The following is a 57481-nucleotide window of genomic DNA, read 5'->3' on the forward strand; positions in this document are numbered from 1 at the left end:
ACCCCCGGCGACCTGGAGGATGGCGGTGCCCTGCGAGGGCAGCCGCGCCGCGATCGAGGTGAAGATCAGCAGCGACATACCGTTACCGATACCGCGGGCCGTGATCAGCTCGCCGAGCCACATGATGACGCCGACGCCCGCGGTCATTGTGATCACCAAGGTGGCGATCCGGAACAGGCTCGTATCCGGGATGACGGCCGCGTCGCAGCCGGGGAACAGCCGGCCGCTGCGGGCCAGCGCGATGATGCCAGTCGCCTGCAGGATGCCGAGCGCGATGGTCAGGTAGCGCGTGTACTGGGTGATCTTCTGTTCACCCGCGCTGCCTTCCTTCTTCAGTTGCTCGAGCCGCGGGATGACTACGACGAGAAGCTGAAGAATGATGCTCGACGTGATGTACGGCATGATGCCGAGCGCAAAGATCGAAAGCTGCAGCAGAGCGCCACCGCTGAACAGGTTGATCAGCGAGTAGACGTTGCTCGCGCCCGTGCTCGCCGTGCTCAGGCAGGTGTTCACGGCCCTGGTGGACACCCCGGGTGCCGGCATGACACTGCCGATCCGGAACAGGATCACGATCCCGAACGTGAACAGCAGCTTCTTGCGCAGGTCCGGCGTGCGGAAGGCCCGCGTGAAGGCGGTGAGCACGGCTCCTCCTGCCGGGGGGAAGGACGCGAACAGCCACGGCGCCTGGTCCGCGTGGCGGGTATCCGGTGGATCGTCCGGACGCCGTGAGGCGACTGTAACAGCCCCGGAGGCTCACGAGTCCCGACATGACATCGGCTGACGCCCGTCGGGCACCCCTGGTCCTCTCGGGCCCACCGGGCGACCGACGCCGTGAGGATGAACGGCGCCCAAGCCCAGTGTCCACCGAAAGGGGACGGGCGTGTGCACGCCCGTCCCCGAACTCACACTTCGGTAACGCTCCCGCCAGCGGCGAGGATCTTCTCGCGTGCGGACCCGGAGAACGCGTGCGCACTCACCCGCAGCGCGACACCCAGCTCGCCGTCACCCAGCACCTTCACGAGCGCGTTCTTGCGGACCGCGCCCGCGCCGACGAGCGCCTCGACGGTCACCTCGCCGCCCTCGGGGAACAGCTCCGCGAGGGCGGCGACGTTCACCACCTGGTACTCGACGCGGAATCGGTTCTTGAAGCCCTTGAGCTTCGGCACCCGCATGTGCAGGGGCATCTGGCCACCTTCGAAGGTGGCCGGGACCTGCTTGCGGGCCTTGGAGCCCTTGGTACCGCGGCCGGCGGTCTTGCCCTTCGACCCCTCACCGCGCCCGACCCGCATCTTGGGCCGGTTCGCGCCCGGAGCCGGCCGCAGGTGGTGGATCTTGAGCGCGCGCCCGCGCTCGCCGCCCGCGGTCTTGGCCGTGCTGGCTTCAGCGGTGGCGTCCTTGGTCAGTTCCGCCATGTCAGTCCACTTCCTCGACCGTGACGAGGTGCGCCACGGTCCTGATCATGCCACGGACCTGCGGGGTGTCCTCACGCGTGGTGGTCGCCCTGATCTTCCGCAGGCCGAGGGTCCTCAGCGTCGCCCGCTGGTTATGGGTGCCGCCGATCTCGGACTTCACCTGGGTGATCAACAGGGAGGCCATCACGCACCAGCCGCCGCGGCCCGTGCCCGCAGCATCGCTGGCGGGGCCACGTCCTCGAGCGGCAGGCCGCGGCGGGCCGCGATCTCCTCGGGACGAGTCAGCCCGCGCAGCGCGGCCACGGTCGCGTGCACGATGTTGATCGGGTTGGACGAGCCGAGCGACTTCGACAGCACGTCGTGCACGCCGGCGCACTCCAGCACGGCACGCACCGGGCCGCCGGCGATGACGCCGGTACCCGGGGATGCCGGCTTCAGCAGCACGACGCCAGCGGCCGCCTCGCCCTGGATCGGGTGCGGAATCGTCGCGCCGATCCGCGGGACCTTGAAGAAGTGCTTCTTGGCCTCCTCGACGCCCTTGGCGATCGCCGCGGGCACCTCCTTGGCCTTCCCGTAGCCGACGCCGACGGTGCCGTCCGCGTCCCCGACCACGACGAGCGCGGTGAAACTGAACCGGCGCCCACCCTTGACGACCTTGGCTACCCGGTTGATCGCGACGACGCGCTCGACGTAGGCGGTCTTCTCCTGCGCCTGGCCGCCTCCCGAGCGGTCTCGGCGCTCGCGGCGGTCGGAGCCGCCGCCGGCACCGCCGCCACGGCGCTGCTGCCCTGGCATCTCTAGAACATCCCCTTCGTAGAACCCATCAGAAGTCCAGCCCCGCCTCGCGGGCCGCGTCGGCGAGCGCCGCGATCCGGCCGTGGTAGGTGCGCCCGCCCCGGTCGAACACCACGGCGGACAGCCCGGCGGCCTTCGCTCGCTCGGCCAGGAGCTTGCCGACCTCACGGGCGAGGGCGGTCTTGTCGCCTTCGGCGCCGCGCAGCGAGGCGTCGAGCGTCGAGGCGGATGCCAAGGTATGGCCGGCGACGTCGTCGATGACCTGGGCGTAGATGTGCCGCGAGGAACGACTGACGACGAGGCGCGGACGGACCGGGGTGCCGGAGACCCGCTTGCGCACCCGGACGTGCCGGCGCAGCCGCGCGGTCCGGCGCCGAGCGCTGGCGGTGAGGCTCACAGCCATGATCTATCTCCTACTTCCCGGTCTTCCCGACCTTGCGGCGGACGACCTCGCCCTGGTAGCGCACGCCCTTGCCCTTGTACGGGTCAGGCTTGCGCAGGCCACGGATCTTGGCCGAGACCTCGCCGACCAGCTGCTTGTCGATGCCGTGCACGACGAAGCGGGTCGGCGCCTGGACCTCGAACCGGATGCCCTCCGGCGCCTTGACCGGCACCGAGTGGCTGTAGCCGAGCGCGAACTCCAGGTCAGAGCCCCTGGCCTGGACGCGGTAACCGACGCCGACGATCTCCAGCGTCTTCGAGTACCCGTCGGTGACACCGATGACCATGTTGGAAACCAGCGTCCGGGTCAGGCCGTGCAGCGCGCGCGAGTTGCGCTCGTCGTCGGGACGGCTGACCACGATCTTGCCCTCTTCCTGGGCGACCGTGATCGGCGCGGCGACGGTGTGCGAAAGGGTGCCCTTGGGGCCCTTGACGGTGACGTGCTGGCCATCGAGGGACACCTCGACGCCGCTCGGCACCTGAATCGGCAGACGGCCGATGCGTGACATGTCGGCACCCCCTACCAGACGAAGGCGAGGACTTCGCCGCCCACGCCGCGCTTGCCCGCCTGCCGGTCGGTCAGCAGCCCCGTGGACGTGGAGATGATCGCCACGCCCAGGCCGCCGAGCACCTTCGGCAGGTTGGTCGACTTCGCGTACACCCGCAGGCCGGGCTTGCTGATGCGCTTCACACCCGCGATCGAGCGCTCCCGGTTGGGGCCGTACTTCAGGTCCACTACGAGGTTCTTGCCAGGCCCGTCGTTCTCGGGCGCCTCGACGTGCCAGCCGAGGATGTAGCCCTCCTGCTGCAGGATCTCGGCGATGTGCACCTTGATCTTGCTGTGTGGCATCACCACCCGGTCGTGGTACGCCCGGTTGGCATTGCGGACGCGCGTGAGCATGTCCGCAATCGGATCGGTCATCGTCATGAGTTGACGCCTTCCTCACGGGGGTTCCCGCGATCCCTGCTGGGTCCCGGGCCTACCGCGACTGGGTGGTGCTACCGAGCTGACCCTCGAAGTGAACCCCGGAGGCCAGAAATGATCTTACCAGCTGCTCTTGGTAACGCCCGGCAGCTCACCTCGGTGCGCCATCTGCCGCAGGCACACGCGGCAGAGCCCGAACACCCGGTAGACCGAGCGCGGCCGGCCGCACCGCTGGCAGCGGGTGTAGCCGCGGACCGCGTACTTCGGCTTGCGAGCAGCCTTCTCGACTAGCGCCTTCTTCGCCATGCTTCTAGTTCTCCCTGAACGGGAAGCCCAGCGCGCGCAGGAGCGCCCGGCCCTCGTCGTCAGTGGTGGCGGTGGTGACGACCGTGATGTCCATGCCACGCACCCGGTCGATCCTGTCGATGTCGATCTCGTGGAAGATCGACTGCTCGGTCACGCCGAACGTGTAGTTGCCGCGCCCGTCGAACTGCTTGGGCGACAGGCCACGGAAGTCACGGATGCGGGGCAGCGCGATCGTGACGAGCCGGTCGAGGAACTCCCACATCCGGTCGCCGCGCAGGGTCACCTTCGCCCCGATCGGCATGCCCTCGCGCAGCTTGAACTGGGCGATGGACTTGGTCGCCCGGCGCACCGCCGGCTTCTGGCCGGTAATGGCGGCCAGGTCGCGCAGCGCGCCGTCGATGAGCTTGGCGTCGCGGGCAGCGTCGCCGACACCCATGTTGACGACGACCTTCACGACGCCGGGGGTCTGCATGACGTTCGCGTAGCCGAACTGCTCACGCAGCGCCGGCGAGATCTCCTCGCGGTAGCGCTGCTTGAGCCGCGGCAGGGCGGGCGCCGCTGGAGCCTCAGTGGTCACAGTCATTAGCCTCGTCCAATTTCACTGGTGGCCTCCAGCAATGCCAGAGGAAAAGATTTTGGCATCGCTTTCGGCCTAGAGCTCGGTACCCGTGCGCCGCGAGATGCGCACCTTGGTACCGTCCTCATTGATCTTGTAACCGACTCGGGTCGGCTTCCCGTCGCTCGGGTCCACGATCGCGACATTGCTGACGTGGATCGGAGCCTCCTGGGTGACGATGCCACCCGACTGCGAGCCACGGGTCGTGGTCTGGACGCGAGTGTGCCGGGTGACCCGGTTCGCCCCCTCCACGACCACCTTGTTCTCCGTGGGGAGGGCTCGGATGACCTTCCCCTTCAGTCCGCGGTCCTTGCCGGAGATGACCTGGACCGTGTCGCCCTTCTTAATCTTCATACCGGCCACGGCCTACAGCACCTCCGGTGCCAGCGAAATGATCTTCATGAACTTCTTGTCCCGCAGCTCGCGCCCGACCGGCCCGAAGATGCGGGTGCCTCGAGGGTCCCCACCGTCCCGGATGAGCACAGCGGCGTTCTCGTCGAACCGGATGTAGGAGCCGTCCGGCCGCCGGCGCTCCTTCGCGGTGCGCACCACGACCGCCTTCACCACGTCGCCGCGCTTCACGCCGGCGCCGGGCAGGGCGTCCTTAACCGTGCCGACGATGATGTCGCCGATCCCCGCGTACCGACGACCCGAACCGCCGAGCACCCGGATGCACAGGATCTCCCGCGCGCCCGTGTTGTCGGCGACCCTCAGGCGCGTCTCCTGCTGAATCACTTCGAGCTCCTGACCCGCTTGCGGCGAATTTCCTTATCACCGTTGAAGCCCGCCGCGACCGGGAGGCTTCGCCATCCTGCCGGACGCTCCGCCGCCGATCGCGGCGGAGCCTCCGGCACCGCCTGTTACTACTTGGCCTTCTCCAGAACGCGGACGACTCGCCAGCGCTTGGTGGCCGACAGCGGCCGGGTCTCCATCAGGAGCACCCGGTCGCCGACGCCGCACGCGCTTTCCTCGTCGTGCGCCTTGACCTTCTTCGTCCGGCGGATCGTCTTGCCGTAGAGCGGGTGCTGAACCCTGTCCTCCACCGCGACGACGACCGTCTTCTGCATCTTGTCGCTGACCACGAGGCCCTCACGGACCTTGCGGAAGCCCCTGGAGGCGCTGTCCGTGCCGGCCGTGGCGCCAGCCTCGTTGGTGCTCTCGTCTGCCACTGCGCTCACTCCGCTGTCTCGTCGGCAAGGCTCGGGTCGACGGTCAGGCCGAGCTCACGCTCGCGCATCACCGTGTAGATCTTGGCGATGTCGCGCCGGACGGCCCGCAGCCGCCGGTTGTTCGAGAGCTGCCCGGTCGCGTTCTGGAACCGGAGGTTGAACAGCTCCTCCTTGGCCTCGCGAAGCTTGTCCACGAGGTCGTCGCCGGACAGCGCGCGCAGATCGTCCGCGCTGGTGGCGGTAGCCATCACGCACCACCTTCACGGGTCACGAACCGGCACTTCATCGGGAGCTTGTGGATCGCGCGGCGCATGGCTTCGCGGGCCACCGGCTCAGCGACACCGGACAGCTCGAACATGATCCGGCCGGGCTTGACGTTGGCGATCCACCACTCCGGCGAGCCCTTGCCGGAACCCATCCGGGTCTCGGCCGGCTTCTTGGTCAGCGGACGGTCCGGGTAGATGTTGATCCAGACCTTTCCGCCGCGGCGGATGTGCCGGGTCATGGCGATACGAGCCGACTCGATCTGCCGGTTGGTCACGTACGCCGGCTCCAGCGCCTGGATCGCGAACTCACCGAACGCGATACTGGTCCCGCCCTTGGCGGCACCGGTCCGCCTCGGGTGGTGCTGCTTGCGGTGCGCGACCTTACGGGGAATCAGCATTGTCCTACTCCTCCGCCTTCTCCGGCGCCGCCGTCTCGGCGGCGGCCGGTGCCGGCGACGCGTCCGGGGTGACCGCGGTGGCGGTCGGCTCCGGCGTCACGGCGGGCGTCGGCTCTGGCGCGGCCGTCGCCTCAGGCACGGCGGGTGCCGTCGCCTCAGGCTCGGCGGGCGTCGTCTCAGGCGTGACCGGCGCCGCCGGCGTGGCCTGCTCGCCGCCGCCGCCGCCCCTGCCCCGACGCTCGCCGCGCTGCCGCTCAGCGGCCGCGCGACCCGCCTCGGTGCCGCCCGCCGTCGTGCCGGACGAGCCGGAGCGCGGACCGCGACGCGGCGGGCGCTCCCGCCGGTGCTGGCGCGTCAGCGCCTCCTGGGCCTCGCGCTCGGCGCGGCTCTGCACGATGTCGCCCTTGTAGATCCAGACCTTCACGCCGATACGGCCGAAGGTGGTGCGTGCCTCGTAGAAGCCGTAGTCGATGTCGGCCCGCAGGGTGTGCAGCGGCACCCGGCCCTCGCGGTAGAACTCCGACCGGCTCATCTCGGCGCCGCCCAGACGTCCGGAGCACTGCACCCGGATGCCCTTCGCGCCGCCCTTCATCGCGGTCTGCATCGCCTTGCGCATCGCGCGGCGGAAGCTGACGCGGCTGGAGAGCTGCTCGGCCACGCCCTGCGCGACGAGCTGCGCGTCCACCTCGGGGTTCTTGACCTCGAGGATGTTGAGCTGGACCTGCTTGCCGGTCAGCTTCTCCAGGTCGCCGCGGATGCGGTCGGCCTCCGCGCCGCGGCGGCCGATGACGATGCCCGGCCGAGCGGTGTGGATGTCGACGCGCAGGCGTCCCTGGGTGCGCTCGATGTCGACCCGGCTGATGCCGGCCCGCTCCATGCCCTTGGACATCATCTTGCGGATCTTGACGTCCTCACCGACATACGCCTTGTACTGCTTGTCGGCGTACCAGCGCGACGTGAACTCCGACGTGATGCCGAGCCGGAACCCGTGCGGGTTGACCTTCTGCCCCACTACCGGGCCCTCCTGTTCGTGGCATCATCCGCGGGCGCAACGCTTTCGACCACGATCGTGATGTGGCTGGTCCGCTTACGGATGCGGTAGGCGCGGCCCTGTGCCCGTGGGCGGATCCGCTTGAGCGTCGGGCCTTCGTCCACGTATGCCTCGCCGACGAACAGCGTGGTCGGGTCGAGGCCGTGGTTGTTCTCCGCGTTCGCGATGGCGCTGCGCACGACCTTGTACACGTCGGTGCTGGCGGACTGCGGCGCGAAGGTGAGGATGTCGAGTGCCTCCTGCGCGGACCGGCCGCGGACCAGGTCGATGACCCGGCGCGCCTTGGTCGGCGAGATCCGCACGTAACGAGCCGTCGCCTTGGCGCCGGGCAGGCCGGCGCGGGTCAGGCCGTCGACGAGGTCGTCAGCCACGGCGTGACCTCCGGTCTTCCTTCACGTGGCCGCGGAAGGTCCGGGTCGGGGCGAACTCCCCGAGCTTGTGACCGACCATGCCCTCGGTGACGAACACCGGAACGTGCTTACGGCCGTCGTGCACCGCGATGGTGTGGCCCAGCATGTCCGGAATGATGGTCGAGCGACGCGACCACGTCTTGATGACGTGCTTGGTGCCCTTCTCGTTCTGCACGTCCACCTTCTTGAGCAGGTGGTCGTCGACGAACGGGCCCTTCTTCAGGCTGCGTGGCATTGTGTCTCCTCCTCCCTGCTCAGTGGTGGTTCTCGGCGGGAACGCCGGCGCGGTGGCTGCACGCGGCCTGGGCCGCTGCTACCGCGCTCATCGGCGCTTCGCCTTCTTGCGGTTGCTGACGATCAGATTGTCGCTGGCCTTGCGGGTGGCCCTGGTGCGGCCCTCCGGACGGCCCTTCGGGTTGACCGGGTGGCGGCCACCGGAGGTCTTGCCCTCACCACCACCGTGCGGGTGGTCGACCGGGTTCATGGCCACACCACGCACGGTCGGGCGGCGGCCCTTCCAGCGCATCCGGCCGGCCTTGCCCCAGTTGATGTTGCTCTGCTCCGCGTTGCCGACCTCGCCGACGGTCGCCCGACAGCGGGCGTCCACCTTGCGCATCTCCCCGGAGGGCATCCGGAGCTGGGCGTACGGCCCGTCCTTCGCGACCAGCTGCACGCTCGCGCCGGCGCTGCGGGCGATCTTCGCCCCGCCGCCGGGCCGCAGCTCGACGTTGTGGATGACGGTACCGGTCGGGATGTTGCGCAGCGGCAGGGCGTTGCCCGGCTTGATGTCCGCGCCGACGCCCGAGCTGACCACGTCGCCCTGCTTGAGTTTCACCGGGGCGACGATGTAGCGCTTCTCGCCGTCCGCATAGTGCAGCAGCGCGATCCGGGCCGTGCGGTTCGGGTCGTACTCGATGTGCGCGACCTTGGCCGGCACGCCGTCCTTGTCCCGACGGAAGTCGATCAGCCGGTAGGCGCGCTTGTGGCCGCCGCCCTGGTGGCGGGTGGTGATCCGGCCGTGCGCATTGCGGCCGCCCTTGGAATGCAGGGGGCGGACCAGCGACTTCTCCGGGTGGTCACGAGTGATCTCGACGAAGTCGGAGACACTCGCGCCGCGGCGGCCCGGGGTGGTGGGCTTGTAACGACGAATTCCCATGACTAATCCAGCTCTCCGTTACGCGCCCGGGCCACCGAAGATCTCGATGGAGTCCCCGGGGGCCAGGCTGACCATGGCCCGCTTGGTGGCCTTGCGCTGGCCCCAGCCGTACTTGGTCCGCTTGCGCTTGCCAGGCCGGTTGATGGTGTTGACGCTCAGCACCCGGACGTTGAAGATCTGCTGGACCGCGATCTTAATCTGGGTCTTGTTCGCGTCTGGGCGGACGATGAACGTGTAGACGTTCTCGTCCAGCAGGCCGTAGCTCTTCTCCGAGACGACCGGCTTGAGGATGATGTCGCGCGGGTCGGGGATCACTGGTCCGCCTCCTCGGCGTCGGCCGCCGCCTTGCCTCGGCCGACGAACGCGGCGAGCGCGGCCTCGGTGAACACGACGTCGTCGCTGATCAGCACGTCATAGGTGTTGAGCTGGCCCGGGTCGAGCAGGTGCACCGTCGGGACGTTGCGCAGGCTCTTCCAGGTCAACTCGTCGATCCGCTCGGCCACGACGAGCACGTGCCGGCTGTCGGCGAGCGTGCTCAACGCGGTGAGCGCCGCCTTGGTCGACGGGGTCTCGCCCTCGGCCAGCGAGGAGACGACGTGCACCCGGTTGGCGCGGGCCCGGTCCGAGAGGGCGCCGCGCAGCGCGGCGGCCTTCATCTTCTTCGGGGTCCGCTGCTCGTAGTTGCGCGGCGTCGGGCCGTGCACGGTGCCACCGCCGGCGAACTGCGGGGCGCGCGTCGAGCCCTGCCGGGCGCGGCCGGTGCCCTTCTGCCGGTACGGCTTCTTGCCGCCGCCGCGAACCTCGCCGCGGGTCTTGGTGTCGTGGGTGCCCTGGCGGGCCGCAGCCTGCTGGGCCACCACAACCTGGTGGATCAGCGGGACGTTCACCTGAACGTCGAAGATCTCGCCAGGCAGCTCGGCGGTGCCGGCCTCGCCACCGGCCAGCGCGTGCACCGTCACGGTGCGCGTCTCGCCGGCGTCGGCCTTGCGGAACATCGTGGTCATGCCGACACCTCAGCCTTCTGGGCGTCCGCCGGCTGGAAGGCGGCCGGGGCCGGCCGCTTCGCCGCGCTGCGCACGAAGACCAGCCCGCCATCCACACCGGGGACGGCGCCCTTGATCAGCAGCAGGCCCCGCTCGGCGTCGACCGCGTGCACGGTCAGGCCGGCGACGGTCACCCGCACGTTGCCCATCCGGCCAGCCATCCGCAGGCCCTTGAAGACCCGGCCCGGGGTGGCACAGCCACCGACCGAGCCCGGCGAGCGGTGCTTGCGCTCGACGCCGTGACCGGCGCCCAGGCCCTTGAAGCCATGCCGCTTCATGACGCCGGCGAAGCCCTTGCCCTTGGACGTGCCGGTGACGTCGACGACCTGGCCGGCCTCGAAGACAGAGCTGTCGAGCTCCAGGCCGGCGGTGTAGTTGCCCGCGTCGGCGGTCCGCAGCTCGGCCAGGTGGCGTCGCGGAGTCACGCCGGCGACGCCGAAATGCCCCCGGGTCGGCTTGTTGACCTTGCGCGGGTCGATCTCGCCGTAGCCGAGCTGGACAGCCGAGTAGCCATCGGTGTCCGGAGTCTTCACCTGGGTGACCACGTTAGGGCCAGCCTCGATCACGGTGATCGGTACGACGCGGTTCTGCGCGTCCCAGACCTGGGTCATCCCGAGCTTGGTGCCCAGGATCCCTCGGTAGTTTCGGTTGAGCATGGCTGCGCCCGGTCCCTTACAGCTTGATCTCGATGTCGACACCGGCGGGGAGGTCGAGGCGCATCAGCGAGTCGACCGTCTTCGGCGTCGGGTCAAGGATGTCGATAAGCCGCTTGTGCGTCCGCATCTCAAAGTGCTCGCGGCTGTCCTTGTATTTGTGCGGCGACCGGATGACGCAGTAGATGTTCTTCTCCGTCGGCAGCGGCACGGGACCCGCGACCTGCGCCCCGGTCCGGGTCACGGTCTCGACAATCTTGCGCGCCGAGCTGTCGATGACCTCGTGGTCATAGGCCTTGAGCCGGATGCGGATCTTCTGTGCCGCCATGGTGGGCTTCGCCTGTCCTGTCTGTCTCGTCACCCGGGGTACCGCGACCGGGCTCCCTGGGCTGATACCTACATTGGGCTCCAGGCGCGCGAGGCTTCGCCATCATCGCGCGCCCTTCGCCCGTGCACCGGTCGCCGGGCGTTACCACTTCTTCTTCGCCCTTCTCCCGGGCGCTCCGGGTTCGGGGCCGTGCACCAGCCGCAGGTCAAGACGTTGCGACTGGCGGTGATGCCGGTAGCCAGCGGCGGGCGGCGGGGCCTGGCGTCGATGACGCCCGACCCGCGCCGCCCAAACGCGGAACTACTTGACGACCTTCAGGACCTGGCCGGCGCCGACGGTGCGGCCACCCTCACGGATGGCGAACCGCAGGCCCTCCTCCATGGCGATCGGCTGGATCAGCTCGACCACCATTTCGGTGTTGTCGCCCGGCATGACCATCTCGGTGCCCTCGGGGAGGGTCACGACGCCGGTCACGTCGGTCGTCCGGAAGTAGAACTGCGGCCGGTAGTTGTTGAAGAACGGCGTGTGGCGGCCGCCCTCGTCCTTGTTCAGGATGTAGACCCGGGCCTCGAACACGGTGTGCGGCGTGATGCTCTTCGGCTTCACGACGACCTGGCCGCGCTCGACGTCCTCGCGCTTGATGCCACGCAGGAGCAGACCGACGTTGTCACCGGCCTGGCCCTGGTCGAGCAGCTTGCGGAACATCTCGACACCCGTGACCGTGGTGGTCTGGGTCTCCTGCTTGATACCGACGATCTCGACGGTCTCCGACACCTTGACGATGCCGCGCTCGACTCGACCGGTGACGACGGTGCCGCGGCCGGTGATCGTGAAGACGTCCTCGATGGGCATCAGGAACGGCTTCTCGATGTCACGCACCGGCTCGGGGATCGACTCGTCGACCGCGTCCATCAGCTCGAGGAGCTTCGCGCCCCACTCCTTGTCGCCCTCGAGGGCCTTCAGAGCGGAGACGCGGATGACCGGAAGGTCGTCACCCGGGAACTCGTAGATGGACAGCAGCTCGCGGACCTCGAGCTCGACGAGCTCCAGGATCTCCTCGTCGTCCACCATGTCGGCCTTGTTCAGGGCCACCACGATGTACGGCACGCCGACCTGGCGGGCGAGGAGCACGTGCTCCTTGGTCTGCGGCATCGGGCCGTCGGTCGCCGACACGACCAGGATCGCGCCGTCCATCTGGGCGGCACCCGTGATCATGTTCTTGATGTAGTCGGCGTGACCGGGGCAGTCGACATGGGCGTAGTGCCGCTTGTCGGTCTGGTACTCGACGTGCGCGATGGAGATGGTGATACCGCGGGCCTTCTCCTCGGGCGCCTTGTCGATCTGGTCGAACGGGGTGAACGGGTTCAGGTCCGGGTGGGCGTCGTGCAGGACCTTGGTGATCGCCGCCGTCAGCGTGGTCTTGCCATGGTCAATGTGACCGATGGTGCCGATGTTGACGTGCGGTTTGGTCCGCTCGAACTTCTGCTTCGCCACGGGTGTCCCTCCAAGGACGGGTGGTGTCTTGCTGTAGATCGTCTTGTTCGGGGTCCGGGGGGACCGTGCCCCCGGACATCCGCTGGCGCGGAGATCCGGGGACCGCTCCGCCCCGGACGGGCGTTACTCCCCGCGGGCCTTCGCGATGATGTCCTTCGCGACGTTGTTGGGGACTTCGGCGTAGGAGTCGAACTGCATGGAGTAGTTCGCCCGGCCCGAGGTCTTCGACCGCAGGTCGCCGACGTAGCCGAACATCTCCGAAAGCGGCACCAGCGCCCGGATGATCCGGGAGCCACCGCGCTCGTCCATCGCCTGGATCTGCCCGCGCCGCGAGTTCAGGTCGCCGATGACCTCACCCATGTAGTCCTCGGGGGAGGTGACCTCGACGGACATCATTGGCTCGAGCAGGACCGGGTCGGCCTTCCGCGCCGCCTCCTTGAACGCCATCGAACCGGCGATCTTGAAGGCGAGCTCGGAGGAGTCGACCTCGTGGTACTGGCCGTCCAGCAGGGTGACCTTTACGTCGACCAGCGGGTAGCCAGCGAGCACACCGAACTCCATGGCCTCCTGGCAGCCCGCATCCACGCTCGGGATGTACTCCTTCGGGATGCGACCGCCGGTGACCTTGTTCTGGAACTCGTAGCCACCGCCGTCGCCGCCGGAAGGTTCGAGATTGATGATCACCCGCGCGTACTGACCGGAACCGCCGGTCTGCTTCTTGTGGGTGTAATCGACCTTCTCGACCTTCTTGCGGATGGTCTCCCGGTACGCGACCTGCGGACGGCCGACGTTGGCGTCGACGCTGTACTCGCGCTTCATCCGGTCGACCAGCACCTCGAGGTGCAGCTCGCCCATGCCCGAGATGACCGTCTGGCCGGTTTCCTCGTCGGTGCGGACCTGGAAGGTCGGGTCCTCCTCGGCGAGCCGCTGGATCGCGGTGCCCAGCTTCTGCTGGTCGGCCTTCGTCTTCGGCTCGATCGCGACGTGGATGACCGGAGCCGGGAATGTCATCGACTCCAGCACGACCGGCGCGTTCGGGTCGCAGAGGGTGTCACCGGTGGTGGTGTTCTTCAGCCCGACGACCGCGACGATCTGGCCGGCGCCGACGCCGTCCCGATCCTCCCGGTGGTTGGCGTGCATCTGCAGGATGCGGCCGATCCGCTCCTTGCGGTCCTTGGTGGAGTTGAGCACCGCCGAACCGGACGAGAGCCTGCCGGAGTACACCCGGATGTAGGTCAGCTTGCCGACGTACGGGTCAGACATGATCTTGAAAGCGAGCGCGGAGAACGGCTCGTCCTCGGTGGCCTCGCGAATGACCTCGACCTCTTCGTTGCCCGGCTTGTGACCGACGGTCCTGCCGACGTCGGTCGGGCTGGGCAGGAAGTCGACGACGGCGTCGAGCATGGGCTGCACGCCCTTGTTCTTGAACGCCGTGCCGCACATGACCGGGTTGATCGCACTGGTGAGGGTGGCCCGTCGGATCGCCGCGACCAGCTCCTCGACGGTGGGCTCCGTGCCCTCGAGGTACTTCTCCATCAGGTCGTCGTCGTTCTCGGCGACGGTCTCGAGGAGCTTGTCGCGCCACTCCTGCGCGGCCTCCTCGTGGTCGCGCGGGATGTCGACGACGTCGTAGGAGGCGCCCTTGTCCTCGGAGTGCCAGATCAGGCCCTTCATCCGGACCAGGTCGATGACGCCCTTGAAGTCGGACTCGACGCCCCACGGGAGCTGGATGACGGCCGGCGTCGCGTCGAGCCGGTCGATCATCATCTCCACGCAGCGGTGGAACTCCGCGCCGACCCGGTCCATCTTGTTGACGAACGCGATCCGCGGCACGTTGTACCGGTCGGCCTGGCGCCACACCGTCTCGCTCTGCGGCTCCACGCCGGCAACCGCGTCGAACACCGCGACCGCACCGTCGAGCACCCGCAGCGACCGCTCCACCTCGACGGTGAAGTCGACGTGGCCGGGGGTGTCGATGATGTTGATGGTGTGGTCTCGCCAGATGCAGGTGGTGGCGGCGGAGGTGATGGTGATCCCCCGCTCCTGCTCCTGCTCCATCCAGTCCATCGTGGCGCCGCCGTCGTGCACTTCACCGATCTTGTAGTTCACACCGGTGTAGTAGAGGATGCGCTCGGTCGTGGTGGTCTTACCCGCGTCGATGTGGGCCATGATCCCGATGTTGCGGGTCGTGGCCAGGGCGGCACGTACATCAGCCATAACAGGTCACCAGCGGTAGTGGGCGAAGGCCTTGTTGGACTCCGCCATCTTGTGGGTGTCCTCCCGGCGCTTCACGCTCGCGCCGAGACCATTGCTCGCGTCGATCAGCTCGTTCATGAGCCGCTCGGTCATCGTCTTCTCGCGGCGGCCGCGCGAGTAGGCGACCAGCCAGCGCAACGCCAGGGTGGTGCTGCGGCCGGCGCGGACCTCGATCGGCACCTGGTAGGTGGCGCCACCGACCCGGCGGCTGCGCACCTCCAGCGTCGGCTTGACGTTGTCCAGCGCGCGCTTGAGCGTCACGACCGGGTCGTTGCCGGTCTTCTCACGGGCGCCCTCAAGCGCGCCGTAGACGATCCGCTCGGCGATCGACTTCTTGCCGCTCATCAGCACCTTGTTGACCAGAGAGGTCACCAGCGGCGACCCGTACACCGGGTCGACGACGACAGCGTGCTTGGGAGCGGGCCCTTTGCGCGGCATCTAGCCCTTCTCCTTCTTCGCGCCGTAGCGGCTACGGGCCTGCTTGCGGTTGCGGACACCCTGGGTGTCCAGCGCGCCACGGACGATCTTGTAGCGAACGCCCGGGAGGTCCTTCACTCGGCCGCCGCGCACCAGGACCATCGAGTGCTCCTGGAGGTTGTGGCCGACACCCGGGATGTACGCGGTGACCTCGATCCCGCTGGACAGCCGGACACGGGCGACCTTGCGCAGCGCCGAGTTCGGCTTCTTCGGGGTGGTCGTGTAGACCCGGGTGCACACGCCACGACGCTGCGGGCTCCCCTTGAGGGCAGGGGTCTTGGTCTTCTCGACCTTGTCCTGCCGGCCCTTGCGGACCAGCTGCTGGATCGTGGGCAACTGCGCTCCCGTTCCTCTTCCGTCGCGGTGCTGTTCTCTCGCCTGGCGTGCCGGGCACACGAGGACGGCTGCCACCTGGGGTTCCAGGTTGCCCGCCGACCCACGCGGTCGGGCGTGTCGCGCCTGCCAGCACCCCTCAGCCGTCAGCCGAGTCGTCCTGAGAGGAGCGCGCCTGCCCGCTCATCAGCACAGTCCCGCCGGCATCCGCCGGCGTCCCTGAGACGAAGCAGGCCCGACAGTCGCCGACGGCGTCCAGTTCGCCAACCGTCTCTGGCCGCAACTCGCCCGGGGATACCCGTAGGTCACCCGTGCTCCGCGGCCCGCGTCATCTGGCCGGGAAGAGATCCCCAGACAGAAACGCTCGGTCGTCAGTCTGGCGCCACAGCGCCACATCGGGGCGCAGGACACACGCCAGAGTCACGTGGACTCCGGCCACAGGACGCAACATTACCCCACGCCCACGTCAAGTGTCGAACCGGGTGTCATCCGCGCCCACGGCCCTTCTCGGGCCGCCCGCCGAGCGCCACCGGAGGTGCGGCGCCTCACCTGCCGCCCTCCGAGATGACCCGCCGAGTCCGGGGTGTCCCCCGGCTCGCACAGCCGGTCGGTTTCGTCGTCGTTGACGTGTCGTGTGCTGGCTATGGGGCCAGCCGCCCGGTTCCGCTGCTACCCCGCCGGGGCACCAGGTACTGCTGAACCTTCATCGAGCGAAGATCGACATCGGGGGTCCGGGGGTCGCCCCCGGGGTCGCATCACGGCCGCCCCGGGAAGCCGACCGCAGGTCGGCGAACAGGATGAGCCAGCTCGCGGTGGGTTACCGATGTCGGTCCCGCGGTGCCATTGTGCAGGTCTGGCAGGCTGGGCGGGAGTGAAACGACAAGGTTGGCGTTATCGGGACAGCGGGGGTCACCGGGTCTTCGCCCAACGATGACGATGGGAGCGCGCATGGTGAGTACAGGCGCCGCGACGGACGCAGCACCGGGCATCAGCGCCGACGCAGGGACGGACGGAGGCACGCCCGTTGACCCGCGCCGAAAGCCGACCCGAGCCGAGCTCGACGCCGCCTACGGACGCGCCGTCCCAGACCTGATCGCCCCTGGGTTGAAGGTGCTCATCTGCGGGATCAACCCGTCGCTCGCCGCCGGCGCGACCGGTTTCCACTTCGGCGGCACCGCGAACCGGCTGTGGGCGACGCTGCACCAGGCCGCCTTCACCGACCGCCAGCTGCACCCGTCCGAGACCGGCGAGCTGCTCGCCCGCGGCATCGGCATCACCAACATCGTCAACCGCGCCACCGCCCGCGCGGACGAGATCCACGACGACGAGATCCGCGCCGGCGTCGGCCGGCTAACGGCCACCGTCGAGCGCTACCAGCCCGGCTGGCTGGCCTTCCTGGGTCTCGGCGCCTACCGCATCGCCTTCGGCCAGAAGAAGGCCCCTGTAGGCCGCCAGCCCGACCACCTGGGCTCGACGGGAGTCTGGCTCCTCCCGAACCCCAGCGGCCTCAACGCCCACTACTCGCTCCAGGCCCTCGTCGAGGCCTACCGCGAGCTTTACGAAGCCGCCTACGCGCCCTCGTAGCGGGTTCGGCCGGTCCTCCTTCAGTCCTGCCCTCGCCGAGTCGTGGGAGGGCCGCGGTCGGGAACCGCTCGAATCGCCAACGGCGGGCGCCCCCGAAGGGACGCCCGCCGCCGTTCGTTCGACCAGGATCTGCCGATTAACGGTAGTCGCGGCTGCCGAAGTCGAACTCGTCGAGCGGGACGGCCTGGCCGGTGCCGGTGCCGAAGGCGCCGTACTCGACCGTGCCGGCCTCGTCGAAGCCGCCGACCGTGTACATGGCGGCCCGCGCCTCCTCGGTCGGCTCGACCCGGATGTTGCGGTACCGCGTGATGCCGGTGCCGGCCGGGATGAGCTTGCCGATGATGACGTTCTCCTTCAGGCCGACCAGCGAGTCCGACCGGGCGTTGATCGCCGCGTCGGTGAGCACCCGGGTGGTCTCCTGGAAGGAGGCCGCCGACAGCCACGACTCGGTGGCCAGCGACGCCTTGGTGATGCCCATGAGCACCGGCCGGGCCGACGCCGGCTGGCCGCCGGACTCGACGACGCGCCGGTTCTCGCTCTCGAACCTGCCCCGCTCGACCAGCTCACCTGGCAGCAGCGTCGTCTCACCCGACTCGAGGACGTTCACCCGCTTGAGCATCTGACGGATGATGATCTCGATGTGCTTGTCGTGGATCGACACACCCTGCGACCGGTACACCTCCTGCACCTGGTCGACCAGGTGCAGCTGGACCTGGCGCGGGCCGAGGATGCGCAGCACCTCGTGCGGGTCGACGGCACCGTCGATGAGCTGGGTGCCCACGTCGATGTGCTCGCCCTCGGCGACCCGCAGGCGGGAACGCCGCGGCACCGGGTAGGCCATCTCCTCGGAGCCGTCGTCGGGGACGACGACGACCTTGAAGGTCTTCTCCGTCTCCTCGATCTTGATCCGGCCGACGACCTCGCTGATCGGGGCCTTGCCCTTGGGGCTGCGGGCCTCGAACAGCTCGACCACTCGCGGCAGACCCTGCGTGATGTCGTCACCGGCGACGCCGCCAGCGTGGAACGTACGCATGGTCAGCTGGGTGCCCGGCTCACCGATCGACTGGGCGGCGACGATGCCGACCGCCTCGCCGACGTCGACGAGCTTGCCGGTCGCGAGCGAGCGGCCGTAGCACTGCGCGCACACGCCGCGACGCGACTCGCAGGTCAGCGCCGAGCGGATCCGGACGGTCTCGATCCCGGCCTCGAGCAGCTGGCCGATGACGACGTCGCCGAGGTCGGCGCCCGCCGGCACGATGACCTCGCCGCCCGAGTCGAGGGCGTCCGCGGCCAGCGTCCGCGCATAGGCCGACGTCTCCGCGTACCGGTCGCGGACCAGCTGGCCGCTCACGCGGTCCTTCGTCGCGATGCGGGTCATCACACCGCGCTCGGTGCCACAGTCGTCGTCGCGGACGATGACGTCCTGGCTGACGTCGACGAGCCGGCGGGTCAGGTAGCCGGAGTCGGCGGTCCGCAGCGCCGTGTCGGCGAGGCCCTTGCGGGCGCCGTGCGTGGAGATGAAGTACTCCAGCACGGACAGGCCCTCGCGGAAGTTCGCCTTGATCGGCCGCGGGATGATCTCGCCCTTCGGGTTGGAGACCAGGCCACGCATGCCGGCGAGCTGGCGGATCTGCATCATGTTTCCGGCCGCGCCGGAGTTGACCAGCGTCGCGACCGGGTTGGTCGGCGGGAAGTGGTCCTCCATCGCCTTCGCGACCTCGCTCGTCGCGTTGGTCCAGATCTGGACCAGCTCGCTGCGGCGCTCGTCGTCGGAGAGGAAGCCGCGCTCGAACTGCTTCTGGACCTTCTCGGCGAGGTCCTCGTACTTGGCGAGGATCTCGGTCTTGTTCGGCGGCGCGATGACGTCCTCGATCGCGACGGTCACCCCGGACCGGGTGGCCCAGTAGAAACCGGCGCTCTTGAACGCGTCCAGCGTCGCCGCGACCTGGGCCTTCGGGTACCGCTCGGCCAGGTCGTTGACGATCGCGGCCTGGTCCCGCTTGTGCAACAGCTCGTTGATGAACGGGTAGCCCTCCGGCAGCGCCTCGTTCAGCAGGCAACGCCCGAAGGTCGTCTCCAGGGTGAACGGGTCGCCGGGGATCCAGTCCGCGGGCGCTTCCCAGTCGGTCGGCGGCGTGTGGTCGCGCAGCCGGACCTTGATGATCGTCTGCAGGCCGATCTCGTGCGCGTCGAAGGCCATCTGCGCCTCGGCCACGCTGGAGAACGACCGGCCCTCGCCGAGGCCGCCGCTCTCGGCCAGCCGGGTCAGGTGGAACACCCCGGTGACCATGTCGAGGCTCGGCATGGCCAGCGGACGGCCGGACGCCGGCGAGAGGATGTTGTTGCTCGACAGCATCAGGATCCGGGCCTCGGCCTGCGCCTCGGCGGACAGCGGCAGGTGCACCGCCATCTGGTCGCCGTCGAAGTCCGCGTTGAACGCGGTGCAGACCAGCGGGTGGATCTGGATGGCCTTGCCCTCGACCAGCTGCGGCTCGAAGGCCTGGATGCCGAGGCGGTGCAGCGTCGGCGCCCGGTTCAGCAGCACCGGGTGCTCGGTGATGACCTCCTCGAGCACGTCCCAGACGACCGGCCGCGCGCGCTCCACCATCCGCTTGGCGGACTTGATGTTCTGCGCGTGGTTCAGGTCGACCAGCCGCTTCATCACGAACGGCTTGAACAGCTCCAGCGCCATCTGCTTGGGCAGGCCGCACTGGTGCAGCTTCAGCTGCGGGCCGACGACGATGACCGAACGGCCGGAGTAGTCGACACGCTTGCCGAGCAGGTTCTGGCGGAACCGGCCCTGCTTGCCCTTGAGCATGTCCGACAGCGACTTGAGCGGACGGTTGCCGGGCCCGGTGACCGGGCGGCCGCGGCGGCCGTTGTCGAACAGCGCGTCGACGGCCTCCTGCAGCATCCGCTTCTCGTTGTTGACGATGATCTCGGGCGCGCCGAGGTCGAGCAGCCTCTTGAGCCGGTTGTTCCGGTTGATGACCCGGCGGTAGAGGTCGTTCAGGTCCGACGTGGCGAACCGGCCGCCGTCGAGCTGCACCATCGGGCGCAGGTCCGGCGGGATGACCGGGACGCAGTCGAGCACCATCCCCATCGGGGAGTTGCGGGTGTTCAGGAACGCCGAGACGACCTTGAGCCGCTTCAGCGCCCGGGCCTTCTTCTGGCCCTTGCCGGTGCGGATCGTCTCCCGCAGCGACTCGGCCTCGGCCGCGAGGTCGAAGTCGGCGAGGCGGCGCTGCAGCGCCTCCGCGCCCATGCCGCCCTCGAAGTACTGGCCGAACCGGTCGCGCAGCTCGCGGTAGAGAAGCTCGTCCGGCTCCAGGTCCTGGACCTTCATGCCCTTGAAGCGGTCGAAGACCCGGTCCAGCTCGTCGATCTTGCGCTGGGCGCGGTCACGGATCTGGCGCATCTCGCGCTCGGCCGACTCCCGCACCTTGCGGCGCGCGTCGCCCTTGGCGCCCTCGGCCTCCAGCTGGGCCAGGTCCGCCTCCAGCTTGCGCTGGCGGGCCTCGACGTCGGCGTTCTTGCGGTCCTCCATGCCCTGCTTCTCGACGCCGATGCGGGCCTCGAGGGTCGGCAGGTCACGGTGGCGCGCGTCGACGTCCACCTTTGTGATCATGTAGGCGGCGAAGTAGATGACCTTCTCGAGGTCCTTCGGCGCCAGGTCCAGCAGGTAGCCGAGCCGGCTCGGCACACCCTTGAAGTACCAGATGTGGGTGACCGGGGCGGCCAGCTCGATGTGCCCCATCCGCTCACGGCGCACCTTCGCGCGCGTGACCTCGACGCCGCAGCGCTCGCAGATGATGCCCTTGAACCGGACCCTCTTGTACTTACCGCAGTAGCACTCCCAGTCCCGGGTCGGACCGAAGATCTTCTCGCAGAAGAGCCCGTCCTTCTCCGGCTTGAGGGTGCGGTAGTTAATGGTCTCCGGCTTCTTGACCTCGCCGTGCGACCACTGGCGGATGTCGTCCGCGGTGGCCAGGCCGATGCGCAGCTCGTCGAAGAAGTTGACGTCCAGCAAGACTGTCGCCTGCTCTCTCTTTCTCAGTCGGGACGCTCAGTCAGGTCAGCGGGTGTTGGCCGGGCCGCCCGCGATCGCGGGCGGCCCGCGTGGGCTGGTGGGGGTGGCGGGGGGGGCCCCCCGGGCTGGCCTGGCCGCCGGGCCGGCCGTCAGACCTCCTCGACGCTGCTCGGCTCCCGCCGAGACAGGTCGATCCCAAGCTCCTCCGCCGCCCGGAACACGTCCTCGTCGGTGTCGCGCATCTCGATCTGAACGCCGTCGCTGGAGAGCACCTCGACGTTCAGGCACAGCGACTGCATTTCCTTGATGAGCACCTTGAAGGACTCGGGAATCCCGGGCTCCGGGATGTTCTCACCCTTGACGATCGCCTCGTAGACCTTGACCCGGCCGTGGACGTCGTCGGACTTGATCGTCAGCAGTTCCTGCAGGGCGTAGGCGGCGCCGTACGCCTCCAGCGCCCACACCTCCATCTCGCCGAACCGCTGGCCACCGAACTGCGCCTTACCACCCAGCGGCTGCTGAGTGATCATCGAGTAGGGGCCGGTCGAGCGAGCGTGGATCTTGTCGTCGACGAGGTGCAGCAGCTTGAGGATGTAGATGTAGCCGACCGCGACCGGGTACGGGTACTGCTCACCGGTGCGGCCGTCGAACAGCTTGGCCTTGCCCGACGACCCGATCAGCTGGACGCCGTCCCGGTTCGGGAGCGTGGAGTCCAGCAGGCCGGTGATCTCCTCCTCGCGGGCGCCGTCGAACACCGGGGTGGCGACGTTCTGGCCCGGGTTGGCCGCGTCCGCGCCGATGGTGCGCAGCCGCTCCTTCCACTCCTCCTTGCCGGCGTCGACCTGCCAGCCGGTCTTGGCGACCCACCCGAGGTGGGTCTCCAGGATCTGGCCGATGTTCATACGCCGCGGCACACCGTGCGGGTTGAGCACGACGTCGACGGGAGTGCCGTCCTCGAGGAACGGCATGTCCTCCTGCGGCATGATCTTGGCGATGACGCCCTTGTTGCCGTGCCGGCCGGCAAGCTTGTCACCGTCGGTGATCTTCCGCTTCTGGGCGACGTAGACCCGCACGAGCTCGTTCACGCCGGGCGGGAGCTCGTCGCCGTCCTCGCGGGCGAACACCCGGACGCCGATGACCTTGCCGGACTCGCCGTGCGGCACCTTCAGCGAGGTGTCCCGGACCTCCCGGGCCTTCTCACCGAAGATCGCGCGCAGCAGCCGCTCCTCCGGGGTCAGCTCGGTCTCGCCCTTGGGAGTGACCTTGCCGACCAGCACGTCGCCGGGGTTCACCTCGGCGCCGATCCGGATGATCCCGCGCTCGTCGAGGTCGGCGAGGACCTCTTCGGCGACGTTCGGGATGTCGCGGGTGATCTCCTCCGGGCCGAGCTTGGTGTCCCGGGCGTCGACCTCGTGCTCCTCGATGTGGATCGAGGAGAGGACGTCGTCCTGGACGAGCCGCTGAGAGAGGATGATCGCGTCCTCGTAGTTGTGCCCCTCCCATGGCATGAAGGCGACCAGCAGGTTCTTGCCGAGCGCCATCTCGCCGTTGTCGGTGCACGGCCCGTCCGCGATCACCTGGCCGGCCTCGACGCGGTCGCCCTCGTCGATGATCGGCTTCTGGTTGATGCAGGTGCCCTGGTTGGAGCGGCGGAACTTGGCCAGCCGGTAGGTGCGCCGGGTGCCGTCGTCGTGCATGACGGTGATGTAGTCGGCGGACAGGTCCTCGACCACGCCGGCCTGCTGGCAGACGACCACGTCACCGGCGTCCTTGGCCGCGCGGGCCTCCATGCCGGTGCCGACCAGCGGCGACTCCGAGCGCAGCAGCGGCACGGACTGGCGCTGCATGTTCGAGCCCATGAGCGCGCGGTTCGCGTCGTCGTGCTCAAGGAAGGGGATCATGGCGGTCGCGACCGACACCATCTGGCGCGGCGAGACGTCCATGTAGTCGACCTCGTCCGGCGGGATGAACTCGACCTCGCCGCCCTTGCGTCGCACCAGCACCCGGTCCTCGGCGAAGGAGCCGTCCCCGGTCAGCGGGGCGTTCGCCTGGGCGACGACGTGCCGGTCCTCCTCGTCCGCGGTCAGGTAGTCGATCTGGTCGGTGACCCGGCCGGCGACCACCTTGCGGTACGGGGTCTCGACGAAACCGAACGGGTTGACCCGCGCGAACGTCGACAGCGAGCCAATGAGGCCGATGTTCGGGCCTTCCGGCGTCTCGATCGGGCACATCCGGCCGTAGTGGCTCGGGTGCACGTCGCGGACCTCCATGCCGGCCCGCTCCCGGGACAGACCGCCGGGGCCGAGCGCCGACAGGCGGCGCTTGTGGGTGAGGCCGGCCAGCGGGTTGGTCTGGTCCATGAACTGGGACAGCTGGCTGGTGCCGAAGAACTCCTTGATGGAGGCGACGACCGGTCGGATGTTGATCAGGGTCTGCGGCGTGATCGCCTCGACGTCCTGGGTGGTCATCCGCTCGCGGACGACGCGCTCCATCCGGGCGAGGCCGAGCCGCACCTGGTTCTGGATCAGCTCGCCGACCGTACGCAGCCGCCGGTTGCCGAAGTGGTCGATGTCGTCCACCTCGTACGCCGGGTCGATGCCCTCGTGAAGCTTCACGACGTACTCGATCGTGCGGACGACGTCCTCTTCGGTGAGCACGCCCACCGGGCCTTCCACGTGCAGACCCAGCTTCTTGTTCACCTTGTAACGGCCGACCTTGGCCAGGTCGTAGCGCTTCGGGTTGAAGAACAGGTTCTCCAGCAGCGTCTGCGCGGACTCACGCGTCGGCGGCTCGCCCGGGCGGAGCTTGCGGTAGATGTCGAGCAGCGCGTCGTCCTGGCCGGAGGTGTGGTCCTTCTCCAGCGTGACGCGCATCGACGGGTAGTCGCCGAAGCGCTCCAGGATGCGCGCCTCGTCCCAGCCGAGCGCCTTGAGCAGCACGGTGACGGACTGGCGGCGCTTGCGGTCGATGCGGACACCGACCGTGTCCCGCTTGTCGATCTCGAACTCCAGCCAGGCACCCCGTGACGGGATGACCTTGCAGGAGAAGAGGTCCTTGTCGGACGTCTTGTCGAGCGACTTCTCGAAGTACACGCCGGGCGAGCGGACGAGCTGGCTGACGACCACCCGCTCGGTGCCGTTGATGACGAACGTGCCCTTCGGGGTCATGAGCGGGAAGTCGCCCATGAACACGGTCTGGCTCTTGATCTCACCGGTGGTGTTGTTGGTGAACTCGGCGGTCACGAACATCGGCGCCGAGTAGGTCATGTCCTTGTCCTTGCACTCCTCGACGGAGTACTTGGACGGCTCGAACCGGTGATCCCGGAACGACAGGGACATGGAACCGGAGAAGTCCTCGATCGGAGAGATCTCCTCGAAGACCTCCTCCAGACCCGAGGTGAGGGGAACATCGTCGCGGGCGGCGTCGATGGACTCCTGGACCCTCTCCTGCCACGCATCGCTGCCGATCAGCCAGTCGAACGACTGCGTCTGCAGGGCGAGAAGGTCCGGGACCTCGAGGGGTTCGACGATCTTGGCGAACGAAATGCGGGAAGCGGAGCGCGAGGCGGCCAAGGTGGTCCTTCCGGGGGCCTGGCGTCGGGCGGGAGACGCCGAGGAGCCGTCGGGGCGGTCAGGTGATCAGTGTCTCGCCGTGTTTACACGCGGCGTTAGCGGGGTAGTGCGGCAGGTTGTCTCAGTGAGGACCGTCACGCCAGATCGGGCCGGATGCCGGGCCGTCAGACATGTCCGTCGGTCCCGGTCGCGCGAGGCGCGGCACCAGGAGGTCCAGAGTCGTCCGAGGGCGGGCGCCACAGCCGCCGTGCCGGCTGACGCCGGCAGACGGGACGAGCTAGCGGTGACGGTTCTCTCGTGGGCGGGCGGGCAGAGACCGCACCGGTACGACCGGGGCGATCACGCTGACCCCTTTTCGCCGCACAGAGCCCATCAGACCTGGTCCCACGGGTGCGCGAACCCACCGGCCTGAACGTGAGGCGGCGGGAAGTCGCCCCAACGGCCCTCGCGGGAGGAGTACGGCGGGTCCGCCACGGTCGGCGGGAACGGATCTGAGAGGCTCAGTGCAACGAAAAGGACAGCGCAAACTAGCAGTGTAGCCCTAGGCCGCACTGCTGACAAGCCCCGTCGTCATGTCCGTTGTGCACTACTTCCGCGCTGCTCGCTGCCTGCCGCCGACCCGCCGTGTTCCCGCCGCTCCCGCCCTTCCCGCCTTCCCGTCCGTCTGTCGGCCGCGCGTCTACCCGACGCCCACGGCCCTCCGACCACCGCCACGCTGTGTCGCCGTGGTGGGATCGCCGCGACCGGCCGAGCCGAGGCCGTCAGGCCTGGACCCACCGGCCACGCGCCGCACCGACTGGTCGGCTCGGGTTGCCCCGATGGGAGATACCCTGCCCGACTTCGTCAGATCGCGGCGGTGGTCCGCCAAATGATGGAACTCCGTTGTTGGGGATGGAGTCAACCCCTCAGACGGACCGCATGTGCGGGTAGTTACCGTTCTGCCGCCCCGCCAGGCCGCGGCCACGTCGTCCGATGTCACACCGGGCGCGCAACGCCCGGTCCCCTGGGCCGCCCTCGCCCCCTCGCCGGAGCGTCCCACCAGCATCGGACACCCCCGCCGGCTTGGCCACTCCGCGGACGGGGCCGACACCCGTCCAACGGGCATCGAAAGCCTGGCCGTACATGGTTCCGGGCGAGGCTGGACGCTGGTCGCCGGACCGCGAACCGAGCCGTATATGGGCCACGCGCGGCCCGGCCGGCGCCGCGCCGATACCACTATCGTCACCAGCCACCCGGCCCGACGGACCGTAACCCATCCCGCCGGAGCGTGGCCACCCCCGACGTGCAGGTGTCGCCGCCAGGACCTTCCACAACGCCGCAGAAACGCCAACGAGGCGGGCGAAAGTCGCCCGCCTCGTCAGACGAAAAGCGGTAGCCGTCCAAAGACGGCGGCCACGCGTACCAGTCGCCCGGCCGGTCAAGCTACGCGGTGCGGTGTGACGGCTTTGGCGAGCAACACACGCAACTCAGCCACAGGAAGCGACAGCGCATTAGCGCAAGGGTCCCTGCCGGATCGGAGAAGCCGATCCGGCAGGGACCCCGGGCGCCGCCCGGCGGCCGGGGGGCGGCCGCGGCCGCCCCCCGGGCGCCGGGCCGGCACGGGGGGGGGGGGGCGCCCCGGCTTTTCCGCGTTGGGGCCCCGGGGGTCGCGTCCCCGCCCATCCGGCAGGGACCCCGGGCGCCGCCCGGCGGCCGGGCGCTCCCGCGCCCGGCCGCGGGAGCGCCCTACTTGACGGTGACGGTGGCGCCGGCGCCCTCGAGGGCCGCCTTGGCCTTGTCCGCCGCCTCCTTGGTGGCCTTCTCCAGGACCGGCTTCGGCGCGCCGTCCACGAGGTCCTTGGCCTCCTTGAGGCCCAGGCTCGTCAGGGCGCGGACCTCCTTGATGACCTGGATCTTCTTGTCGCCAGCGGCCTCGAGGATGACGTCGAACTCGTCCTGCTCCTCCACGGCCGGGGCGGCCTCGCCGCCGCCGCCCGGGCCGGCGACGGCCGCGACGGCGACCGGAGCGGCGGCCGTGACGCCGAAGGTGTCCTCGAACTGCTTCACGAACTCGGACAGCTCGAGCAGCGTCATCTCCTTGAACGCGTCGAGCAGGTCGCCTGTCGAGAGCTTCGCCATGATGGCGGTTCCTTCCTGTTCTGTGTCTTAGATCGTCGTGGTGCGGTCTGCCGGGCCGGGCCACGCGGGCCTGGCCGGCCGCTGCCGCGGGTGATATCTGGCTGGCTGGTCGCCGGTGCGGGCCGACTAGTCGACCGAGACGGCCTCGGCCGGCGCCTCGGCGGCGCCACCAGCCTCCGCCTCGCGCTTGGCGCGCAGCGCCTCGGCGAGCCGGGCGGCCTGCGACAGCGGCGCGGCGAACAGGCCGACGGCCTTGGCCAGCGAGCCGTTCATGGCGCCGGCCAGCTTGGCCAGCAGGACCTCGCGGGACTCGACGTCGGCGAGCTTGCGGATGTCGTCAGCCGACATCGGCTTGCCCTCGACGAAGCCACCCTTGACGACCAGGGCGGGGTTCGCGCGGGCGAAGTCCCGAAGACTCTTGGCGGCCTCGACCGGGTCACCGCTGACGAAGGCGACGGCGGTCGGCCCGGCGAGCAGGTCTTCGATGCCGGTCACGCCAGCACGCTCAGCGGCGATCTTGGTGAGGGTGTTCTTGACGACCGCGTACTTGGTCTCGGCACCCAGCGACCGGCGCAGCTCGGTGATCTGGCTGACGGTCATGCCGCGGTACTCGGTCAGGACAGCCGCGGTGGAGCCACGGAACTGGTCGGTGATCTCCGCCACGGCGGCGCTCTTCTCAGGGTTCGCCATCGGGCTCCTTGGGGGGAACGTGCCGGCCGTACCCGAAGGACCCCCTACAACGACGAACGCCCCGGCGCAGGCGCTCGGGGCGGGAAACCGTGCTCGCGTGGCTGGCATCCAAGATGCCCGCCGTCTCGACTACGGATCGCGTCCGTCACCTGCGCGGGCCGCCCAGAGTCTCCGGGCCTTCGGCCGTCCTCCGGCGGAGCAGGTGGACGGCGACCAGCGGTCTGTGGTGTAGAACTCCTGTCAATACTACATCCCTCAAACCACACACCCGTCACGCCCGGCCGCATCCCTCAAACCACACACGCTGTGCCGGTCAGGGCGGAAGGTTATTGCTGGTTCGCTCCGTGCTGTGTTGCTGGTTCGCTCCGTGCGGGCGGCGCGCTCCGGCCCCGTACTCGCTTCGCTCCCACGGGACCTCCGCGCGCCGTCCTCCTGCGCTCACGGGCGCTCCGGCGACCTCGCTGCGGCCCCCCTACGTCGCTTCGCTCGTAGGAGGGCCTCCGCGAGGCGCGCCTCCGCGCCCAGCTCGGTTGCTTGCCACTGTGACGTCACCAACCCGAAGACGACCGCGTTCGCGGGGCCTTCGCTTCGCTCGTGGCCGGGCCTCCGCGAGGCGCGCCTCCGCGCCCAGCTCGGTTGCTTGCCACTGTGACGTCACCAACCCGAAGACGACCGCGTTCGCGGGGCCTTCGCTTCGCTTCGCTCGTGGCCGGGCCTCCGCGCCTGCACGGTCATATGGCGTTTGACGGCGCGAGCCGTGCCGGTCAGGGACCGGCACGGCTCGATACACCAGAGAAGGCAGGCCCCTGCGGGGACCGGCGGCCTTAGTTCGCGGCCGCGTCCTCCAGGAGGTTGCGGAGGCGGTTCGGGTCGACCGAGATGCCGGGGCCCATGGTGGTGGTGACGGTGATCTTCTTCAGGTAGCGGCCCTTGGCCGCGGACGGCTTCACCCGGACGATCTCGTCGAGCGCGACGCCGTAGTTCTCGATCAGCTGCTGCGCGGTGAAGTTCGTCTTCCCGATGACGATGTGCAGGTTGTTCTGCTTGTCAATCTTGAAGTTGATCTTACCGCCCTTGATGTCCTTGACCACCTTCGTGACGTCGAGCGTCACGGTGCCGGTCTTGGGGTTGGGCATGAGGCCGCGCGGGCCGAGGATCCGGGCGATCCGGCCGACCTTGGCCATCTGGTCGGGGGTCGCGACGGCGGCGTCGAAGTCCAGGAAGCCGTCCTGGATCCGGGCGACCAGGTCGTCGCTGCCGACGACGTCCGCGCCGGCCGCCAGCGCCTCGGCAGCCTTCTCACCGGCGGCGAACACCACGACCCGCGGGGACTTGCCGGTGCCGTGCGGCAGGTTCACCGTGCCGCGGACCATCTGGTCGGCCTTGCGGGCGTCGACACCGAGCCGGAAGGCGACCTCGACGGTCGCGTCGAACTTGGTGGCCGACGTCTCCCTCGCGAGGCCCACGGCCTCCAGCGGGCTGTACAGCTTCTCCGGGTCGATCTTCTCGGCCGCCGCCCGGTACGCCTTGCTGCGCTTCATTCACTTCTCCTCGTGGTCCTGCGGGCTCCCCCAGGCCGATGCCTGGCGCCCTCCCACCGGTGGGACTGGATGCTCTGACTTGCCGACGCGCCGACGCGCTCCCGGTCCGCCTACTTCTCGACGACGATGCCCATGGAGCGGGCGGTGCCAGCGATGATCTTCTCAGCGGCCTCGACCGAGGTGGCGTTGAGGTCGGGCATCTTCATCGTGGCGATCTCGCGCAGCTGCGTCGCGGTCAGCTTCGCGACCTTGTCGCGGTGCGGCGTCGCGCTGCCCTTGTCTACACCGGCGGCCTTGAGGATCAGCCTCGCGGCCGGCGGGGTCTTGGTGACAAAGGTGAACGAGCGGTCGTCGTAGACCGTGATCTCGACCGGCACGACGTTGCCGACCTGCGACTCGGTGGCCGCGTTGTACTGCTTGACGAACTCCATGATGTTGACGCCGTGCTGGCCGAGCGCCGGGCCCACCGGGGGCGCTGGCGTGGCCTTGCCGGCGTTGATCTGGAGCTTGATCACCGCGGTGATCTTCTTCTTCTTGGGAGGCATCTCGTTCTTCCTGAACTTTCGGTGGCCCAGCCCGGCGGCCCACCGGGACGGGTCAGATCTTCGCGACCTGGTTGAACTGCAGCTCGACCGGAGTCTCGCGGCCGAAGATGGAGACCAGCACCTTCAGCCGCTGGGCGTCCGTGTTGATCTCGCTGATGGTCGCCGGCAGCGTCGCGAACGGCCCGTCCATCACGGTGACGGACTCGCCGACCTCGAACTCCTGCACCTTGACCGTCTCGACCTTCTTCTCCTTCTTCGCCACCGGGGCGAGGATGGAGAGCACCTCCTCCCTGCGAAGGGGGGAAGGCTTGTTGGTCAGGCCGACGAACCCGGTCACGCCGGGAGTGTTGCGCACCGCGGACCAGGACTGGTCGGTCAGGTCCATCCGGACATAGATGTAGCCCGGGTACTTCTTCTGCAGGACCATCTGGCGCTTGCCGTTCTTGACGACCGGCACCTCCTCGAGCGGCACCTCGATCTGGAAGATGAAGTCCTCCATGTTGAGGCTGGAGATCCGGGTCTCGAGGTTGGTCTTGACCTTGTTCTCGTAGCCCGCGTACGAGTGGATCACGTACCACTCGCCTGGCGCCTCCTCGAGCGCTCGACGCAGCTCGTCGACGTCGTCCTCGTCATCGGCGGTGCTGGTGGAGCTGAGGGGGGCGGGCGAGCCGGCGGTCAGGTCGGCCGGCGCGGCGGCCGTGTCGTCCTCATCCGGAGCGGCGCCGGCGTCCGTGCTCGCCACCTCGTCGTTCTCGAACGCCGCGAGCGGGCTGAGGCGGTCGAAGGCCTCCCCCTGCTCGGAGGCGGCATGCTCGGGAGACTGGGACACGCGGACGATCCTTACTCGTGTGGTCGCCCGTGGAACACGTTCGGTGACGTGCCCCTCCGGGCGGGTGCGCTGGTTCGCGGCTGTGGCTCGGACCTTGACTTCGGACTTGGTGGCTCGTGCTTGTCGTGCTGGCGGGCTGACGCTGGCGGAGCGATCCGTCTGGCCCGTATCCAGTGGTACCCCGACTGGTGCGCGGCACCAGCCCGACCGGTCACGATCGAGCCACCGCGCCCGCCATTTCCAGGCCGGTTACACCGGCCACGGACCACTAGCACCGCCACATCGGGCGGGCACGGACCGGTCAGCCGAAGATCTGGAGCACCAGCTTCGTGAGGCCGAAGTCGAGGGAGGCCACGATCGCGGTCATCACGGACACGAAGACGAGCACGACCACCACGTAGGTGATCAGCTCCGTCCTGCTCGGATAGACGACCTTCCGCAGCTCCGCCACGACCTCGCGGTAGAACCGCAACGGTGTCGTACGACGCCGGCCGCCAGCCCGCGCGGGCTGCTTGGCCCGCGGGGGCGCGTCAGTGTCGGTCGCCGCCACAGCTCTCCACCACTCTCGATCGTCTGACCTGCGCAGGGGCGACAGGACTCGAACCTGCAACCGCCGGTTTTGGAGACCGGTGCTCTACCAATTGAGCCACGCCCCTTGGAGCCACCCGGCCCATCTCCGACCGGTACATACTTGCGCTGGCTATGTACCAACGACTAGGTACCAGCAGTCGTGTACCAGCAGGCACGCACGTACACCGGTGATGAAGGCCCGAGCGGATCGAGCATACCCCTTGGAGGCGGGCACGCCGCGTCTGGCTCACACGAGGCCCCCAACATCTCTGGCAGCATGGTCGGCATGAGCCGGATCTCGCGCCGCATCGGCGGCATCGCCCCATCCGCCACCCTGGCCGTCGACGCCACCGCCAAGGCGATGCGCGCCGCGGGCCGCGATGTGATCGGGTTCGGCGCGGGCGAGCCGGACTTCCCGACCCCGGACCACATCGTGGCCGCCGCGGAGAAGGCGTGCCGGGACGTGAAGATGCATCGCTACACCCCGGCCGGCGGCCTGCCCGAGCTGAAGGAGGCCGTCGCCGGGAAGACTCGCCGCGACTCGGGCCTTGTCGTCGAGCCGAGTCAGGTGCTCATCACCAACGGCGGCAAGCAGGCTGTCTACGAGGCGTTCGCGACCCTGCTGGACCCGGGCGACGAGGTGCTGCTGCCCGCGCCGTACTGGACCACCTACCCGGAGGCGATCCGGCTCGCCGGCGGCGTGCCGGTCGACGTCGTCACCGGCCCCGAGCAGGGCTACCGAGTGACCGTCGAGCAGCTGGAGGCCGCGCGCACGCCGCGCACGAAGGTCCTGCTGTTCTGCTCGCCGTCGAACCCGACGGGCGCGGTGCACAGCCCCGAGGAGGTGCGCGCGATCGGCCAATGGGCCGTCGAGGCCGGCCTCTGGGTGATCACGGACGAGATCTACGAGCACCTGGTGTACGGCGACGCGCGGTTCACGTCGATACCGGTCGAGGTGCCCGAGATCGCCGACCGGTGTGTGGTACTCAACGGAGTCGCCAAGACCTACGCGATGACGGGTTGGCGGGTCGGCTGGCTGATCGGCCCCGCGGACGTCGTGAAGGCCGCGTCGAACCTGCAGTCGCACCTGTCCTCGAACGTCGCGAACGTCTCCCAGGTGGCGGCGCTGGCCGCCGTCGCGGGCCCGCTGGACGCGGTGGCCGACATGCGCGCGGCCTTCGACCGACGCCGGGTCGCCATGCACGGAATGCTCAGCGATATCCCCGGGGTGCGCTGCCCGCTGCCGGAGGGCGCCTTCTACGCCTATCCGTCACTGCGGGACGTCGTCGGCCGGACGATCCGCGGCAAGACGCCGACGTCGTCGAACGAGCTCTGCCAGGTGATCCTCGAGGAGGTCGGGGTCGCGGTCGTCCCCGGCGAGGCGTTCGGCACCCCCGGCTACGCCCGGCTTTCCTACGCGCTCGGCGACAACGACCTCGCGGAAGGCGTACGTCGCATCGCCACTCTCCTGAGCGAAGCCAGCTGAGCCTCCAGGCGGTCCTGTGACGAGCGCTGAGCGCCTGTCACAGGACCGCCTGCCGATGGCCCGCCGCGTCAGGACAGCTGGATCTTGGCCTTGGCGGCCATGAGGACCTTTGCTCCGTCACAGCGGACGGTCAGGTTCACCACCACGATGTTGTCTGGCAGCTTCTTCTCCACCGCGGCGCGGACCTCGACGACCGCGCCGGTGTCGTCGTTGGGGACAACGACCGGCGATGAGAACTTGACGCCGTACTCACGGATCGCGCCCGGGTCTCCTGCCCAGTCGGTGACGACGCGGCCCGCGGTGGCCATCGTCAGCATGCCGTGCGCGATCACGCCCGGCAGCCCGACCTCGGCCGCGACCTTCTCGTTCCAGTGGATCGGGTTGAAGTCACCGGAAGCCCCGGCGTAGCGGACCAGGTCCGCGCGCCGGATTGGGAAGTCCCGCGCAGCCAGCTCGGCGCCCACCTCGATCTCGTCATACCGGATGGGGGCGACGCGGGCGGCCCCGCCGGCTGGCTCGGCGGCGCCGCGCGCGCCGGCCGGCGCCTCGACGCGCACCGGGCCGGCGTTCGGGTCGGCGGTGCCGCGGGACACCAGGCCACACTGGCCGGTCGCCACCGGCTCGCCGGCGGCCGTGCGGAACTCGTAGCCCGCGGTCAGCACCTCGTTGGTCGCGACGGTGCGCAGGCCGGTGAGGGTGGTCACGGCGGTCAGCTCGTCGCCGGCGACGAGCGGGCGCGACAGGGCGAACCGCTGCTCGCCGTGCACGATGAGCGAGAAGTCCATGCCGAACGCGGGGTCGTCGACCGGCAGGCCGAGTTGCCCCGGGATGGCGGCCACCAGAAAGGTCGGCGGTGCGACCAGATCGGAGTAGCCAGCGGTTCGCGCCGCTTCCAGGTCGTGGTACAGCGGGTTGGGGTCCCCGATCGCCCGCGCGAACTGCCGGATGTGCTCACGGCCGACGAGAAAGGGCCTCGCGGCGACGAACTCACGCCCGACAAAAGCCTGGCTCAGCGGCATGAACGGCTCCGATCCACAAGGTGCCCCGGCTCTGACCGGGACGACCATCCCTACCACTACCACGCGACCGCTCACATCAGCCCCGCGCACCGCTTGGCCGGCCCCACTGCCGGGGCGATCCAAACTGTCGGCAGGCCGTGGCACGGTGCGGCTATGGACCAGCGAATCAGCTTTGTCACCCTCGCCGTCGCCGATCTCGCCGCCACCCGCCGCTTCTACCTCGACGGGCTGGGTTGGACAGCCGAACTGGACGTGCCCGGCGAGGTGCTGATGATCAGAACCGCCGAGCGCCTCGTCCTCTCGCTATGGGCTCGTGAGGAGTTCGAGAAGGAGGTCGGCACGATCAGTACCGGCACCGGCGTGCCTCCGATCACCCTGGCCCACAACGTGCCGACCACAGCCGAGGTCGACGCGGTCCTCCGCACCGCCCGCGCGGCCGGCGCCGATCCGGTGCACGAGGCCGTGGAACGCGACTGGGGCGGCTACACCGGCTACTTCGCGGACCCCGACGGGTATCGCTGGGAGGTGGCCCACAACCCGGGGCCGATCGGCCAGCTCGTCCTGCCACAACCAGGCGGGTGAAACTACAAGATCAGTTTCATGAGGAGACGAACGCGTCCAGGCCGGCGACCTGTGGTCGCCGGCCTGGACGATGCGTGTGCGGGAATCTCGCCGTTGTCACCACCGACCCGGCGCGCGAGGCGCGAACTCGGAGGGCCCGCGGAGATGCCCCGCTGGCAGCCGGTGGTGGAGCTAGGAACTAGCGCGTCTCGCGGTGCTCCGTGTGCTTCCGGCAGTTCGGGCAGAACTTCTTCAGCTCGAGGCGGTCCGGGTCGTTGCGCCGGTTCTTGCGCGTGATGTAGTTCCGGTGCTTGCACACCTGACACGCCATAGTGATCTTCGGACGAACGTCGGTGGCGGCCACGGCGTGTTGCCTCTTCCTCTAGCGGTTATCGGTTGCAAATCTCAACAGCCACGAAGCCGACCCCTCTTCCCGAGGTCGCCACTCCACGACCGGCCGCGCGCTACGCGCGGCCCCCAGGCCGGGGCTACCCCCAACCGAAGTCCTGACGAGTCTAGCCGACGACCGCACCCCTACTCCGCGCCCACCGGCCTCACACACCCACGCCAGCCCCCACAGCCAACCGGCTGGCCCCCGGCAGCCTCACGACCCCCAGGAAGCAGGGCAGCTACCCATCAGCACGAAGCCGAAGCGAACCAGTGCCAGCGGCGAACCCCCAGGGACAACCACGAGCGTCCGGCGAGGCTTCCCCCAGGGAGCCAAGCAGCCACCCCGAAGCCCAACGCCCCCGGCAACGCGCGAAGCCAACAAGGTCAAGCCGCCCCACAACATCGCCCCCGCAAGCCCCCAGCGACGCGCGAAGCGCGGAGCGATGGGGGGTGTCGGGGGGCGAAGCCCCCTGACATCGGGGGTTCCAGGGGGTCGCCCCCCTGGGCAGACATCGCGGGCCCCCGCGAAGCCCCCAAAGGGGAGCGAGCAGGATAAGCCCGCCTCGTAGCGGTGGCCGGACTTGAACCGGCGACACAGCGATTATGAGCCGCTTGCTCTGCCAGACTGAGCTACACCGCCTTGGACCGCTACGCGGCGGCCTATGCGGCAGCGTACCGGCTGGGACCGCTACATGACATCGATATGATCACGATGACAGGCGGACCATCGAGCCCCTTTACGGAATCGAACCGTAGACCTTCTCCTTACCATGGAGACGCTCTGCCGACTGAGCTAAAGGGGCGTAACTCTCGTGCTCGCGCGGGACACACGCTACACGATGGCGAGGCAGGCGTGGGAAGCAGGCTCCGCGACGACGCCCACAGCCACCGCATGACTGGCACCGCGCTTCTCGAAGGTCAGCCCTTTCTGGCACCGCCGTCCGACCAGGTGCTTCCCAGCCGGTCGCGGTCCCCGCTGGCCACCGGTGAGGGCCACCCGGTCGCCCGCCCGCGCCCAGCGGACCATCCGCATGCCCGCCCGACGATCCCAGTCCGGCCGGGCACCCCTGATCACCGACTGTGAACAGGAACGGCGTCCGCGGACGGCGACCGCGACGCCCGAAGATCCACGGAAAAGATCTGGGACCCGCCACGCCGGGGCATCGCCCGCACTGGAGCCGGCGGCACAACGGAAGCGTCCTAGTGGCCGGACCTTCCGGAAACGCCGGGACATGCCGAGTGATCACTAGTGAGGGCGTCGACAAACTCGACGCGACCCGCGAACCGATTGCACTGAGTAGCCAATCTGCCGCTTAGCGTAGTCGTCGGCCGTCGGCATCCGCTGATCGGACGCACGGCCGCGCTCTGTCCGAGCGGACCCGAGCGGAACCCGCGAGCAGCGAGGGTTGCCCATGCGCCTCACGCACCACCCCGGCATGCACCACCAGGACAGACAGGCAACCAGCGTCGCCGACGGCGCGGCTGACGATCTGCCGCCAGGCAGCGGCCTGTCGTGGAGCAAGGGCGTGGATGGAGGGCCGCGCGGCGTCCGCGTGCCGGCTGGCACACCGCTGCCGCCCGGCACGACCTTCGGCGATCCTCGGCAGATCGGTGACCACCGTTCCACGCCGTCGCGCGCGTTGCCACCAGCGCGGCCTCCCGCACGCGGCCAGCGTGTCACCGGCAGGCATTCCGCGCGCGGACGGGACTCAGCGGGTGCCGCGGCGAAGGTCGCCTCCAGCCGTACGGACGCCCCGCCGCGGACGCGCCCGGCGGGCGGCCGCGGGTCGCGCGCGGCCGAGCGGGGCTCGACAGGGCAGTTCGCTCCACGGATGGCCCTGCTGGCCGTCACCGCCCTCGCGCTCTCGACGACGGCGACCGCGGCCGCCGCCGCGCCGAACCCAGCCTGGCCGCGCGGTGTCGACGTCTCGTCCTGGCAGCACCAGAACGGCGCGTCGATCGACTGGAACGCCGTCAAGGCTGCCGGTAACTCGTTCGCCGTCATCAAAGCGACCGAGGCGACGACGTACACCAACCCGCACTACGCGGCGGACAAAGCAGGCGCCCAGGCCGCGGGCCTGGTGGTCGGCTCCTACCACTACGCCCGGCCCGCGCTGCCGATCTCCACGGCCGTCGACCAGGCCCGCTACTTCCTCGCGGCGGCCGGCAACTTCAACGCCCCCGGAATGCTGGCCCCGGTGCTGGACCTGGAAACCACCGGTGGCCTCAGCCCCACCGACCTGACCGCGTGGACCCAGGCGTTCCTGCGCGAGGTGGAGAGCCAGACCGGCCGGACACCGATTCTCTACACCTTCCGCTCGTTCTGGACCGACAAGATCGCCAACACCCAGTCGTTCGCGAAGTACCCGCTCTGGTTCGCGATCTACAACAGCAATGCCGACCCCGGCTGGCTGCCCGGCGGCTGGCAGAAGTGGCTGATCTGGCAGTACGACTCCGGCGGCGCGGTAGGTGGCATCCCCGGGCGGGTCGACGTCAATGCGTTCTGCTGCAGCTCGGCCGACCTGGCAAGCAGCGCCGACGGAACCCGCGACGAGATCGCCGCCCGCTACGCCGCCGAGCCGCTGCTGCACATCTCCCTGGGAGCGCCGGCCCGCGCCGAGGGACCGGCCGGCGGGGGCGGCCGGTGGCAGCCGTACACCAACGGGATGATGTTCTGGTCGGTCGAGACCGGCACCCGCGCACTGTTCGGCCCGATCGCGCAGAAGTACCTCGCCTACGGCGGCAGCAACGGCTCGCTGCGCCGCCCGCTGGAGGACATCTCCTGGACGACGGCGCCGGACGGCCTGCAGGCCGTGTTCGAGGGCGGGCGGATCTACTGGCACCCGGCGCTCGGCGCGTTCGTCGTACACGGCGAGATCCTCAACAAGTACCTGGCGCTCGGCGGTTCCGGTTCCTGGCTCGGCCTGCCAGTCAGCGATGAGTACGACGTGCCCGGCGGCCGGGAAAGTGCCTTCCAGAACGGCAAGCTGCGCTGGAATGCCGCCACCAACCAGGTCACGGAGACTCACAACACGCCGGTCGCGGCGCCGGCCCCGTAGCCCGGCTCGATAGCCGTCGTCCGAGGGCGACGCCGGCCGGCAGCTACGCCGGTCGGCGTCGTTGCCGGCCGGCGTAGCTACCGGCCGACCGGTACTGAGGGCGCGCGGACGCCGCCCGCCACGACGTGCCACTCGTCCGACCGCCGCGCGCCACGGTCAGCCGTCCGCACCCAGACGCAGGCGGGCGGCGTAGCGGCCGAGGCAGTGTGACGCAAACCAGCCAGAGTCCCAGTCGCCCTCTTCGACGTCGTCCACGGCCCGCCAGGCATAGGCCAGGGCGCCCCGCGCCGCTTCCCCCGCCGGGCCGCTTCCCCGACCCAGGCCGTCTCCTCCGATCAGGCAGCCCGGGGCAGCAGTGCCGCCGAGGGTTTCCGTCTCCACCGGGCACAGGACGTACGCGTCGCCCTCGAAGTCGTCGAGCAGGGCCCACTCGGCCGCGCAGAGCCCGGACAGCAACAGCCCCGACGCCCGCCGGCCCGCCGCCGGGACCAGGCCCGGGTAGACCCGGCCCGGCAGCCGCGCGGCACGCCACCCCGCGATGACCGCCGCGGTGAAGGCGGGGCGGCGGCCGAGGAGCGCCTCCACGATGTCGCCGAACATCAACGTGCCGTAGGCGAACAGCGCGAGTCCCGCCCGCTCGCCCACCGGCACGCCCGCCCCGGCTCGCCCGGCCCGCCGTTCCGGCCGCGCCGCGGATCCCGGGGATCTCCGCCGGTCCGCGCCGGCCGTCGTCATGGGGCCAGGGCCAGGAGGTCTGGAAGATCCGCCACCGAGTCGATGACATGATCCGGGGTGCCGCCCGCGGCGGCGAGCGTATCCTCCCGGAACTTGCCGGTACGGACCAGCACTCCCGTCAGGCCCATCGCCTGCGCGGCAAGCACGTCGCTGGTCACGTCGTCGCCGACCATCAGGGCCTCCGCGGCCTCGACGCCGACCAGGTCCAGGGCGGCCAGGAAGAACTCGGGCGCCGGCTTGCCGACAACGCTCGCGCGCACACCGGCCGCCTGCTCCAGCCCGGCGAGGTAGGCACCGGTATCGAGGGTGAGGCCGTCGTCGGTCGCCCAGTAGTGGTTGCGGTGGAGGGCGACGAGCGCCGCGCCGCCGAGCAGGTGCCGGAACACCGAGGTCAGCGCATCGTGGGTGAACTCGGGCCCGGCCCCGCCGACGATGACGACGTCGGGCCGCTCGCCTGGGCTGGCGACTGTGACACTCGCGAGATCCGCGCTGATGTCGCCGCTGTTGAGCAGATGGACCCGTGCCCCGGGATGGTGCCGGCGCAGGTAGGCGGCGCCGATCACTGGGGCGGTGATGATCTCGTCGTCGCTGGCCCCGATTCCGGCTTCCCGCAGCGCCGCCCCGATGGCGGCCCTGGTTCGCGACGTCGTGTTCGTCAGGAACGCCACCGCAAGCCCCGCGTCCCTGACCTGGCGCACGGCGTCCGCCACCCCCGGCAACGCCCGCCACGAGACGGTCAGCACCCCGTCGATGTCAAAGAACACCGCCCGACACCCCATCCCGGCACCGTAACCGCCTACGAGCGCCCGAAAACCCACCCGCTCAACCCGGAACCCAGCCGTAACACCCGCCCCCGAATCCACCCCCCACCCACCCGCTCGTCCACAGCCGCCCAGGATCAGTCAGACGAAGCGCGCCGCCGAGACCTCGACGCTGGCCCGCCCGGCTCCGGGCGGCGGCTCCACCGACTGGCAGCAACGGGTTCATTAGGGCGATGTCCTTGGCGCCACTGATCCAGTCCTCGCGGCAGGCGCGGGCATATGGTGCGCGGCGAGCCGGCAGCGGCCGGGGCTGGCCGGGACTGGCCGGGACTCATCGCGGGCATGAAGAAGGCCCCGGCGATCGTTCCGGGGCCTGTGACCTGCTGCTTCGCAACTAGATCGGGGTGGTGGCAGGTGATGGATTCGAACCATCGTAGGCTGAGCCGACGGTTTTACAGACCGCTCCCTTTGGCCGCTCGGGCAACCTGCCGTGTCGTGGATGAGCATACCGGTCGCGGCGGAGGTGCCACCGAGGTGAGGTCCCCGTCATGTGGCCCTGACCTTGTGGGCAGCGGCGATTGCCCCTCACAACCGACCCCGACAGGAGGTTCCTCGCTGTGGCGGACCCGTCCTTCGACATCGTCAGCAAGGTGGACACCCAAGAGATCGACAACGCGGTCAACCAGACCGCCAAGGAGATCAAGACTCGCTTCGACTTCCGGGGTACCGACGCCTCCGCGACCCACTCCGGCGACTCGATTTCGCTAGTCGCGAACAGCGAGGAGCGAGTCAAGGCGGTGCTGGACGTACTGCAGGAGAAGTTCGTCAAGCGCGGCATCTCGCTCAAGGCGCTCGACTACGACGAGCCGAAGCAGGCCGGCAAGGAGTACCGCCTCGCCATCACCGTGACGCAAGGCATCCCGGACGAAAAGGCCAAGGCGATCGCGAAGAAGATCCGCGCGGACGGCCCGAAGGGCGTGCAGGCCCAGATCCAGGGTGACCAGCTCCGCGTCACCGGCAAGAAGCGCGACGACCTGCAGGCCGTCATCCAGATGCTGAAGGCCGAGGACTTCGAGGTCTCGCTGCAGTTCATCAACTACCGCTGACGGGTCGAGAGCCCTCCGTCACACGGTCGTCCGGGCGGACGCGGTCGGGCGGTCGAAGTGAAGCTGGCCCCTGGAGGGGCCAGCTTCGCGAACGCGGGAGATCGTCGCCCTGAGGTGAGCGCGGCCGGGTCCCGCGCGGGCCTGGCCGCGCCGGCTCGGCCATACGGACTGGCCTGGCGGACAGGCCTGGCGGACAGGCCTGGCGGACAGGCCTGGCGGACAGGCCAGATGGACCAGGCGGTCCGCCCGGGCGGACCGGCTATGCGGCGGCGTCGAGCTGGGCGCGGGTGAGCGCAGGGTGGAGGGTCAGGCCAAGATCAGCCAGACGTTCGGCGCCGCCTTCCTGGCGGTCGATGACGCAGACGACGTGCTCGACGGTCGCGCCCTGCTCGCGCAGCACCTTCGTCGCGTCGAGGACGGCGCCGCCGCTGGTGACGACGTCCTCGACGAGGACCACGTACCGGCCGGCGAAGTCGCCGCCCTCCGCGATCTGGCGGGTGCCGTACTCCTTCGCCTTCTTACGGACGAAGCGGGCCGGCAGTCCGGTACGGGCCGACAGCAGGGTGGCCAGCGGCACGCCGCCGAGCTCCAGGCCGGCGAGCAGCTCGGCCCGGGCGGGCACGAGCGGGACCATCGCGGTGACAATGTCCGCGAGAAGGACCGGATCCGCCTCTAGCCGGTACTTGTCGAAATACTCGGTGCTTGTCTTACCGGAACGCAGCACGAAGCTGCCGGTCAACAGGGCCGCCGCCCGAACCCGGGCGGCCAGCGTCGAGGTCTCAGTCGCGGAGTCGTCGGCCACGCCTGCCGACTCTAGCGATCGACGACCCCCGCCCACCGCCGCCCAGCCCCTCCAAGATCGCTTCCGTGAAACGGCAACGTCGCGGTGCGGGCGCGTCCGGACCGCGCCCCGCGCCGACGCCCCGCGCTGACGAGCGGGACGAGCGGGACGAGCGGGACGAGCGGCGAAATCAGCGGCATCAGCGGTAGGGGTTCAGCCGGGCCATCTCTTCGAGGCGGGCGATGCGCTGGTCCATCGGGGGGTGGGTGGAGAAGAGCTGGACGACCCCGCCGGCCCGGAACGGATTGGCGATCATCAGCGAGGAGACCGGGGCCAGGCGGGAGCTCTGGGCAAGCGGGCGGGCGGCGGTGCCAGCCTCCAGTTTGCGCAGGGCGTTGGCGAGGCCGAGCGGGTCGCCGGTCAGCGTCGCGCCGGACTCGTCGGCCTGGTACTCCCTGGCGCGGCTGATGGCCAGCTGGATGATCGTCGCGGCGATCGGGCCGAGAATGATCAGGAGTAGCAGCTCGAACATGCCCGGGCCGTCCTCGTTGCGCCCGCCGCCGAAGATCGCCGCGAACTGGGCGAAGTTGGCGAGGTAGACGACCACGCTGGCGAGCGCGCCGGCGACCGAGGCGATGAGGATGTCCCGGTTGTAGACGTGGCTGAGCTCGTGGCCGAGGACGCCGCGCAGCTCCCGGTCGTCCATCAGCTCCATGATCCCCTCGGTGCAGCACACCGCCGCGTTCTTCGGGTTGCGGCCGGTCGCGAAGGCATTGGGTGCGCTGGTGGGGCTCAGGTACAGGCGTGGCATCGGCATGCGAGCGCGCGTCGCGAGATCACGGACGATGGCGTATAGGCGTGGTTGCTCGACCTGGCTCACCTGGTACGCGCGCATGGCGCGCAACGCGAGTTTGTCCGAATAGAAGTACGAGAAGCCGTTCATCAGGACCGCGAGGACGAGCGCGATGATCAGCCCGTTCCGGCCGAAGATGGATCCCACCGCCAGGATCGCGGCCGACAGTACTCCGAGTAGCAACGCGGTCTTGAGACCGTTGAGGTGAGACATGGCGTCCCGTTGTCCTGTCGTATTAGAAGGTTGCACCCAGCTCAACGCCAGAGGTGTCGCGAGGCGTTCCCATCCAGGCCCGTAACGTCGGCAACGCCCGGCTTGTGCGGCCGTCTCCGCGGGCCGACCTGCGTCCTCGGTGCCCCGACCATCCCCGGGCAGCGCGGCTCTGAACCCTCCGGTCGGCCTGGGTCACGGTTCGTCGGAGACGTTCGAGGCGCCGGAGGAGACGGAGGAGTCTGTGGGGTCTGTGGGGTCGGAGGCTTCGAGCGTGGCGCGGAGGCTCGTGGCCGCGCGAGCAGGGAGAAGGCCGGCGGCCTCCAGGCGCCCGGCCGCGAGACGGGAGAGCGCGCGGTAGGCGGGGACGACGGCGGGGTCCGCGGCACGGAGCGCCTCCAGGTGGGCGGCGACCGTACCGGCGTCGCCGCGGCGCACCGGTCCGGTGGTGGCGGCGTCGCCGTCGCGCAGCGCGTTGTCGAGCGACACCCGCAGCAGCGGGGCGAGCGCCGCGCGCGCGTCAGTCACACCCGCCGCGGCCAGCAGGTCGGCGCTCGCGCCGGCCAGCGCCGCCAGGTAGTTCGCTCCGAACACGATCGCCGCGTGGTAGAGGGTGCGCGCCTCGTCGGCCACCTCGACGAACCGGCCGCCCACGTCCGCGACCAGCCGGCGGGCGATGGGTGCGGCCGCCGGGTCGGCGGTGACGCCGAAGGTGGCGGCGCGCAGATGGGCGGCATCCGCGGCCGGGTCAAGGCCGGCCAGGCTCATGATCGGGTGGACCGCCGCGCGGGCCGCGCCGCGGGCCGCGACCGGCGTGAGCGGGGCGAGCCCATGCCGTCCGCTCAGGTGAACGACGACGCTGCCCGCCCGCGGGCCCGCGGGTTCCGCGGCTTCGGCGATCTCGGTGGCGACGAGAGCGATCATGTCGTCGGGGACGGCGAGTATCAGGACGTCTACCAGCGAGGCAAGCTCCGCCACGGGCCGCGGCCGCGCGCCGGGAAGAAGACGATGAACGCGGGCGGCCGAGGCATCGGAGCGCGTGGTCACCCCGACGAGGCGATGTCCGGCGTCGGCGAACGCCACGGCGAGCGCCGCCCCGGCGCGGCCGAAACCGACGAACCCGACGGCGAGGGCACGATCACCGGCGCGGCTGGTCCCACCGGAACCGGCGAGGACTCGATCAGCCGAGATGGGGATGTCCGCGTCCACCCGCCGATTCTCGCGCGGCTGCCCGCTCTCCTTCATCCTTCCTTCTCGCCGCCGGCACGAGTAGGCGAGGGCGAGAACCTCTCCGGTCACGCGACTCACGGTGCCATCGGCCACGTGGAGCCCGCGGCCGCTCGGCGACGCCCGGAACGACGGCAGGTCCTGCGCGGCGGCCACGGCAGCCACTCGGCGACGACCCCGCCGGCCGTGACGCTGGCCGCGCCAGCGCCGCCAGTGCTAGTGCTAATGGCGCTATCGACACCACACCGATTCCGTCATGCCCGGCGCCCATGGCACGCATCCTGGGCAGGTGGATGCTGACCGGGCGGCGAAGGCCTCCCGTCGGCGACGTACGCCCGGGTCCGCCAGGCGAAGGGCGGGCCTTTATACCCGGCGGGCACAGCGCTCGGGACGCGCGGGTCTGACCCGCGGGTCTCGGGAGGCCGCCGCGTCGGTCAAGAGGGAGACGAATCACACACTGTGGGCGAAGTCATCGGATGAAGTGCGCGGCGGCCCGGCGGAATGGCGTCCGCCCCGGCAGTGTCGGAAGTGGCCGAGGAGAGCCGACTGGTGACAAATACCCGACATCGGCGGCAATCAAGGAGCCGACGTGCGCAATTTCGCCGGTAGGGATGCCAGCTTGGCCAACCCGGGTACCAGCCCGGACGCCGCTACCACCCGGCAACCCGCAAGCAACACGACAGACAGAGATGCCTCCAACACGGAGCGTGATAGGACTACGGACGAGCTGGTGCCACCCCGACCTGCTGGACGGCTCGCCCCCCGGCGGCACAGGCGCCGCTATGCGCGCGCCCAAATAGGCCGACAGGTAGGCTGGACCGGTACCTGAGGAGGTTACTGAAGGTGTCTGAGCAGGTCCGCGAGCAGGCCCGGGAGCGGGAGACCCGCCGGCTCGACCGGGTCGTCGTGCGGTTCGCCGGCGACTCCGGCGATGGCATGCAGCTCACCGGCGAGCAGTTCACGAGCGAGACGGCGACATTCGGAAACGACCTGTCGACGCTCCCGGACTTTCCCGCCGAGATCCGCGCCCCAGCGGGTAGCCCGGCCGGTGTGTCCGGTTTCCAGCTGCATTTCTCCGACCACGACATCCTGACGCCCGGCGACGCGCCGGATGTCCTGGTGGCGATGAACCCGGCCGCTTTGAAGGCCTATTTGAAGGACCTCCCACCGGGTGCCGACCTCATTGTGAACACCGACGCCTTCACAGGTGGAAACCTGAAGAAGGCGGGCTACACGGCAGACCCGCTGACCGACGGCACGGTGGACAAGTTCCGCGTCCACAAGGTCCCGCTGACCTCGATGACCATCAACGCGGTGAACGCCGCCGACGGCGTCGCCGGCGCGGTGAACAAGAAGGAAGCCGAGCGGGCGAAGAACATGTTCGCCCTCGGCCTGATGAGCTGGCTGTACCACCGGCCGACCACGGGCACCGAGGAGTTCCTCCGGCAGAAGTTCGCGAAGCGCCCGGAGATCGCCGAGGCGAACGTCGCGGCCTTCCGCGCGGGCTTCAACTACGGCGAGACGACCGAGTCCTTCTCGGTTACCTACGAGGTCGCGCCGGCCCGGATGAAGGCGGGCACCTACCGCCGCATCTCCGGCAACCTGGCCCTGTCCTACGGCCTGGTCGCGGCCGGCGAGCTCACCGGCCTGCCGGTGTTCCTCGGCAGCTACCCGATCACCCCGGCGTCCGACATCCTGCACGAGCTCTCGAAGCACAAGCAGTTCGGCGTCCGCACCTTCCAGGCGGAGGACGAGATCGCCGGCATCGGCGCGGCGCTCGGCGCCTCGTTCGGCGGCTCGCTCGGCGTGACCACCACGTCCGGCCCGGGTGTGGCGCTCAAGAGCGAGACGATCGGTCTCGCCGTCAGCCTCGAACTCCCGCTGGTGATCGTCGACATCCAGCGCGGCGGCCCCTCGACGGGTCTGCCGACCAAGACCGAGCAGTCCGACCTGATGCAGGCGATGTTCGGCCGCAACGGCGAGGCCCCTGTGCCGATCATCGCCCCGCGGTCGCCGTCGGACTGCTTCGACGCCGCGATCGAGGCCGCCCGGATCGCGACCAAGTACCGCACCCCGGTGTTCATCCTTTCCGACGGCTACCTGGCCAACGGCTCCGAGCCGTGGCTGCTGCCGACCCGGGACCAGCTGCCGGAGATCCCGATCCAGCTCACGACCGAGCCGAACCACGACGGCGACTTCTGGCCGTATCTGCGTGACCCGCAGACGCTGGCCCGCCCGTGGGCGGTCCCGGGCACCAAGGGCTTGGAGCACCGGATCGGCGGCTTGGAGAAGGCGGACGGCTCGGGCACGATCTCCTACGACGCGAACAACCACGACCAGATGGTCCGGCTCCGCCAGGCGAAGATCGACGGCATCGCCGCCGACATCCCGCCGCTGGAGGTCGACGACGCGTCCGGCTCGGCCCGCGTGCTCGTACTCGGCTGGGGCTCGACGTACGGCCCGATCGCCGCGGCAGTCCGCCGGGTGCGGGCCAAGGGCCTGCAGGTGGCCCAGGCGCACCTGCGCCACCTCAACCCGTTCCCCGCCAACACCGGCGAGGTGCTGCGGTCCTACGACCGGGTGCTGGTGCCTGAGATGAACCTCGGTCAGCTGCGCACCCTGGTCCGGGCCGAGTTCCTGGTCGACGCGATCGGCTACAACCAGGTCCGAGGCCTCCCGTTCAAGGCGGCGGAGCTCGCGGGCGTTCTGGAGGATGTGATCAACCAGTGACCGTCACCACCAACGGCAAGGTCGGCGGTGGCCGGGTAACCAACCGGCTGCTCGACCTGGTCCCGGCTGCCCCGGGCCCGCAGAGCCGCAAGGACTTCGCCTCGGACCAGGAGGTCCGCTGGTGCCCTGGCTGCGGTGACTACGCCATCCTCTCGACCGTGCAGGGCTTCCTGCCGGAGCTGGGGGTCGCCCGCGAGAACATCGTCTTCATCTCGGGCATCGGGTGCTCGTCGCGCTTCCCGTACTACCTGCAGACCTACGGCATGCACTCGATCCACGGCCGCGCGCCGGCGATCGCGACAGGCCTCGCCACCTCGCGGCCCGACCTGTCGGTGTGGGTCATCACCGGCGACGGCGACTCGCTGTCGATCGGCGGGAACCACCTGCTGCACGCGCTGCGCCGGAACGTGAACATCAAGATCCTGATGTTCAACAACCGGATCTACGGCCTGACCAAGGGCCAGTACTCCCCGACCTCCGAGATCGGGAAGATCACGAAGTCGACCCCGCACGGCTCGCTGGACCGGCCGTACAACCCGACGTCGCTGACGCTCGGCGCGGAGGCGACCTTCGTCGCCCGCTCCGTCGACTCGGACCGCCAGCACCTCACCTCGGTGCTGCGGGCCGCCGCGGAGCACCCCGGCGCCGCCTTCGTGGAGATCTTCCAGAACTGCAACATCTTCAACGACGGCGCCTTCGACACCATGAAGGACCGGGACACCCGCGACGACGTGACGCTGCGCCTGCAACACGGCCAGCCGCTCGCCTTCGGGGCCGACGGGAGCAAGGCGATCCGCCGGGGTGCCGACGGGAGCCTGGAGGTCGGCGCCGCCGGTGACGCCGGGGTGCTCGTCCACGACGCGCACGCCGTCGACCCGAGCCAGCAGTTCGCCCTGTCCCGGCTGACCGGTGACACCCACGGTGTCACCCCGATCGGCGTCTTCCGCGACGTCGACGTGCCCAGCTACGACGAGGAGCTCAACGCCCAGATCGATCGGGCCAAGCAGCGCCAGGGCGATGGCAACCTGATGTCCCTGGTCGCGGGCAAGGAGACCTGGACGATCTCCTGATCCCGGGCTGACCGAGGTCGACTTCGTCGGCCTCGGTCAATGGGCAGCGATCTCCCGATGGCCGGGGCGGCACACCAGCCGCCCCGGCCATCGCCGTTACGGACGGCCATGGCACCAGATCTCGCGGAGCGTCCCCCGCGACGTCGCGCCGAGTTCTACCGTCTCGTCCGGCAACGGTCAGGCCACGAACTCTGTACGCAACTCACCCGCCGCGGGAGAGTCGCGGGTATCCGGTGGAACTATGGTCAGTGACAGGTCCGTTCCATTCGCGAACGGCGGCACGACCGGCCCAGGGACGCGGAGGCGCTACCGGCAATGGATGGCAACCCGGCCCGGTCTGGCGGCGAAGCCGACGGCTTGGGCACAGCCGCCGGCCCGGACAGCGCCGCGTCCGTCCCGGACGACGTCTCCCCGTGGCCGCGGACCGGTGAGTTCACGTTCTCGTACCAGCCCCCGCCCACCGACTTCGGCGGCGGCTTCCTCGCCAGCGAGACGAGCGCCATCCCGCTGGGCCCGCTGTATATGCAGACGCCGTACCGCGACCCGGCCGACGACGTCGCGCCCCCGCCGCCGCCCGCCTACCAGGGGCAGGCGCACAGCCAGATAGGCCACCCGCCACCGCCGTATCCGGAGGCGCCCACCGGCGACGCCGCCCGTTACGAGCCGGTGCCCTCGCCATGGCTCGAGCAGCCCGCGCCCTGGCCGCCGGCGCCCCCGGAGCAGCCAGGCTGGCCGCCGTACGGCGACGCCGGGACGTATCCCGCTCCCGGCCAGGCCTCGGTGCCCGCCGGCACCTCCGCCGACTACGGCATCCCTCCGCCGGCGCCATATGGCCAGTGGGGATACGAGCAGCCTGACCAGGGGGCGGCGTCACCCGATCCGGGAAGTTGGTTCGCTCCCGCCGACACCGGCGCGATCCCGATCGGCCCGCCCCACGAGCCAGCGCCGCCGCACACGTCGTACCAGCACCCGACCGGCACGTTCGCCGGGCCACCCACCCAGCCGCTCGGGCCCTACCAGGACCAGTTCGCGCCGGGCACCTACGGGCAGAGCGCGTATGAGCAGAGCGCGTATGGGCAGAGCCCGCCCTACACCGGCCAGCCGGACCCGGACCAGCCTCATCAGGTCGCCGGCTACCAGCTCGAGTTCTACGCCTACCAGCGAACGATCTACCAGCAGCCGCCTGGAGGTACGGGAGGGACACCGTTCCCGGCCGCGGCGGATCCCGCGACGCAGACCGGCGCGTTTCCGATCTACTACGCGCCGCCGCCGACCGACCTCGGCGGCGGTGGGTTCGCGGCGACGGACACCAGTGCCATCCCGATCATGCCGGCGGCGCCCGTCTGGTCCGACGGCCTGTCGCCGGCTCCCACGGCGCCTGACCTGACACAGCCTGACCTGACACAGCCTGACCTGGCCTCGCCTGGCGCGCCGTGGCCCTATCCGGCGTGGCCAGCGGAGGCGGGCGACCCGTGGCCAGCGACGGCGGCCACGGCTCCGGAGGTTACGGCGGCCTTCCCGGCGGGCGCCTGGACGGACAGCTCACCGCCCTACGGTCCGGCGGGCGGCGACTCGCCGGCCGACGGTTCGGTGGGGGATCCGCCGGCGAGTGGGACGGCGGCGGACCAGCCGGCGGCGTCGAACAGCGAACCGGCCAACGGGCCCGCCGTCAGGTCGGCCAGACCCGGTGGGCGGCGAGCCCGGCGCCGTCGCCGTCGGGCCGTGCTGCTCGTGGTCTGCTGCCTTGTGGCCGCCGCGATCGCGGGCACCGTCTCGCTGCGGCTGGTCGCGACCGGCGACGATCAGGGCGACAAGGACACGCTGGCGGCCGGTACGCCGGCTCCCGGCGCCGCGCAGCCGCGCGCGACGAGGACCTACCCCTTCCCGGTGATCCCCCTGACCCAACGCGGCGCCGCCAGCGCGCCGAGCCCGTCGGCGGTCGGGACCCTGCCGCCGGGTGGCGCCTTCGGCCAGGCCGTTGGCTCTCCCGTCTTCCCGCTGTCCGTGGGCGCGACGCCCAGCGTGGGGAAGCCACCCGCTCCGGCGGAGGGGGCGGCTCCGACGGCGACCGTGACACCGGCGGCGCGCGGCAACTTCCCGCCGGCCCCGCCGGCTCCGTTCCCGGTCCCGGGAGCCTGACATCCGCCCACCGCTCATTGGGTGTCGGTTGGGCGTCCGGATGGTCGCCGATGGCGATACCCCGGTGCGCGAACGTGACTGATGTCCGATACTGTGTGGGTGCGCGTGGGGGTGCGTGCGGTGTCGCCCGGGGGGGTCCACACCGAACCAAAGCCGGAGGCTCCGTGCATCGCCGTAACAGGCACAGTCGTGACTGGCACAGGCACTACTTCCGTCACCACGGGTACGAGGTCGGGTGCCCGTTGGTGCTCGTCGGCGCTCTGACGCCCACTGGGGCGCGACGTGGTTAGCTACGTGGCCGGCCAGCAGGGCTGGACCGGTACCCAGGATGCCCCGCGGGCTGAAGAACCCTCGGGGTGGCCGTATGCCCGCGGTCGCGCCCTCGCTCCTCAGCCGGCCTTCGCCGCGCCGCTTCCGGCACGCCCACCGGTGTTGCCGCCCGGCGAGCTCGACACGGTGACCGGTCCGATCTCCCTCAGCACCTCCGCGCGCCGGGACCGCGCCGCCGAGCGGCAGGGCGGTAGCTACGGGTACGGATACGAGGGCTACCCGAGCCACACGGACTCCGCCGGCCCCGGCCACTTCGACTATTCGCGCGGCCACGGCTACGCGGAGGGCTACGAATACCCGGACGGTGACGGCGGTGACGCCGTCGGCGGCCCGTACGCATACGCGGACGACACCGACTACACCGACGACGCCGACTACACGGTCCTCGAGGACGAGCCGTTGTACGGCGTGCCGGTCGTCCCGGTGGGCACGACGTTCATCGCCGCCACTCCCGCCGCCTTCTCGTCACGGGGCATCGACGACACCGGTGGCCTCCCCAGCGGAGTCGGCCGTGAGGCGCGTTCCACCGGCAGGCGGGGCTCGCCGAGCGGTGGCGGTGCCCGGGCGAGAGGCGAGAAGCCCGAAGGAGGGCAGCGGTCGCCGGGAGCGCACCGAGCGCCCATCGGGCGGCCTGGCAGCGCCAGGGCGAAGCTCGCCATCGCGAGCACGGCCTCGCTCGCCGGCCTTTCGGCGCTCGTCGGCAGCGCGGTGCTCGCCACGGACACCGGCCCGCTGATCATTCCAGCAGGGCCCGGAGGCGGAACGTCGACGGGCCAGTTCCCGTCCGTCCAGTCCACGGGCTCCGACGCGGACACGTCCGCGGCGAGCGCCTCGTCGCCGATCACGCCGGGTCTCACTCCCCAGGTACCCGTGGTGCCCATGGTGCCCAACCAGTCCGACTCCGGCGGGCAGCAGCCATCGGACACCGGTGGCGGCTACGTCGACGCCGCGGGCGCGTACGACCCGCTGGTCGACTCCTACGACCCGACGCACGACCCCACCGTCGACGGCTCGGCGGACTCGCCGTACCCGACGGACGGCCTCAGCAGCAGCGAGATTCCGGTCATTCCGCTCACCCCGCGGGACGGGTCCGCCACCGACCCGACGACTGGTGCCCCAGCCGCGGCGACGGACCAGCCGGCGACGGGCAGCTCGGTGTTCAACTGGTTCGGGATCGGCGGCGTCCCGGCCACCGACACCCCCACCCCGAGCCCATCGCCCACGGACTCGCCGGAGCAGGGCGAGGCGACTCCCCCGCCGGACGCCACGGCCGACCCAGGCACCGACCCAACCGCGACGGCGCCGAATGCTGCGCCGCCGAACGACGCGGGACAGCCTCAGGGGACGGACCAGGACCCCGTGGCCAGCCAGCAGGCCGCGGCGGCCGACCCGACCTCGACCGGCTCAGGGACTCCTTCCGACACGACCGCCTCGACGTCCGCGCCCGCGGATCCGATCACGGTGACAGACCCCGACCCCGCCCCCGAGCCCGACCCGCTCGAGGACGCCGACTGGTTCACCAAGGCGACGATCGGCTGGCATTCCTAACCAAAGCCTGATAGGCCGAAGAAGACCGGCCCCGCCCCCGAAGCGCGCTCTCCGGGTGCGGGGCCGCTTCGCGTCCACCGCCGGCCAGTCGCCGCCACCCGGCCGCAAGCGCAACCCAGCCCCAGCACGCGACAGCGCCTTAAAGCGCAGCGCCAACGCGACCACGGCCTCAGCCCGGCACCACACCAATCACGGCCATACGCCTGTACCCGGCACCACGCAGGGAGGGCGCCCTAGGCGCCCGACAGGCGGCCGGCGCGTCCCGGACCTCCCAGATCGGCTACGCAAGCTCCGCCGATCCGGCAGGAACCCCGGCCCGGCGCCCTAGCCCGTGCGGGCGACGACGAAGTCGGCCAAGCTCTCCAGGGCGGTCTTGGCGGAGCCCTCCGGGAGCGGAGCCAGGCAGTCGCGGGCGCTTGACGCCCAGGAGTTCAGTTGAGCCCGGGCCTCGTCCATACCGGGGTGGGAGCGCAGGATCTCGATCGCCTCACCGAGCGCCGCGTCGGAGGCGAAGCCCTCGGCCAGCAGCTCGCGCAGCCGGTCCGCGCCCGCGTCCTGGCCGCGCAGGGCGTACAGCATCGGCAGCGTGCGGACGCCGGCCCGCAGATCGGTGCCGGGGGTCTTGCCGGAGGCGGCGCTCTCTGAGGCGACGTCGATGATGTCGTCTGAGAGCTGGAAGCCGACGCCGATGCGCTCCCCGAAGGTGGCGAGGATGTCGGCCGTCACAGGGTCGGCGCCGGCCATCATCGCGCCGAGGCGGCCGGATGCGGCGATCAGCGACGCGGTCTTGCCGGTGACGACCCGAAGATAGTGCTCGACGGGGTCGTCGTCCGGCATCGGCCCGACGGTCTCGCGGATCTGGCCCTCGCACAGCGTCGCGATCGTCTGCGCGAGGATCCTGGTCGCCTCGGGGCCGAGGTCGGCGGTGATCTCCGAGGCCCGCGCGAACAGGTAGTCCCCGACGAGGATCGCCACCGTGTTCGTCCACCGGGCGTTGGCGGACGCGGCCCCGCGTCGGAGCGGGGCCTCGTCCATCACGTCGTCGTGGTACAGGGTCGACAGGTGGGTCAGCTCGATGGCGGCCGCGGCCTGGATCACCTCCGGCGCGGCCGGGTCGGCGAAGTGCGCCGCGAGCAGCACCACCATCGGACGGAAGCGCTTCCCGCCCGCGTCGGTGAGATGCCGCGATGCCTCCGTGACGAACGTGAACTCACTGCGGACCGCCTCGCGCAGGAGTCGCTCGACGTCCGTGAGGCCCGCTCGCACGGCGGATTCGAGATCAGGGTCTGCCCTGATCCCCATGGTGTCCAGCCCGGTTCTGCTCATACCGCCATTTGTGATCCTGGGGGGTATCGGCCGCCGGGCGTGCGAAGAAGGATCATTTTCGCACGCCCTTTGGCCCTCTCACGGAGGAGTACGGCCGCCGGGCGTGCGAGGAGGATCATTTTCGCACGCCCTTTGGCCCTCTAGCGTACGAAGCCTGAGGCCGCCGCGTGACTGGCGAGGTCCAACAAAGGCTGTGGAGCTACACCGAGAAGCAGGGTGACGAGCGCGCCGACGCCCACGGTGGCGTAGGTGAGGCTCGGCCGGGTGACCACGACCGGGCCATCGGCGGGCGGGTCGGAGAAGAACATCAGCACGATCACGCGCACGTAGAAGAACGCGGCGATCGCGCTGCACACCAGCGCGATGACGACCAGCGGGGTGGCGTCGCCCTCGATGGCCGACTGGAACACCGCGAACTTGCCGGTGAAGCCGCTGGTGAGCGGGATGCCGGCGAGCGCGAGTAGCAGGAAGGCGAAGATGCCCGCGAGCCACGGCGAGGTACGTCCGAGGCCCTGCCACTGGGACAGGTCGCTGGCCTCGCCGTCGCCGGTGCGCACCAGGGAGACGACGGCGAACGCGGCGATCGTCGTGAAGCCGTAGGTCACCAGGTAGAACATCGAGCCGGACAGGCCGTCGGTGTTCGCGGCCGCCAGGCCGACGAGCAGGAAGCCGGCGTGCGCGATGGCCGAGTAGGCCAGCATCCGCTTGATGTCGCGCTGGGTCAGGGCCAGCACGGCACCGATGGCCATGGTGAGGATCGCGACACCCCAGATGACCGGCCGCCAGTCCCACCGCAGGCCGCCGAAGGCGACGTAGAAGACCCGCAGCAGGCCGCCGAAGGCGGCGACCTTGGTGGCCGCGGCCATGAAGGCGGTGACCGGCGTCGGCGAGCCCTGGTAGACGTCCGGCGTCCAGGAGTGGAACGGCGCCGCGCCGATCTTGAAGAAGAAACCGACGGCGAGCAGGCCCATCCCGAGGTAGAGGTAGGTGTCGTTCGCGCTCGCGCTGCCGGCCGCGTCCGCGATGGCGCCGAGGCGCACGGTGCCGGCGTAGCCGTAGATCATCGCCAGGCCGTAGAGGAAGAACGCCGACGAGAACGCGCCGAGCAGGAAGTACTTCATCGCCGCCTCCTGCGAGAGGAGCCGCCGGCGGCGGGCGAGCCCGGCCAGCAGGTAGAGCGGCAGCGAGAGGATCTCCAGCGCGACGAACATCACCAGCAGGTTGTTCGACGCGACGAACATCAGCATTCCGGAGACCGAGAAGGCCAGCAGCGGGTAGGCCTCGGTCTGGACCTCCTTGGAGGTCTGCATCGCGGTCGACCCCGCCGCGCCGGGCGTGACGGACGCGGAGGCGACGATGGCGCCGCCCGAGGAATCCAGCCGACGCTCGGCGACCAGCAGCACCGCGAACAGGCCGAACAGCAGGATCGTGCCTTCGAGGAACAGCGTCGGGCCGTCGATGGCGAGCGCGCCGGACACCAGCGTGGCGCGGCGGGAGTGCAGCAGCACGACGGCGATGAACGCCGCGGCGAAGCCGGCGAAGGCGAGCACCGGCTGAATCCGCCGGCGGGCCTCGGACGCCGCGAACGCCTCGACCAGGATGCCGGCGAACGCGAGCCCGAGCACGATCAGCAGCGGGCTGATCGAGGAGTACTCGACGTGCGGCGTCTGGATGGGCGCGACGGTCGTCGCCGACGACGCGGCGAGGACGACGGGAGCGGCGCTCACGAGTGGCCTCCGGTGGTGGTCACACCGGCTACCGGGACACTCGGTGCCGGGTCATGGTGCCCGACATCGGTGAACGTGGCCGTGACCGTCGGGCGGATGATGTCGATCAGAGGCTTCGGGTAGACACCGAGCGCGACGATGAGCGCGACCACCGGGGCGACCACGAGCTTCTCCCGCAGCGACAGGTCGGCGACGAGCTTGTTCTCCTCGTGGACCACCGGCCCGGTCATCGTCCGCTTGTACAGATGCAGCACGTAGATGGCGGCCAGCACGATGCCGCAGGTCGCGACGATCGCCAGCGCCTTGTACTCGGTGAACGTGCCGACCAGGACGAGGAACTCCGACACGAAGCTGTTCAGGCCGGGCAGCGCCAGCGACGAGAGCCCGGCGATGAGGAACACGCCCGCGAGCACCGGGGTGACCTTCGCCATGCCGCCGTAGGCGTCGACGTCCCGGCTGCCGCGGCGGGCGACCAGGAAGCCGACCACCAGGAACAGCAGGCCGGTGGAGAGGCCGTGGTTGACCATGTACAGCACCGCGCCGGTGCCGGCCTGCGAGGTGAAGGCGAAGCAGCCGAGCGCGATGAAGCCGAAGTGGGCGAGCGAGGTGTACGAGACCAGCCGCTTCATGTCACGTTGCCCGATCGCGAGCAGCGCGCCGTAGAAGATGCCGATCACCGCGAGGGCGAGCACCAGCGGGGCGAAGTAGTCGGCCGCGTCCGGGAACAGCGGGATGCAGTAGCGGAGCAGGCCGAAGGTGCCGACCTTGTCGAGCACGCCGACGAGCAGCACCGCGCCGCCGGTGGGCGACTGGGCGCCGGCGTCCGGCAGCCAGGTGTGGAACGGGAACAGCGGTGCCTTGATGGCGAACGCGATGAAGAAGCCGAGGAACAGCCACTTCTGCGTGTCCTCGTCGATGTGCATCTGGCGCAGCGCGGCGAAGTCGAACGTGCCATGGCCGAGCTGGTGCACCGAGACCACGTAGAGGCCGATGACCGCCGCGAGCATCAGCAGACCGCCGAACAGGCTGTAGAGCAGGAACTTGACCGCCGCGTACGAGCGCTGCGTCTGCTCCTTCGGCGCCCCGTAGCTCCCGATGAGGAAGTACATCGGGATGAGCATCGCCTCGAAGAAGACGTAGAACAGGAACACGTCGGTGGCGGCGAAGACGCCGACCATGCCGGCCTGCAGCGCGAGCAGCAGCGAGAAGAACGCCCCGACGCCGCGCTTGCCCTCCTCGGCCTCGTGCCAGGACGCCAGCACAACCACCGGCATCAGGACCGAGGCCAACAGGATCAGCACGATCGAGATGCCGTCCGCGCCGACCGAGTAGGACACGCCGAACTGCTTGATCCAGTCGTACCGCTGGGCGAACTGGAAGCCGGGCTTGTCGGGCTCGTAGGCGATGGTGGCGAGAACCGCGAGCACCAGCTCGACGAGCGTGAGAACCAGGGTGACCTGCTTGGCCAGCGTGCTCGCACGCTTGGGCAGCAGCGCGACCAGGATCGCGCCCGCGACCGGGATGACCAGCAGGATCGTCAGCCAGGGAACGGTATGCACGTCAGCCCGCCCTCACCAACAGCAGGGCACCGACCACGAGGATCGTGCCTCCCAACATCGATAGAGCGTAGGTGCGGACGTAGCCGGTCTGGGTGCGCCGCAGCCGGCCGGACAGGCCACCGATGGTCGCCGCGGTCCCGCCGACCAGGCCATCAATGATGATCTTGTCGAACCAGACCAGGAAGCGGACCAGGTAGTTGCCCGGGATCATGAACGCGGCCTCGTTGAAGGTGTTCGCGTACAGATCGTGGCGGGCGGCGACGGTCAGCGGGCTGACCGCGGCGTCGGGCTTGGCCACCGCGTCCACCGGGCGCAGCTGGTAGCGCAGGACGGCGCCGGCCAGGCCGCCGGCGCTGACGACCAGGGTGAGCAGCGTGAGCACCGTCGGCGAGAGCACGTGGTCGGCCTCGCCGTGCTCGCCGACGACCGGGGCGAGCCAGTCCTGCAGGGTGCCGCCGACGACGAACAGCGCTCCGGCGGCCACCGAGCCGATGGCCAGCAGGATCATCGGGCCGGTCATCGTCGTGGGCGACTCGTGGGGGTGCTTGGCGTCCGCACCCTCGTGCGACCAGCGCGCCTTGCCGTGGAAGGTCATCAGGAACAGCCGCGTCATGTAGAAGGCGGTGATCCCGGCACCGAGCAGCGCGACGATCCCGAGGATGTAGCCGGACGTCCCGCCCTTGTCGAAGGCCGTTTCGATGATCTTGTCCTTGGTGAAGAACCCGGAGAACGGCGGGCAGCCGATGATGGCCAGGTAGCCGAGCCCGAACGTCACCCAGGTGACCTTCATGTACTTCCACAGGCCGCCGTACCTGCGCATGTCCTGCTCGTCGTCCATCGCGTGGATGACCGAGCCGGAGCCGAGGAACAGGCCCGCCTTGAAGAAGCCGTGCGCGAGCAGGTGTGCGATGCCCAGGGCGTAGCCCGCCGGCCCGAGCCCGACGGCGAGGAACATGTAGCCGATCTGGCTCACCGTCGAGTAGGCGAGCACCTTCTTGATGTCGTCGTAGGCGCAGCCGATCACGCACCCGATGAGGATGGTGACGGCGCCGATGATGACGACGACCGTGCGGGCGGCCTGGGTCTCGTTGAAGACCGGGGCGGACCGGGCGATCAGGTAGACGCCGGCGGTGACCATCGTCGCCGCGTGGATGAGCGCGGAGATCGGGGTCGGGCCCTCCATGGCGTCCGGGAGCCAGGCCTGCAGCGGGAACTGGCCGGACTTGCCGCAGGCGCCGAGCAGGAGCAGCAGCGCGATCGCGGTGATGGTGCCGTGGCCGATGGCGCCGCCGGCGGCCGCGGTGAAGACGTGGTCGTAGTTCGTCGAGCCGAGCGTGCCGAACATGAACATGATGGCGATCGCGAGGCCCACGTCGCCGACCCGGTTCATGTAGAAGGCCTTGTTCGCCGCGGTGGCCGCCGCCGGCTTGTACTCCCAGAACTTGATGAGCAGGAAGCTCGAGAGGCCGACGAGCTCCCAGCCGGCGTAGAGCGCCAGGAAGTTGTTCCCCAGCACCAGCAGCAGCATGGAGGCGAGGAACAGGTTCATGTAGGCGAAGAACTTCCGCCGGCCGGGGTCGTGCGCCATGTAGCCGATCGAGTAGATGTGGATCAACGTGCCCACACCGGTGATCAGCAGGACGAAGACGACCGAGAGCTGGTCGACGAGCAGTCCGGCGTCGACCTGGAAGCCGTTTACCGGGATCCAGGAGAACAGGTGCTGCGAGACGGCACGGTCGGAGCCGTCCCTGCCGACCAGGGTGAAGAAGATGACCAGACCGACGACAAAGCTCGCGAGTGCCGCCACCGTGCCGACGACGTGGCCGAACTTGTCGGTGCGCTTACCGCCGAGCAGC

54 protein-coding genes, 4 tRNA genes and 1 pseudogene (2 of these 59 cut by a window edge) are annotated in these 57481 nt (G+C 69.9%); 9 read left to right on the forward strand and 50 right to left on the reverse strand.

What is annotated here, in order from left to right; all coding sequences use genetic code 11:
* The 26 genes from secY to rpsL form a co-directional block, all read right to left on the reverse strand.
* Positions 1–642: the 5' end (the start) of a preprotein translocase subunit SecY gene (secY, locus tag QOZ89_RS02785; RefSeq protein WP_071050715.1), read on the reverse strand. The gene continues 651 nt to the left of window position 1, outside the view; the window shows 642 of its 1293 coding nt (coding positions 1–642); its start codon is at positions 640–642; the stop codon falls past the left edge of the window.
* A 260-nt stretch (positions 643–902) separates the two neighbouring features.
* On the reverse strand, positions 903–1412 hold the full coding sequence (gene rplO / locus QOZ89_RS02790; protein WP_083419129.1) for a 50S ribosomal protein L15: 510 nt from the start codon (positions 1410–1412) through the stop codon (positions 903–905).
* A 1-nt stretch (position 1413) separates the two neighbouring features.
* Positions 1414–1596, reverse strand: a complete 183-nt coding sequence (gene rpmD, locus QOZ89_RS02795; protein ID WP_071050716.1) for a 50S ribosomal protein L30 — start codon at positions 1594–1596, stop codon at positions 1414–1416.
* Entirely contained in the window at positions 1596–2207 is a 612-nt protein-coding gene (rpsE, locus tag QOZ89_RS02800; protein WP_007514837.1) for a 30S ribosomal protein S5, read from the reverse strand. Before rpsE ends, rpmD begins: the two co-directional genes overlap by 1 nt.
* Before the next feature lie 28 nt (positions 2208–2235).
* Positions 2236–2610, reverse strand: a complete 375-nt coding sequence (gene rplR, locus QOZ89_RS02805) for a 50S ribosomal protein L18 (RefSeq protein ID WP_071050717.1) — start codon at positions 2608–2610, stop codon at positions 2236–2238.
* Between the two features lie 10 nt (positions 2611–2620).
* Positions 2621–3157, reverse strand: a complete 537-nt coding sequence (rplF, locus tag QOZ89_RS02810) for a 50S ribosomal protein L6 (RefSeq protein ID WP_071050718.1) — start codon at positions 3155–3157, stop codon at positions 2621–2623.
* An 11-nt stretch (positions 3158–3168) separates the two neighbouring features.
* A complete protein-coding gene (gene rpsH, locus QOZ89_RS02815; protein WP_071050719.1) occupies positions 3169–3576 on the reverse strand; it encodes a 30S ribosomal protein S8 in 408 nt (135 codons plus the stop codon).
* Positions 3577–3693: 117 nt separating this feature from the next.
* A complete protein-coding gene (locus QOZ89_RS02820) occupies positions 3694–3879 on the reverse strand; it encodes a type Z 30S ribosomal protein S14 (RefSeq protein WP_006539145.1) in 186 nt (61 codons plus the stop codon).
* Positions 3880–3883: 4 nt separating this feature from the next.
* Complete coding sequence (gene rplE / locus QOZ89_RS02825; protein ID WP_071050720.1) at positions 3884–4462, reverse strand: 50S ribosomal protein L5; 579 nt, start codon at positions 4460–4462, stop codon at positions 3884–3886.
* A gap of 69 nt (positions 4463–4531) precedes the next feature.
* On the reverse strand, positions 4532–4858 hold the full coding sequence (gene rplX, locus QOZ89_RS02830) for a 50S ribosomal protein L24 (RefSeq protein WP_116271646.1): 327 nt from the start codon (positions 4856–4858) through the stop codon (positions 4532–4534).
* A gap of 3 nt (positions 4859–4861) precedes the next feature.
* Positions 4862–5230, reverse strand: a complete 369-nt coding sequence (rplN, locus tag QOZ89_RS02835) for a 50S ribosomal protein L14 (protein WP_007514830.1) — start codon at positions 5228–5230, stop codon at positions 4862–4864.
* Between the two features lie 128 nt (positions 5231–5358).
* A complete protein-coding gene (rpsQ, locus tag QOZ89_RS02840) occupies positions 5359–5664 on the reverse strand; it encodes a 30S ribosomal protein S17 (RefSeq protein ID WP_071050722.1) in 306 nt (101 codons plus the stop codon).
* Positions 5665–5669: 5 nt separating this feature from the next.
* Positions 5670–5912 carry a 50S ribosomal protein L29 gene (gene rpmC / locus QOZ89_RS02845; RefSeq protein ID WP_007514828.1) on the reverse strand — a complete coding sequence of 81 codons (243 nt, stop codon included), beginning with the start codon at positions 5910–5912 and terminating at the stop codon, positions 5670–5672.
* Positions 5912–6328, reverse strand: a complete 417-nt coding sequence (gene rplP, locus QOZ89_RS02850) for a 50S ribosomal protein L16 (RefSeq protein WP_071050723.1) — start codon at positions 6326–6328, stop codon at positions 5912–5914. Before rplP ends, rpmC begins: the two co-directional genes overlap by 1 nt.
* Before the next feature lie 4 nt (positions 6329–6332).
* Entirely contained in the window at positions 6333–7340 is a 1008-nt protein-coding gene (gene rpsC / locus QOZ89_RS02855) for a 30S ribosomal protein S3 (protein ID WP_071050724.1), read from the reverse strand.
* Complete coding sequence (gene rplV, locus QOZ89_RS02860) at positions 7340–7750, reverse strand: 50S ribosomal protein L22 (protein ID WP_083419131.1); 411 nt, start codon at positions 7748–7750, stop codon at positions 7340–7342. The genes rpsC and rplV overlap by 1 nt, the downstream gene beginning before the upstream one ends.
* Positions 7743–8024: a 30S ribosomal protein S19 gene (gene rpsS / locus QOZ89_RS02865; RefSeq protein WP_007514823.1), complete on the reverse strand. Its 282-nt coding sequence runs from the start codon at positions 8022–8024 to the stop codon at positions 7743–7745. Before rpsS ends, rplV begins: the two co-directional genes overlap by 8 nt.
* Before the next feature lie 87 nt (positions 8025–8111).
* Positions 8112–8945: a 50S ribosomal protein L2 gene (gene rplB / locus QOZ89_RS02870; protein WP_071050725.1), complete on the reverse strand. Its 834-nt coding sequence runs from the start codon at positions 8943–8945 to the stop codon at positions 8112–8114.
* An 18-nt stretch (positions 8946–8963) separates the two neighbouring features.
* A complete protein-coding gene (gene rplW, locus QOZ89_RS02875) occupies positions 8964–9260 on the reverse strand; it encodes a 50S ribosomal protein L23 (protein WP_007514820.1) in 297 nt (98 codons plus the stop codon).
* Entirely contained in the window at positions 9257–9949 is a 693-nt protein-coding gene (gene rplD, locus QOZ89_RS02880; protein WP_071050726.1) for a 50S ribosomal protein L4, read from the reverse strand. Before rplD ends, rplW begins: the two co-directional genes overlap by 4 nt.
* Complete coding sequence (gene rplC, locus QOZ89_RS02885) at positions 9946–10644, reverse strand: 50S ribosomal protein L3 (RefSeq protein WP_071050727.1); 699 nt, start codon at positions 10642–10644, stop codon at positions 9946–9948. Before rplC ends, rplD begins: the two co-directional genes overlap by 4 nt.
* Positions 10645–10660: 16 nt before the next feature.
* A complete protein-coding gene (gene rpsJ / locus QOZ89_RS02890; RefSeq protein ID WP_007514815.1) occupies positions 10661–10969 on the reverse strand; it encodes a 30S ribosomal protein S10 in 309 nt (102 codons plus the stop codon).
* Between the two features lie 300 nt (positions 10970–11269).
* A complete protein-coding gene (tuf, locus tag QOZ89_RS02895; protein ID WP_071050728.1) occupies positions 11270–12463 on the reverse strand; it encodes an elongation factor Tu in 1194 nt (397 codons plus the stop codon).
* Between the two features lie 123 nt (positions 12464–12586).
* Positions 12587–14680, reverse strand: a complete 2094-nt coding sequence (fusA, locus tag QOZ89_RS02900; RefSeq protein WP_071050729.1) for an elongation factor G — start codon at positions 14678–14680, stop codon at positions 12587–12589.
* Between the two features lie 6 nt (positions 14681–14686).
* Positions 14687–15157, reverse strand: a complete 471-nt coding sequence (gene rpsG / locus QOZ89_RS02905; RefSeq protein WP_007514811.1) for a 30S ribosomal protein S7 — start codon at positions 15155–15157, stop codon at positions 14687–14689.
* Positions 15158–15532 (reverse strand): 30S ribosomal protein S12, encoded by a 375-nt coding sequence (rpsL, locus tag QOZ89_RS02910; RefSeq protein ID WP_007514810.1) that lies wholly within the window; start codon positions 15530–15532, stop codon positions 15158–15160.
* Positions 15533–16477: 945 nt separating this feature from the next.
* Between rpsL and mug the strand changes: the two genes are divergently transcribed.
* On the forward strand, positions 16478–17113 hold the full coding sequence (gene mug / locus QOZ89_RS02915) for a G/U mismatch-specific DNA glycosylase (RefSeq protein WP_083419132.1): 636 nt from the start codon (positions 16478–16480) through the stop codon (positions 17111–17113).
* A 136-nt stretch (positions 17114–17249) separates the two neighbouring features.
* On the opposite strand, the gene QOZ89_RS02920 is transcribed toward mug, so the two are convergent.
* From QOZ89_RS02920 to QOZ89_RS02960, 9 genes are all read right to left on the reverse strand, one after another.
* Positions 17250–21143, reverse strand: coding sequence for a DNA-directed RNA polymerase subunit beta' (locus QOZ89_RS02920; protein ID WP_071050730.1), 3894 nt, complete (start codon positions 21141–21143; stop codon positions 17250–17252).
* 149 nt (positions 21144–21292) lie between these two features.
* Positions 21293–24715, reverse strand: coding sequence for a DNA-directed RNA polymerase subunit beta (gene rpoB / locus QOZ89_RS02925; RefSeq protein WP_071050731.1), 3423 nt, complete (start codon positions 24713–24715; stop codon positions 21293–21295).
* 1725 nt (positions 24716–26440) lie between these two features.
* On the reverse strand, positions 26441–26833 hold the full coding sequence (gene rplL, locus QOZ89_RS02930; protein ID WP_071050732.1) for a 50S ribosomal protein L7/L12: 393 nt from the start codon (positions 26831–26833) through the stop codon (positions 26441–26443).
* A 126-nt stretch (positions 26834–26959) separates the two neighbouring features.
* The gene (rplJ, locus tag QOZ89_RS02935) at positions 26960–27523 is read right to left on the reverse strand and encodes a 50S ribosomal protein L10 (protein WP_071050733.1); all 564 of its coding nucleotides are present in this window, start codon (positions 27521–27523) and stop codon (positions 26960–26962) included.
* An 824-nt stretch (positions 27524–28347) separates the two neighbouring features.
* Positions 28348–29064: a 50S ribosomal protein L1 gene (gene rplA / locus QOZ89_RS02940; protein ID WP_071050743.1), complete on the reverse strand. Its 717-nt coding sequence runs from the start codon at positions 29062–29064 to the stop codon at positions 28348–28350.
* Positions 29065–29174: 110 nt separating this feature from the next.
* The gene (gene rplK / locus QOZ89_RS02945; RefSeq protein ID WP_071050744.1) at positions 29175–29609 is read right to left on the reverse strand and encodes a 50S ribosomal protein L11; all 435 of its coding nucleotides are present in this window, start codon (positions 29607–29609) and stop codon (positions 29175–29177) included.
* 52 nt (positions 29610–29661) lie between these two features.
* The gene (gene nusG / locus QOZ89_RS02950; protein ID WP_312622910.1) at positions 29662–30438 is read right to left on the reverse strand and encodes a transcription termination/antitermination protein NusG; all 777 of its coding nucleotides are present in this window, start codon (positions 30436–30438) and stop codon (positions 29662–29664) included.
* Positions 30439–30739: 301 nt separating this feature from the next.
* Positions 30740–30988: a preprotein translocase subunit SecE gene (secE, locus tag QOZ89_RS02955; RefSeq protein WP_071050746.1), complete on the reverse strand. Its 249-nt coding sequence runs from the start codon at positions 30986–30988 to the stop codon at positions 30740–30742.
* A gap of 33 nt (positions 30989–31021) precedes the next feature.
* Positions 31022–31094 (reverse strand) — tRNA-Trp (locus QOZ89_RS02960).
* A gap of 191 nt (positions 31095–31285) precedes the next feature.
* Between QOZ89_RS02960 and QOZ89_RS02965 the strand changes: the two genes are divergently transcribed.
* On the forward strand, positions 31286–32494 hold the full coding sequence (locus QOZ89_RS02965) for a pyridoxal phosphate-dependent aminotransferase (RefSeq protein WP_071050747.1): 1209 nt from the start codon (positions 31286–31288) through the stop codon (positions 32492–32494).
* A 68-nt stretch (positions 32495–32562) separates the two neighbouring features.
* Here QOZ89_RS02965 and QOZ89_RS02970 read toward each other — a convergent pair whose 3' ends face one another.
* Both QOZ89_RS02970 and QOZ89_RS02975 read right to left on the reverse strand, forming a co-directional pair.
* Positions 32563–33087, reverse strand: a complete 525-nt coding sequence (locus tag QOZ89_RS02970) for a MaoC family dehydratase (RefSeq protein ID WP_312622970.1) — start codon at positions 33085–33087, stop codon at positions 32563–32565.
* Positions 33064–33513 (reverse strand): annotated as a pseudogene (locus QOZ89_RS02975) (MaoC family dehydratase N-terminal domain-containing protein); the annotation flags it as partial. The gene QOZ89_RS02970 and the pseudogene QOZ89_RS02975, both read right to left, overlap by 24 nt.
* 153 nt (positions 33514–33666) lie before the next feature.
* Here QOZ89_RS02975 and QOZ89_RS02980 point away from each other — a divergent pair.
* The gene (locus QOZ89_RS02980; RefSeq protein ID WP_071050748.1) at positions 33667–34095 is read left to right on the forward strand and encodes a VOC family protein; all 429 of its coding nucleotides are present in this window, start codon (positions 33667–33669) and stop codon (positions 34093–34095) included.
* A 178-nt stretch (positions 34096–34273) separates the two neighbouring features.
* Here the strand turns inward: QOZ89_RS02980 and rpmG are convergent, their stop codons facing one another.
* The 3 genes from rpmG to QOZ89_RS02995 form a co-directional block, all read right to left on the reverse strand.
* Positions 34274–34438: a 50S ribosomal protein L33 gene (rpmG, locus tag QOZ89_RS02985; RefSeq protein ID WP_007514786.1), complete on the reverse strand. Its 165-nt coding sequence runs from the start codon at positions 34436–34438 to the stop codon at positions 34274–34276.
* Between the two features lie 592 nt (positions 34439–35030).
* Positions 35031–35104 (reverse strand) — tRNA-Met (locus tag QOZ89_RS02990).
* Between the two features lie 90 nt (positions 35105–35194).
* Positions 35195–35267: transfer RNA gene (locus QOZ89_RS02995), tRNA-Thr, on the reverse strand.
* Positions 35268–35876: 609 nt separating this feature from the next.
* Here QOZ89_RS02995 and QOZ89_RS03000 point away from each other — a divergent pair.
* Complete coding sequence (locus QOZ89_RS03000; protein WP_083419136.1) at positions 35877–37523, forward strand: GH25 family lysozyme; 1647 nt, start codon at positions 35877–35879, stop codon at positions 37521–37523.
* Positions 37524–37679: 156 nt separating this feature from the next.
* Here QOZ89_RS03000 and QOZ89_RS03005 read toward each other — a convergent pair whose 3' ends face one another.
* The 3 genes from QOZ89_RS03005 to QOZ89_RS03015 form a co-directional block, all read right to left on the reverse strand.
* Positions 37680–38174 (reverse strand): gamma-glutamylcyclotransferase family protein, encoded by a 495-nt coding sequence (locus QOZ89_RS03005; RefSeq protein WP_071050752.1) that lies wholly within the window; start codon positions 38172–38174, stop codon positions 37680–37682.
* Between the two features lie 80 nt (positions 38175–38254).
* Positions 38255–39022, reverse strand: coding sequence for an HAD-IIA family hydrolase (locus tag QOZ89_RS03010; RefSeq protein ID WP_241841957.1), 768 nt, complete (start codon positions 39020–39022; stop codon positions 38255–38257).
* A gap of 402 nt (positions 39023–39424) precedes the next feature.
* Positions 39425–39509: transfer RNA gene (locus QOZ89_RS03015), tRNA-Tyr, on the reverse strand.
* A gap of 127 nt (positions 39510–39636) precedes the next feature.
* On the opposite strand from QOZ89_RS03015, the gene QOZ89_RS03020 reads away from it, so the two are divergent.
* Positions 39637–40125: a YajQ family cyclic di-GMP-binding protein gene (locus tag QOZ89_RS03020; protein ID WP_071050784.1), complete on the forward strand. Its 489-nt coding sequence runs from the start codon at positions 39637–39639 to the stop codon at positions 40123–40125.
* Between the two features lie 259 nt (positions 40126–40384).
* Here QOZ89_RS03020 and pyrE read toward each other — a convergent pair whose 3' ends face one another.
* The 3 genes from pyrE to QOZ89_RS03035 form a co-directional block, all read right to left on the reverse strand.
* Complete coding sequence (gene pyrE, locus QOZ89_RS03025; protein WP_083419140.1) at positions 40385–40927, reverse strand: orotate phosphoribosyltransferase; 543 nt, start codon at positions 40925–40927, stop codon at positions 40385–40387.
* A 178-nt stretch (positions 40928–41105) separates the two neighbouring features.
* Positions 41106–41972 (reverse strand): zinc metalloprotease HtpX, encoded by an 867-nt coding sequence (gene htpX, locus QOZ89_RS03030; RefSeq protein ID WP_071050785.1) that lies wholly within the window; start codon positions 41970–41972, stop codon positions 41106–41108.
* Between the two features lie 192 nt (positions 41973–42164).
* Positions 42165–43268: a Rossmann-like and DUF2520 domain-containing protein gene (locus QOZ89_RS03035; RefSeq protein ID WP_241841961.1), complete on the reverse strand. Its 1104-nt coding sequence runs from the start codon at positions 43266–43268 to the stop codon at positions 42165–42167.
* A gap of 771 nt (positions 43269–44039) precedes the next feature.
* Here QOZ89_RS03035 and QOZ89_RS03040 point away from each other — a divergent pair.
* The 4 genes from QOZ89_RS03040 to QOZ89_RS03055 all read left to right on the forward strand — a co-directional run bounded on the left by QOZ89_RS03040 (position 44040) and on the right by QOZ89_RS03055 (position 51013).
* Positions 44040–45926, forward strand: coding sequence for a 2-oxoacid:acceptor oxidoreductase subunit alpha (locus QOZ89_RS03040; RefSeq protein WP_312622911.1), 1887 nt, complete (start codon positions 44040–44042; stop codon positions 45924–45926).
* Positions 45923–46996: a 2-oxoacid:ferredoxin oxidoreductase subunit beta gene (locus QOZ89_RS03045; protein WP_071050787.1), complete on the forward strand. Its 1074-nt coding sequence runs from the start codon at positions 45923–45925 to the stop codon at positions 46994–46996. Before QOZ89_RS03040 ends, QOZ89_RS03045 begins: the two co-directional genes overlap by 4 nt.
* A 315-nt stretch (positions 46997–47311) precedes the next feature.
* Positions 47312–49135 (forward strand): hypothetical protein, encoded by a 1824-nt coding sequence (locus QOZ89_RS03050; protein ID WP_312622912.1) that lies wholly within the window; start codon positions 47312–47314, stop codon positions 49133–49135.
* 282 nt (positions 49136–49417) lie between these two features.
* Entirely contained in the window at positions 49418–51013 is a 1596-nt protein-coding gene (locus tag QOZ89_RS03055) for a hypothetical protein (protein WP_312622913.1), read from the forward strand.
* A 324-nt stretch (positions 51014–51337) separates the two neighbouring features.
* Here QOZ89_RS03055 and QOZ89_RS03060 read toward each other — a convergent pair whose 3' ends face one another.
* The 4 genes from QOZ89_RS03060 to nuoL all read right to left on the reverse strand — a co-directional run.
* Positions 51338–52339, reverse strand: coding sequence for a polyprenyl synthetase family protein (locus QOZ89_RS03060; RefSeq protein WP_071050790.1), 1002 nt, complete (start codon positions 52337–52339; stop codon positions 51338–51340).
* 140 nt (positions 52340–52479) lie between these two features.
* Positions 52480–54066 (reverse strand): NADH-quinone oxidoreductase subunit NuoN, encoded by a 1587-nt coding sequence (gene nuoN, locus QOZ89_RS03065; protein ID WP_071050791.1) that lies wholly within the window; start codon positions 54064–54066, stop codon positions 52480–52482.
* Positions 54063–55625, reverse strand: coding sequence for an NADH-quinone oxidoreductase subunit M (locus tag QOZ89_RS03070; protein WP_071050792.1), 1563 nt, complete (start codon positions 55623–55625; stop codon positions 54063–54065). The genes nuoN and QOZ89_RS03070 overlap by 4 nt, the downstream gene beginning before the upstream one ends.
* Before the next feature lies 1 nt (position 55626).
* On the reverse strand, positions 55627–57481 hold the 3' portion of the coding sequence (nuoL, locus tag QOZ89_RS03075) for an NADH-quinone oxidoreductase subunit L (RefSeq protein ID WP_071050793.1). 119 nt of this gene lie beyond the right edge of the window; the window shows 1855 of its 1974 coding nt (coding positions 120–1974); its start codon lies beyond the right edge, outside the window; the stop codon is at positions 55627–55629.

It is taken from the genome of Pseudofrankia coriaricola, from assembly GCF_032027725.1.
Classification (GTDB): Bacteria; Actinomycetota; Actinomycetes; order Frankiales; family Frankiaceae; genus Pseudofrankia.

Coding starts and splice junctions, on each gene's coding strand:
- rpsG (WP_007514811.1), bottom strand. CDS start 15,157: ATGCCGCGCAAAGGGCCCGCTCCCAAGCACGCTGTCGTCGTCGACCCG.
- QOZ89_RS03050 (WP_312622912.1), top strand. CDS start 47,312: ATGGATGGCAACCCGGCCCGGTCTGGCGGCGAAGCCGACGGCTTGGGC.
- rpsE (WP_007514837.1), bottom strand. CDS start 2,207: ATGCCAGGGCAGCAGCGCCGTGGCGGCGGTGCCGGCGGCGGCTCCGAC.
- QOZ89_RS02965 (WP_071050747.1), top strand. CDS start 31,286: ATGGTCGGCATGAGCCGGATCTCGCGCCGCATCGGCGGCATCGCCCCA.
- QOZ89_RS03000 (WP_083419136.1), top strand. CDS start 35,877: ATGCGCCTCACGCACCACCCCGGCATGCACCACCAGGACAGACAGGCA.
- QOZ89_RS02980 (WP_071050748.1), top strand. CDS start 33,667: ATGGACCAGCGAATCAGCTTTGTCACCCTCGCCGTCGCCGATCTCGCC.
- rplL (WP_071050732.1), bottom strand. CDS start 26,833: ATGGCGAAGCTCTCGACAGGCGACCTGCTCGACGCGTTCAAGGAGATG.
- QOZ89_RS02820 (WP_006539145.1), bottom strand. CDS start 3,879: ATGGCGAAGAAGGCGCTAGTCGAGAAGGCTGCTCGCAAGCCGAAGTAC.
- rplB (WP_071050725.1), bottom strand. CDS start 8,945: ATGGGAATTCGTCGTTACAAGCCCACCACCCCGGGCCGCCGCGGCGCG.
- rplD (WP_071050726.1), bottom strand. CDS start 9,949: ATGACCACGATGTTCCGCAAGGCCGACGCCGGCGAGACGCGCACCGTG.
- rplO (WP_083419129.1), bottom strand. CDS start 1,412: ATGGCGGAACTGACCAAGGACGCCACCGCTGAAGCCAGCACGGCCAAG.
- rpsH (WP_071050719.1), bottom strand. CDS start 3,576: ATGACGATGACCGATCCGATTGCGGACATGCTCACGCGCGTCCGCAAT.
- rpsS (WP_007514823.1), bottom strand. CDS start 8,024: ATGCCACGCAGCCTGAAGAAGGGCCCGTTCGTCGACGACCACCTGCTC.
- htpX (WP_071050785.1), bottom strand. CDS start 41,972: ATGTCTCACCTCAACGGTCTCAAGACCGCGTTGCTACTCGGAGTACTG.
- rplR (WP_071050717.1), bottom strand. CDS start 2,610: ATGGCTGTGAGCCTCACCGCCAGCGCTCGGCGCCGGACCGCGCGGCTG.
- rplA (WP_071050743.1), bottom strand. CDS start 29,064: ATGAAGCGCAGCAAGGCGTACCGGGCGGCGGCCGAGAAGATCGACCCG.
- rplC (WP_071050727.1), bottom strand. CDS start 10,644: ATGCTCAACCGAAACTACCGAGGGATCCTGGGCACCAAGCTCGGGATG.
- rpsJ (WP_007514815.1), bottom strand. CDS start 10,969: ATGGCGGCACAGAAGATCCGCATCCGGCTCAAGGCCTATGACCACGAG.
- mug (WP_083419132.1), top strand. CDS start 16,478: ATGGTGAGTACAGGCGCCGCGACGGACGCAGCACCGGGCATCAGCGCC.
- rpmD (WP_071050716.1), bottom strand. CDS start 1,596: ATGGCCTCCCTGTTGATCACCCAGGTGAAGTCCGAGATCGGCGGCACC.
- rplF (WP_071050718.1), bottom strand. CDS start 3,157: ATGTCACGCATCGGCCGTCTGCCGATTCAGGTGCCGAGCGGCGTCGAG.
- rpmC (WP_007514828.1), bottom strand. CDS start 5,912: ATGGCTACCGCCACCAGCGCGGACGATCTGCGCGCGCTGTCCGGCGAC.
- rplP (WP_071050723.1), bottom strand. CDS start 6,328: ATGCTGATTCCCCGTAAGGTCGCGCACCGCAAGCAGCACCACCCGAGG.
- rplJ (WP_071050733.1), bottom strand. CDS start 27,523: ATGGCGAACCCTGAGAAGAGCGCCGCCGTGGCGGAGATCACCGACCAG.
- rplK (WP_071050744.1), bottom strand. CDS start 29,609: ATGCCTCCCAAGAAGAAGAAGATCACCGCGGTGATCAAGCTCCAGATC.
- fusA (WP_071050729.1), bottom strand. CDS start 14,680: ATGGCTGATGTACGTGCCGCCCTGGCCACGACCCGCAACATCGGGATC.
- rplE (WP_071050720.1), bottom strand. CDS start 4,462: ATGACTGTGACCACTGAGGCTCCAGCGGCGCCCGCCCTGCCGCGGCTC.
- QOZ89_RS03060 (WP_071050790.1), bottom strand. CDS start 52,339: ATGAGCAGAACCGGGCTGGACACCATGGGGATCAGGGCAGACCCTGAT.